Here is a 56,268-nt window from a genome sequence, read left to right on the forward strand (position 1 = left end):
CAATATATTATTTTTCGTTATCGTCCTCTTTTTTAGAACGTCTACCTAAGAAGAATACAAGAACTAATAATATAATTAACAGTAGTACTCCGCCGATAATGTAATATAGTGTGTAGTCTTTTTTCGCTTCTACTGCTGTATCATTTAACTTATCAGCTGTCTTTCCTTCAATTGTAAATTTCTTCGTCCATTCCCATTTTTGATCGCCATCAGTGGCTTTCACTTCTACTCGGTACGTTCCTGGATCAAATGCTTTGTTTTCCCAGCTAATAGCGTAATCAAAGTTTGAGTTTGGCGCCATTCTTAACTTTTCTTTTTTCGCTTCAAATAAAATGTCTGTACCTTTTTCTTTATATACCTTTGCATCAACACTTAAATTTTTTAACATTGCTGGCTTTACGTTTTGTAAATTTGTAGTAACAACGTTACGCCCGTTAATTTGTGTTGGCTTTACTTCGTTTAATTTCATGTCTGGTTTTACTTCAGCATCTGTTTCTTTTAAAACAACACCAATTGCGTATGCATATTTATTTTCAATTTGCACACCTTCATCTTTTTTCTTTGCATTCTCATCTTCTTTTTCTTTAAAGTATAAACCACCTAAAATAACACCATCAAACGACTCATTTGGCATTTCTAGGTTTATATCAACTGTCACTATGCTGTTAGCTGGGACTTTCGTTTCTTTTGGCATTTTAGCAATTTTAGAAAACGGATATTTCAAAGTAGAATCCGTTTTTGGTTCTACTGTACTATAATCTGTAATACCATTGCTATTCGTAATTGCTGTATTAGCAAACGATTCTACCACAACTTCTTTATTCGTATCATTTTTCATTTGGACTTGAATTGTTTGCTTTTGTCCAGGTTGCATTTTCAAATCAAAATACGTTTGATTTTTATCAATTTGATTTTCTGGTATAACTGCTGTCACAGCGAATTTCATTTCAGCTGCATATACTGAAAAAGCGTTTACCATGAAGAATGTAATTAATAGTAAGCTAGTAAATAGTTTTTTTACCATCTCTTATGTAATCCCCTTCATATCCATTTTATAGACAAGAAAGAGACAAGGTTAAAGCCATTCCCTTATCTCTTCTCATTTTCCTCTTTTATCTTAAAATTCCTCTTACTTACATAGGAGCGTCTGTTAGTTCCCAAGTTAGTGAAGTTGTGTATTGTGTTTGTTCTTTTTTCGTTTTACCTGGTACAGATAACTCTACGCTTTGTTTCGCTTCTGTTGCATCTTTACCAAACGTATTTACCCATGTACCCATACCTTGGTTTTCTTTTGCATCGATTAAATCAGATGCTGCACCACTTGGATTTAATGTGATAGATTGTTCTGCTGTTGGTGCGTCGCTACCTGCATTTGATTTCAAAGCTGAATTTTTTAATGTTAATGCCGCGCCATCCAATGCTTTATCATCTGCAGTTTTGAATTGACCATTTTGTTTTACTGTTAAATGCCATCCAGCATTTGTACCACGATTATCTGTTACTTGAACGTAGTTCGGCACGTCAATTACAGAACCGTCTACTTTTTTCTTTACTTTATCTAATTCTGCAAAGTAGATTTCGTTATTCCCTGATGCTTTTTGTGTTTTAAAGTTGAAGTTAGATACATAATCAATACTTAGTGGACCATCTGTACCTTTTTTATCTGGATCAACTGGATCTACAGTTTCATCTGGATTCTCTGGATTAACAACATCAATTTTATCTGTATTTTTCTCGAATTTAATGAATGCTTTTGAGTCTAATTTCCCGCCATCTTTCTCAGCTGCAAATGCAGACGTTCCTACTGATACTGATGATAATGTTACCGCTCCAATTAATGCTATTTTTGCTAATTTCATAGTTTTATACCCCTTTATGATCATTTTTAAAATTCAGTCATTCTTAATTTTCAATCTTGTATAAGCTTAGTTTGGTGTATCTTCTAAAGTCCAAGTTAACTCAGCTGAATATTTCGCACCTTTTTCTTTCGCTGTCGTACCTGGTACGAATAAGCTCACACTCTTTTTACCTTGTTCTGTTCCTTTACCGAATGCAGTCGTCCAATCACCCATACCTTTATTCTTTGCGGCAGTAGTAATTTCCACCGCATCTCCACCTGGAGCTAGCGTTACTTTATTTTTAAATGTTGTAGGTGCATATTGTGCATCAGTTACAGAATTTACAGCTGGGTTACTTAAGCTTAAAGCTGCATTTGTTAACTCACTATTACCACTTTTAAATTGTGCATTTTGCTTTACTTTCAATTTCCATCCTGCATTTGTACCACGGTTATCTGTTACAGATACGAAGTTAGGTACTTCAACTGTTTTGCTCCCTTGTTTCACTTTATCCAATTTTGCAAAGTACGTTTGATCATTACCAGAGATAACTTGCTCGCCGAAGTGTAAGTTAGAAACGTAGTTAATACTTAATGGACCTTTTGTTCCTATTTCATGGTCACCAGGGTTCTCTGGTGTAACTTTTTCATTTGGATTTTCTGGATTGTTTGGATCTGTTGTGCTTGTATCTTCAATAAACGTTACATCTGTTTTTGATTTCATATTTGCTTTCTCTTCCGCAAATGCTGAAGTTCCTACTGCTGCAACTGATGTTAATGATACTGCACCGATTAATGCTAATTTTGCTAGTTTCATATGTACCTTCCCCTTTTCTCTGTTTTCATCTATTTTTTATTTTGAATACACTTGCTTTCCCCTAATTCTTTTGAATACATATAGAGATAAAACAATTGAAAACAATCCTATATATTGTTTGAAGTCCCGTGTCTGGCCTCCTGTTTTCGGTAAATATTTATCTCCATTTTTATTTTTATCAACTGTCTCTTTTTTTGTATTTATCTTTGTCGGATCAGTTGATGTATTTGGTGTATAGCTATTCGAAAATGTAATACCCGCTTTTGAATTCGTACTTGTAGCCGTTACTACATTTGCCATAAGAAACGGCACACATATAACTGTGGAAACGATAATACCAACTATTTTTTTCATTACTCTCTCCTTTCTAAAATTTATATATTTCATATATTTTTAGAGAGGAGCATCGGTTAATGTCCATTCTAGCTGTCCAGCATATTTAGTATTTGCTTTGACATTCGGCCCTGGTTTTACTTGTAAATGAATTCCTTCGTTTTCCTTCCAATTTAGTAAAACCTCCTCGTCGTTTTTAGAAGTATACGAGAATGCTTCTATACTAGAAGTACTTAAAGGTGTATCCTTTCCATTTCGTTTGTAAATCAATGCTCCTGTCAATGTGTCATTTTGTGCTGAAGTTAATGGTGTGATTTCCTTTACATATACACTCCATTTTTGCTTTTTAACACGATCATCGGTTACCTTTAAAGGATTTGAAATCGTCTTCGGTGCGTATGTCGTTGTTTTCGATGGAATTGTTAAATCTCCAAATGTAATTTCTTTTGGTACGTCTACTAACTTTAAAGTCCCATCAACGACAGTAACCGGCACTTGAATCTCCGCTTGTACACCTTGCTTCGTTTCAATTACAACCGTTACAGTATGATTCCCTATTGTTTTGGTATCTGGAATATTGATTAACTTCACTAATGATATTGGTTTATCTACATCCAAATTTGTATCTACAGATAAATCTGTCACAAATTTAGAAATATCCATTTTTGTTAAATCTGTTCCTTGCACTACTTTTTGTGGGACTGGTTTCCCAGTTGGAATACCTTTATACCTTATTTTTGCGATTCCATCTCGATTACTATCTTGTCCATTCTTATCGCCATCTAAATAATTTTTAGCTGACACCGGTATTTCAAGATAACCATCTTTGTAATATTTCATTACATTAGCACCTTTTACAGGAGAACCTGTAATTGTCATTTCATAAATTTTCCCGTTGAATTCTTCTGTTTTTAGCGCATTTACTTTCGCAACCGCAGTGACTTTATTGTTTGTCCTGCTAATATCAAAGAAGCTACTTACATCATCTCCACTCTCCACATCTTGAATGGAAACATCATTCACAGTAAAATCCTTATTCACTTCACTTTCTAATACAAAAGATTTCGCATAGTGAATCTCTTTCGATTGAGCAGGCATATTTTGATATACCTTATAAGAAAGTTGACGGGAATTATCTTCCACAATATCTCCTATTACACTTGGAGCTGGAATTTCAATTTGTGCAATCGCTAATTGGTCGTATGATACATTAACACCTGAAGCATTTAATCTAACTTCTAGCGGTAATTCTGTTAAATTATCAAATGTAATTGTCATATCTGCTTCTGGAGTAGCTACTGGACCTGCTGTGCCAGAAAACTCGATTTTATTATTCCCTTTGTCTTGATACCTAATTGAACTCGTATCATACACGTATAAATTCGTTAAATGACTACCATCATTACGTAACGTTACATTTTTATAACTATTTATCCTTTTGAAATTCCACATTGCCGTTAATGGTACTTTTTTACTTGTTCCGTGTTCATAAAATTCAAAGGAAGCATTATAAGTTTGTCCTGACCTTCCGTTCCCATATAATTGTAAAAAGTTTTTTGCATCACCTTTAGTTATTGGTGTTTTAACATCTACAGATGAAGCTGTCATAGAGTGAATATTAATACGGACATCAATCCATTTCCCTTGATATTCACCAGCTTTTTTTACTAATACGTACTGTTCTCTATTTGAATTTCTAAATGTATATTGACTTTGACCAGTTCTGTCATTGCTACTACCCTTTACCTCATATGTTACTTGTGGGCTCCAAACAAATCTAAAAGCATATTTACCCGAGATAGAAGGCCCTTCACCTGTTCTATTATTTATTACCTTTACATTTGGATATTTAAGAATACTTGTAACAGGACTAGCAGCTAGTAGAGATTGGCTCTTTAATACCTTCTCAGCTTGAATAGCAGGTAATTCCTGATTATTTTCGTTTATCCTATTGCTCTCTTTTAATTCATTTTCCTTTGGTACGAGTTCTTCATTAACCTTTTCTTTCGCTAAAGTCTTCGTTTCTTTTGGAACTTCAGCATTAGTAGAATTTATTTCTTGTTTTTTATTTTCTTCCGATACTTTCACTTTTTCACTTATTTCTTTTTTCATAACTTCCTCTGAAGCCTTTGGATTTTCATCAGAAATGGCTACATTTAAAACCTCTTTTTTCTCTACAACATGTAGAGAAGGAGATTCAATTTTCTTTTCATTCCCTTCAAACTTCACTATCGGTTCAAATTTGTACTCTCCAGCTTTTTTCATTTGAATGACTACATATACGTCACCGATAAAATTACTTTGTTCATTCTTTTCAATTTTTACAATGTGATCTTCTGTTACTGAAATGTTTTGAATCGCTTTATTGTTTTCGTTCATTTTTTTCGTTTCTGCTTCATTGAACAGCTGTTCATTAGATAATTTCAGCTCGATATTAGCATCTTGTTTATTTGTATTTGTAATCTTTAATACTACATTTTCATCAACTTTTATTTCTTGTTTATCCATATGAACGATAAAACGTCCTTGCTCGTCGTTTGTAACCGCATAAACTTTCGTTGCAGAGTAATCTAGCACACCAACTTGCGTAAATAATATTCCTCCAGCGAGAAGTATACGCCCAAATTTACCTATTTGATTTTGCAATGTACTTCCCTCCCTCATTTCTTATGAACTGAATATTTCTAACATTAAATTTATTGTTCAGCTAAATTTACAATCATAATGTGTATTCCTAGAAAATAAAAAGCCTGGTTGCCTTTTCGATTTTCATACATCACAACATGTGTGAAAATCCAAACTGCAACCAGACTATCATAGTAATTTTCATTACCTTAGACTCTTAGCTTTGCGACCTATCCTTTCGAACAGTGTGCCCATTTATTTTTTCTTTTTGAGACAATAAAAAATCTGGTTGCCTCTTCGATTTTCATACATACAACTATGTGTAAAAATCCAAACTGCAACCAGACTATCATAGTAATTTTCATTACCTTAGACTCTTAGCTTTGCGACCTATCCTTTCGAATAGTGTGCCCATTTATTTTTTCTTTTTGAGACAATAAAAAATCCGGTTGCCTCTTCGATTTTCATACATACAACTATGTGTGAAAATCCAAACTGCAACCAGACTATCATAGTAATTTTCATTACTTTAGACTCTTAGCTTTGCGACCTATCCTTTCGAATAGTGTGCCAAAAATAGGTATTTATTTATCGTGTTTTGAATATACCATTAAAACCCAAAAAAGAAAATAGTTTTTTTAGAAAAAAACAATTAATTTTTATAGTCTAAATTTTTTACTTGAAAATCCATAATAAAAACTAAAAAAACATTTTGATCTTAGAAATACATCATACATTCTTTATCGATAAAATGAGATTTTTACTATCCACAAATAGCAAGATAAAATAGAAAAAACATCACTTATTTGGAAGTGATGTTTTTTCTATTTAATGCAGTGGTAACATAACCTCAACCGTCGTTCCAACCCCAACTTCACTTTCAAAACTCATTTTACCGTTGTGGTCTTTAATAATTTTTTCTGTAACTACTAAACCTAGACCAGTTCCTGTTTCTTTCGTTGTATAAAAGGCTTCATTTAACTTTGGAATTTTATCTTTCGGAATGCCGCATCCCTCATCTTTCACTTGAATGATGATTCCATCTTTTACAGTAACTTTAATCGTAATTGTTCCGCCAACTGACATTGCTTCAATTGCATTTTTAATTAAATTAAAAAAGACCTGTTTTAATCGTTTTTCATCACATGTAATCGATGGTAAGTCTTTACTGTAAATACCTTGTATGTAGACTCCTTGTTTTAAAGCAGGCTTTTCCATAACTCGAATAACATAAGAGATAATTTCTTGTATGTTATGAGTTTCTGATTCTAGTGATTTAGATTTCTCAAATCCACTAAGTTCTGTAGCAATTATATGAATCCGATCTACTTCTTGTTTCATAATATCACTATAAATTTTATCCTCTGGATGCTTGTCTGCTTGTTTATTCACAAGTTTTTTTAAGTTTGCTAAAGGTCTTCTAATCTTATAACCAATAACCGTTGCCATCTTTCCAACAGCTGCTAGTTTTTCTGTCTGTTTTATTTCTTTGTCCATCATCTCAAGCGTCCGAACATAAGACTGAACCCTCAAAAATATAATCCAACATATGATAGTAAATACGCTATATAATGCCATTGGGATTAAAACGAGAGAAGATTGAATAATGATTCCTGTAAGAGCATACTTTCCGACAAGTATCGCTGGAATTAACCAGAAATATCTTTTATTCACAAAGATTGGTGCAAACAAAATAAAAAATCCTTCTACTATATTTCCACCGTCAAATTCTGCATCGCTACCATAATAAATCATAATGTTATGGATAAAATCTAATACATTATAGCCAATTAGAATAATATACTTTACCGCAAAAGCATTCTTCCATTTCATAAAGTATATCCCAACGCAAAACAATACCACCATCAAAAAGTAAAGCCATAAACCTAAACCATCTTCAAACTCTCCTACCCCTTCTTGCTCTCCACCGATTAACGGTACGATAAATTCATAAGCAAGATCATATACAAAAAATATAATGAAAAATAAACTTAAAAATGCTTTCAGCGCCTTTATTTCTTCGTTTTTAAATATATAGCCTTTATTCATATGGTAACTCCTAGCTTTTCTTCCACTTGGATTTCAGTATTTCCACACTTCTTTGGGAGAATGATGTCTATTCTCGTTCCAGTATCTCTTTCACTTGAAATATGCAGCTCACCAAGGTGCTCGGCGACAATTCGATTCGCTACCGTAAGTCCCAGACCAATTTTATCTTGTTTCGTTGTATAAAAGGCCTCTGTAACACGAATTAAGTTTTCTTGCTTAATACCATGACCATTATCAATCACGCTGATCATTACATACTCTTTCCCTTTATTTTCTAATCTTACATGTAATATGCCATCTTGTTCCATTGCCTCTAAAGCATTTTTTATCGTATATAAAAAGACTCCTCTTATTTTTCGTTCATCACATTCAACTTCTATTGTTTTTTCTTCCACATTAGAAATAAACTGTACGTTTAATTCATTCATTTTTTCGCGAAGACTTGTTATTACTTGTAATACAATTTTTCCTACATCATGTTTCTTATAAATAGAAGGTTTGCATGTAGCAACTTCCATTAACTCGCTTATCATATTATTCATATTTTCTATTTCAAAAATCATACGTTTATAAATAGGATCCTCTTCATGCTTCTCTCGTTGTAATTGCGTAAATCCTTTTAATGAAGCGAGTGGATTTTTAATTTCATGTCCAACCGTCGCTGCCATTTTTCCGATTACTGCTAATTTCTGTGATTCGCTAGCAATCGCAATACTTTCCTTTACAGCTGAAAGATATTGTAAAAATCGGTTTAAAATGATATACGCCGCAATTAGCATAAGTGTATACATAATAAGATACATAAATGCTTTTACTTCCTCTAATACAAATAAATAAATTAAATATTTTCCTACAATAGAAGAAAGTAAAATCACATAAAATTTTTTATTTAAAAATATGGGTACAAAGAAAATGAGAATAATTTCTATTATATTTGTCGCATCAAACGCCGCCTTATTATAAAAAATATATGAAAATATATTAGCGATTTCTATCCCTATGTATGCAAATATCCATGCATATTTAACAAGGTTTGCCTTCTCTTTTTTCATTAAATATATATTCACGCACAGTATTGCTACTCCGCAAATAACTTGCCATACTATGTTGTATCCCTTATCCATTATTGATTTATCGTCTAATACGATTGCATAGAAAATTTGATATACAATAACAATGACATATAACACCCATAAAAGGATTTTTGCATTCTTTTCTTCTTCTTTATATGATAGAAAACTTTCTTTCACTTCAACACCCCTTCAAAATAATATCTCGAAGAATACCATTTATTATAATAAATGATTTTCATAGACAAACAAAGATAAATCGAACATTTGAGGAAAATCATCCCAACGACGCAACATCTTCATGCTATATACAAGCATAAAAAACACAAAAAATAATACGTATATTATGGGAGGTGTTTTTTATGGACGGCAAAAAAAATAAAAAGACAGAACAACTCCAATCTTTCACGCGTGAAAATGAAGGAAAGGAGATGACAACAAATACAGGTGTTAAAATTTCAAATGATGAAAACTCTTTAACTGCCAGTGATCGTGGCCCTACCCTTCTAGAAGATTTCCTTATGCGAGAAAAACTTTCTCACTTTGACCGTGAACGAATTCCAGAACGAGTCGTTCACGCACGAGGATACGGAGCACATGGCATTTTTGAGTTATATGAATCTTTAGAAGAGCTAACAATGGCCCACTTTCTACAAGACCCTTCAAAAAAAACACCGCTTTTTATTCGTTTCTCTGAAGTAGCTGGATCAAAAGGAGCAAATGAAACGAATCGAGATGTAAGAGGATTCGCCGTTAAATTTTATACAGAAGAAGGAAATTTTGATTTAGTAGGAAATAATATTCCCATTTTCTTTATTCAAGATGGCATTAAATTTCCTGATCTTATTCACGCCCTTAAACCAGAGCCACATAATGAAATTCCACAGGGTCAAACAGCACATGATACTTTTTGGGACTTCATCGCCAACAATCAAGAATCAGCTGCAATGATGATGTGGATTATGTCCGATCGTGCAATTCCAAGAAGCTTTCGAATGATGCAAGGATTTGGCGTTCATACATTTCGTCTAGTTAATAAAAATGGAAAGTCACGATTCGTGAAATTCCACTGGAAGCCAAAGCTTGGCGTTCATTCGTTAATTTGGGATGAAGCACAAAAACTAGGTGGTGCTGACCCAGATTACCATCGCCGTGATTTGTGGGAAAATATTAATGCTGGAAACTATCCTGAGTACGAACTTGGCATTCAAATTTTAGAAGAAGAGGACGAATTTAAATACGACTTCGATATATTAGATGCAACGAAAATTTGGCCTGAAGAAGATTTTCCCGTTAAAATCATTGGGAAAATGACCTTAAATCGCAATGTAGATAATGTATTTGCTGAAACTGAACAAGTGGCACTACACCCTGGAAGTATCGTCCGTGGTATTGACTTTACCAATGACCCTCTCTTACAAGGTAGACTCTTTTCTTATACAGACACACAATTAGCACGCGTTGGTACAAATTATCAAGAACTACCGATTAACCGTCCAATATGCCCATTTCATAACAACCAAAGAGATGGTGCGTCTAAATATATAATCGACAAAGGAAAAGTTGCCTACCATAACAATTCCTTAGCAAATAATTCTCCTTATACTGTACCTGGAACAAAGGGGGGATTCGTTACATATCCTTCTACTGTATCTGGTCATAAAACAAGGGAAACTGCTGCTAGCTTCAAAGACCACTTCTCTCAAGCTCGTTTATTTTGGAATAGTATGAGTCACTTCGAAAAAATCCATATTATGCAGGCTTTCTCCTTTGAATTAGGAAAAGTCAAAAGTAAATCTGTCCGCCAACAAGTCGTGGATATGATTGGACATATTAGTACAGAATTGGCTACTTTAGTTGCAGAAGCTCTCGGAGCAAAAGTCCCAAATGTGCAAGAATCCAACGTTACAAAATCATCTCCAGCACTAAGTATGGCAAATACAACCTTTAGTCCTAATACATTACGAGTAGGTGTCATTGTTGCAAATGGATATGATGGACCAAGCGCACACTATATAATAAATCAGTTCAAACAAGTAGGTCTTCAACCAGTGATCGTTTCCGAACGATTAGGCATAGTGCAGGGAACGCCAAATGGACAGTGGGAAGTAAATGATACTTTCTTAACAGGCTCACCACTCCTTTATGATGGATTACTTCTTATTGGCGGAAAGATGGATGATCATTTTCTTAACAAAGCAAGTTCATTTGTCGTAGAATCATATAATCACTTTAAGCCGATTGGCTCCTTCCAAAACAGCTCTTCTATTATTCAATCTTTAAATATCGAAGGAAAGCCTGGTGTTTTAATAGAACAAGACCCTACGCGACTAGCAAATGAATTTATTAAAGCTATGACAAAACAACGCTTTTGGGATAGAGCATATTCATAAAATAGGGGGAAATTTATGTTTGTTACTGTCGAGAAAGATGTGCATATTTTTGTGCAAGACGTTAATCCTGGTCCAGGTAGTAAGACTGTTTTCTTCGTTCACGGATGGCCTTTAAATCATCAAATGTATCAATATCAACTCAATGTTTTACCAGAGCATGGCTTTCGCTGTATCGCCATGGATATACGAGGGAATGGACAATCTGATAAGCCATGGACTGGTTACACGTATGATCGATTAGCCGATGATATCGCAATTGTTCTAGAAGCACTCCAAGTAGAGAACGCTACATTAGTCGGTTTCTCAGTTGGTGGTGCTCTTTCTATTCGCTATATGTCTCGCTATAATGGGCGCCGCATTTCTAAGCTCGCATTAATTGACGCTGTCTCCCCCTCTTTCGTTAAAAATCAAGAGTCCCCTTACGGTGTACCGAAAGAACAAGCAGATGCTCTCATTAATCAAATGTATGCTAATTTACCAAAATTTTTAAATGATGTATCTTTATCCTTTTTCAATAGAAACTTAGGAGCTGCAACCCTTGAATGGTTTTCTTATCTCGGTATGCAGTCCGCTTCTTATGCCCTTATCAAAATTTTACAAGCAGCTGCAAATGAAGATGTAACGAAAGATTTAAATAAAATTAACGTCCCAACAAAAATCTTCCACGGCGTTCACGACCAACTAATTCCTTACAAAAGTGCTGAACTTACGCAACAACGAATTAAAAATTCTCAGTTACATGCTCTTACAAATAGTGGTCATGGTTCACCAATCGATCAAGCGGATGAATTAAATAAAGAACTGATAAAATTTTTACAGACATAACAACTGCAATACAAGAACGAAAGTTAATATAATCGTTTTTATAAAACATAAAATTCACACATTTCTCACAAATACACAAATAAAACGATTATATTTTCATATATACTAAATGTACAAGTAATACTCCCTAAACCCAGCTTGTCTGGTTACCCCGTTAAATACTATGAAAAAAGAACTTGTATCGTTATACAAGTTCTTTTTGTTTCTTTTATTTAAAGAGGATATCTTTACTATATTGATTTCCAACGAGTAAATCATATTGAAGCATTTTATATTGCTCTAACATTTCTTTTTGTTTCTTTGTTAAATCATTGATTACTTCTCCATTTTTATCAACTTTTAATTCATCTCTAAGCACTGGTATTTCCTTGTAAAGTTCCGATAAAAATTGATAAAATAAGGATTTATTTAATCCTGCATAATCAAAAATAAGATTAGAAAAATGAATTGGGCTTACTAAACCTAAATTATCATTTGGCATATCAAAGTTTGCATACATTAATAACGGAGTTTGCGCCATCGCTAAACGTTCGCTCGGTGTTTTTTCATTCGTTATATACCCATTTTCTTTATAAAAAGATTTATTTGTTCCTAATGATGGAAGATGATCTCCAAAGAATACTAATAATGTAGGTCTATCTAAATTATCTAGTTGCTCTATTAAATATTGAAGAGCCTCATCTGAACGTCTTAATCCCTCTGTATACGTCTCTAATTCTCCCTTTGATTCTTCATTTTCTAGACCGGTAATTTCTATTAGGTTTTCACCAAATCGGCCCTCTGTAAATGGAAAATGATTTTGCATCGTAACTGCATGAATAAATGTAGGTTGTTTTTGTTTCTCTAACTCAGCAATTATCTCTTTACTCATCGCTAAATCACTAATATAATCTCCATCAATATCCACATTTTTCATCGTGTCATCTGCATTAAACTTATCAAACCCTAACACCTTATATACATCGTCACGTTTAAAGAATGTGCGACCAAATGAATGAATTGCACTTGTGTAATAACCTTCTTTCTTCAACGCCGTAGGGATTGATGGAATTTCTTTCTTATTTGTAATGACCTGCTGATATGGTATAGAACCTGGCTTTAACAAACTCATCGAATAACTCGTTAATGCCTCAAATTCAACGTTCGCCGTATTTCCCCCAAATGTAGGAGAAATAGTTTGTCCACCAGGAAAGTTTTCTATATAATGATGTAAATTTGGTACAGGATCTTCACTAAAAGAAAGGTTAGTTACTTTCGTCGGATCCCAAAACGATTCACTCATTACAAAAATAATATTCGGTTTCTCTTTTTTCTTTTCATTCCCTATATTTCCACTATATTGTTTTTTTATATCGTTTGCTATTTGAAGCATATTTTCTTTAGAATAATTTTTTGGTTTTTCCATAACTGTTGTATCTAAATTGCTAATAAACCCTAGTACAAAACCATTTGAAGCATAGTTCTCATTTTGATTCCACAAAACAAAATCTACACCTGATTTTTGAAATACTTTATTCATAAATGTATTCGCAAAATTACCGTACGCATATAAAACAAAAATAGATCCTACTACTAATAAGGCTCTAATTCCTAGATGAATCTTTACATTTTGAATATAGCTTCTCATATATATCCCTGCAACAATACAAGCTACGATACTTAAGATAATGACAAAAATATAGCTCCAGCTAAAATAGTCCATCACCATCGGTATAACAGATTGCATATGCGTAATTTGTGTGAAATCAGAAGGATATAACGGATCGCCTCTGAAAATAAGCTTTAAATAATTCACAATACCTAAAATGACTAACGTACAGCTCGTTAAAACCATACTTAGAAAAACCTTACCTATTAAATTATATACAAGAATATATATTGCATAAATTACTACAAAACTTAATATAAACTGCATATTATAAAAGTAAATCCAATTCATTGCCTCTATGAAAATCATATTAACTTGCATGACAATATAAAATAACGCTACTGTATGAGCTAGTAAAAGTAATATAAAATGCACTCGCAGGGATGCTCTAAGTATAGACATCTCTTTTTTATTGAAATGCGTAATATAAAACGTTATGCCCCATATGAAAATCATCATAACACTTAAAACAAGCTTTTGATTTAAATGATCTTTCATCATATCTAAATTAAAAACCTTTAAAATCATAAACAGCATAGTTATTACTAATAAAGTCACCATACTACTTATAATGCTAGAAATTAATATATTTCTTTTTGGAAGATGAAAAAGTGTAGAACCATACTTCAATTCATTCCCTCGTTTCTATGTCTTAATTTCCCTCGCATCGAAAGAACTATTTCTATTAAAATAACATATATTACATATTTCGTCTGCATACTTGTTTCTATCATAAATGTATTGTCTTAATATTCCCTTAATCAACAGTTAAATTGTGGCATACAAATTACTCATTCTTGAAAAACTTAATTTCAGCATTCCACTTTATGATACAATAACTATTTTTTAGAAGTCCTGCTATTAAAGATTTAACATGAAAATACGAAAGAATTAATAAAAAGGCGTTGCACGTTTTTAACAACTATTACTATAACGAAAAGAACCTGCCACAAGACAGGTTCTTTTCGTTATTTTATGATAAAAGAGAAAATGATTAGTATGTGTATTATATAAAGGGAAGCAGCCATATTTTCCATACGATACATACGAGTACTATAATTACAAAATCAAAAAAATCTAATCTCGGACCTTTTTTCATATTCATATGTAGCCACATATGAAACCACTTTATTTTTGTATATTTATGGATGTTTTTCTTTGCAAATCGGTAAATAAGCATTTGCATGATAAAAAATCCGGCCACAAAAATAAATAATAAGATGAGAAATCCAATCACAAAATTCCTCCTATTTTTGTAGCGTTTTTTCTACTATCCGATTTTTCAACACCCACTCTTCAAACTGGGCACTTCCAAATTCCCAGCTAAGATCGCGAGCATGTACAGAAAAAACGTAATGACCAGCATATTCGTCCATAAATCTCCCTAACTCTACATCGTCTTTCTGAATACCGTATACTCCAAAATTAAAATACACATCCCATACGTCTTCATTCTTTCTCTTATAAGCAATCGATTCCATATCACATTCTGTCCCGAAATAATCAAGATGTAAATGTACGCTATCATCGTATTCGTACTCCATTTTATCACCCCTTATATTTGTACTTCTTTACCACCAAAAAAATTCCTGCTATCTACACTCACATATGGGCGATTACCTACATATCATGCTTGTAGAGTGACTTCTAGGAGGTGTTATATAGTGAAAAAATTAATCGCGATTTTTTGCATCATGTTACTAGCTGTTTTTACTTTTGCTGCTTGTAGTAGTAAAAAAGAAGGTACGAAAAAACAAACTCAAAACATTCGCGTCGGCGAAGTTACCCATTCTCTCTTCTATGCCCCATTATATGTTGGGATTGAAAAAGGATTTTTTAAAGATGAAGGACTAAATATTGACCTACAAACAACAGCTGGTGGCGATAAAACGATGACCGCCCTATTATCTGGCGGAATTGATATTGCTCTCGTCGGTTCTGAAACGTCTATTTACGTTCATCAACAAGGAGCGAAAGACCCTGTCATTAACTTTGCACAGCTTACACAAACAGATGGGACATTTTTAGTTTCACGTAAAAAACTAGACTCTTTTAATTGGAATGACGTAAAAGGTGTTACATTTTTAGGACAGCGTAAAGGCGGCATGCCGCAAATGGTTGGAGAATACGTTTTAAAGAAAAATGGCATTGACCCTCATAAAGATACAAACTTAATTCAAAATATCGAGTTTGCTAATATTGCAAATGCCTTCGCATCTGGTACTGGAGAGTTTGTACAGCTCTTTGAACCGACTGCAAGTATACTTGAGAAAGAAGGTAAAGGTTATATCGTCGCTTCATTCGGAAATGAATCTGGTACTGTTCCTTATACAACGTTCATGGCAAAAGAAAGTTTCTTAAAGAAAGATAAAGCTGCTGCTGAAAAGTTCACACGTGCTCTCTATAAAGCACAGCAATGGGTTGATACACATAGTCCAGAAGAGATTGCTGATACTGTTTCCCCGCTATTTAAAGACACTTCAAAAGACATTACAGTAAAAGTAATTGAACGGTACAAAAAGCAACATTCTTATGCGACAAATCCACTATTAGATGCGGAAGAATGGAAACAGCTCCAAACTATTATGAAAGACGCTGGCGAATTACAAAAAGAAGTCCCACATGAAGCGCTCGTCAATACAAAAATTGCCGAAAGCGTTATTAAGAAATAGAGGCGAAGGGTATGAGTTTTTTACAAATACGTAACGTTTCTCACTGTTTTTTTGCAAAAGAGAATGCCAAACTTATTCTCGAAGATATGAGCTTACAAGTGGAAGAAGGCGAATTTATTTCTATACTCGGTCCAAGTGGTTGCGGTAAAACAACGCTCCTCTCAATCATTGCTGGATTACTTGATCCAATTGACGGTATCGTCTTTTTAGATGGTGAACCGATTACAACGAAAACATCATCTATGGGATATATGTTGCAACAAGATTACTTATTCCCTTGGAAAACGATTGAAGAAAATATTATGCTTGGACTTCATATTCGAAAGATTTATGATGAGCAGATGAAAGAACATACTTTAAATCTTTTAAAACAAGTCGGTCTTCATGGTGTAGAAGAACAATATCCTCGTGAACTATCCGGCGGTATGCGTCAACGTGCCGCTCTCGTTCGAACATTAGCGACTGATCCGAAAATTTTATTACTAGATGAACCATTCTCCGCACTCGATTATCAAACGAAATTAAAACTAGAAGAACTCGTTTTCAACTTACTAAATAAATATAAGAAAACATCACTACTTGTTACTCATGATATTGAAGAAGCGATCGCGATGAGTGATCGTATTTATTTACTGCAAGCGAATCCCGGAAAAATCGCAAAAACCTTTATCGTCCCGGAAAGTATCCGTTCTTTATCACCGTTAGAAGCACGCCATCACTACGATTTCCCAGCCCTCTTTCAAGATATATGGAAGGAGCTGGAACGACTTGGATAATATAAAACAACTACATGAACAATTTCGAAAGAACGAACGCAGACGCGCTTGGATTGCTCGCTCGCTACAACTTTTACTACTTATTCTTTTCTTTGCACTATGGGAAATAGCTAGTAAAAAAGAATGGATTGATCCTTTACTCTTTAGCTCTCCTTCGAGTATTTGGGATCTCTTCTTAACGAAATGGATCGACGGTTCACTTTGGGCCCACATATGGACGACATTACTGGAAACAGGAGTAGGCTTCATTCTCGGAACAGTACTTGGTGCTATTATTGCCACGTTCCTTTGGTGGATGCCACTTCTAGCCCGCGTACTTGATCCTTATCTCGTCGTCCTAAATGCAATGCCAAAAGTTGCACTCGGTCCAATCATCATCGTTATTTTCGGTCCAAACATTTCATCTTCTATCGCAATGGGAGTAATCATTTCCATCATCATTACCATTCTCGTTATTTACAGTGCATTTCAAGAAGTCGATTCTAACTATATAAAAGTGATGGACACATTTGGTGCAAATAAATGGCAATGTTATAAGCAAGTCGTTCTCCCTGCATCCTTTCCAGCAATTATCTCAACGTTAAAAGTAAACGTTGGTTTATCCTGGGTCGGTGTTATTTTCGGAGAACTTCTCGTTTCCAAACAAGGACTTGGCTACTTAATTAGCTACGGATTCCAAGTCTTTAACTTCACACTCGTCTTACTTAGCGTACTACTCACATGTGTTCTTGCAACTCTTATGTATGTATTTGTTGAGGCATTTGAAAAAATTCTAATTGGAAAAAGAAAAAGAAGCTGACTCAAAACAGTACGCTATAGTCAGCTTCTTTCTTTTACCTTTTATCACACATTTTCGTTTCATTTGTAATGTTTCCATCCGCAACCGTAACTGTATGGAAACAGTCTTTCACACGTACTGTAACGACATTATCTTTTCGATCTATCACATGATAATCATTAAACTTTTCATTCAAAGCACTACGAATTTGCTCCCCTTCAAAAATCGGAAAACCGTGAGACATTACCCAAATGAGACCAGCAACAGCAAGAATCGTTTTCATACGTTTCATTACCTCCTCGAGAGTAAACTTATAGTCCCTACAACACGCGCATTATAATTGTGTCTAAATTGTGACATTTTTATACTAATTCTATTTTATACCTCCAGTTCCTTCTTCTTTTAAAGAAAAATACAGAATTTTCAATTTTATCAACATAAAAAAACGCAAAGAATTAAAAATTCTTCACGCTTTACTTTAACGAAACTATATCGAACACATAACTTACATTAGTCTCCACTTTGTTGTTCTATCGTTTTCGAAACATCATATAATCCTGACAGCACTTCCGCTCTCATTTTTACAAGCTCAGGGAACTGATAGAAGAAAGCAATTTTCTTATATTTTAACTCTGTTCCCTCTTTCACTTTTTTTGAATCTTGTAAAATGAACGCTGTAAATGTATCTGCGATATCTTCTGCTACATTTGTCGTTCCATACTGTGAGACAAACTCATCTTGCTTTTCTTTAAAAAACTCAATTTGAGTTTCTTCACTTTCTTCTACTTTCTTTTCTGTCCACTCTTGCTCAATAGGCTTCCAGAAAGAGTTATAAAATTGATTAATATAAGATTTTCCCTTCGCACATCCCTCTTGTAAGAAAAGATTTCCACATTTATTTCGGTACGTTGAAATATCTTTATCTTCTTCAAAAGCCTTTACATAGTTTTCATCTACTGGTATTTGCTTATGCCCGAGCGTCAACACGTGAGCCGTCTCATGAATTAATGTTTTCATCACTTCATCGATATTTACCGCAGAATCAAGCGTATCTAGGCTAAGAGTCCAGTCTTTCGGATTCTCCATACTCGGCATAACATGGGCAACAACACCGTCATAACCATCTGTTATTAAATCAAATTCTGTTATATTCCCACGATATTTAGCTGGAATGAGTGTACGATACATATCCCATAAGTCTTCATGATACCCTCTATCTTGACGTTGTTGTAGCACCTCTTCTTTCGCTTCTTTATCTTCAGCGAATACTTTATTTAAACGTTTCCGTTCTATTTTTTCAAAATAAGGATCTACAATTTCATCACCATCGATATAATAAGAAGCTAAAAAGAAATAACTTTCATCATCATCCTCATCATCTTTTTTCTGCTCTGCCTCTTTCATATCCGCACTTTCATGCTCTTCTATTTCATAATCTTCTACTGCTTCAAGCTCAGATAATCCATCTATTTTTTCATATACTTTTTGAAGTTTCTTATCTCCTATTTCCACACATTCTTCGTCTGTTTTACACACTTCTTTTTCTTTCACACTCTTCATAGAACTTTCGCATCCTGCTAGTAAGCCGATTGCAACGATACCCCCTACTAACTTGCCATACAGTCTCTTCATACAGTCCTCCATCAATACATTCTACAAAAATATAATAATCATTTTTTAACGAATATGCGATAATTAATTATAAAAACTGCAAGGAGGCTTCTCATGATTCGTGCAATCTTATTCGACTTAGATGGAACACTATTAGATCGGCGCCAATCTTTAGAACAATTTATTTGTGAGCAATATAATCGCTTCTCCTCACATTTGATGAGTATAGAGAAATCAGAGTATTGTTCTCGATTTCTTGAACTCGATAATAATGGTTATACGTGGAAGGATAAAGTATATGCTACTCTCCTTTCCGAATACAACATTACTACTTTAACGCAAGAGCAACTGCTACACGACTATATTACAAACTTCCAACATCATTGTATTCCTTTCAAAAACACGCATGAACTACTTCAACAGTTAAAACAGCGAAACATTAAAATTGGTATTATCACAAATGGTTTTACTGAATTTCAGATGAGCAACCTTCGAGCACTACATATACATACGTATACAAACACCATTCTCGTTTCAGAAGCTGAAGGAATTAAAAAACCTCACCCTGAAATTTTCGAACGTGCTTTGCAAAGACTAGATGTTAAGGCAGAAGAATGTCTTTATGTTGGAGATCATCCAGAAAACGATGTGCTTGGTTCTGAACAAGTAGGAATTCTTGGTGTTTGGAAAAAAGATTCGTTTTGGGGTGATTTTAAGCATTCACGTATCGTAGATGATTTGTTGGAGGTGCTTTTGTTTTTAGAGGTGGAGATAAAAACACAATAATAGTAATTAAATTATATCAACAATTTTCACGATATCTTGATTCACCGACAAAAAATAATAAGAGGAGGCAGTTGTTCAAAAACGCCTCCTCTTCCTTTATTATTCATATACTGTAAACTGCGGTTTACTCGGATGATCTATCACTTGCGCATCATCTGGAAATTTTGAAACTTTTTGATATAAGGCAATGTCGCCGATACAACCTGCTGTTAGTAGAATTCCTAAAAATGAGAGTGGCTCCAGATTCATAGCTAATCCCAATACAATTGGCAAAATTCCAGTTGGTAAAAACGGAAGCATTAACACTTTCTTCATTTGCTTTACTGTAACCGCCTGTTTAGAATGAGCATATGCAACACCTAATTTCCAATTAACGCCCCATTTTAGTTCACTCCACGGAACACCTCCGATATAGCGAAAGCCAATTAAATGTATCGCTTCATGAATACAAACGAGAACAATCATTGCGATAATAAAAAGAAACACAGTTGGTAACGTAATTTCAACTTGAACCCCGCCTGAAAGAAGTGCATGTAAAAAACTAATTCCAAATGCCAAAACAAATATTATAAGAAATGCATAGACATTTAATTTAACCATAGACACAGCAACAGTCGTTCCTTTTCTTTTATCCATCTTCCCCCTCCTAAAATGTAAATATATCTTTACAAAATTGTATAATATACCCAAAATAATGTAAAGATATATTTACATTTATTCTTACATACAAAAAAAGAAACCGGCCACTTTACTTCGTAAAACAGCCGATTTCTTCTATATGTTTCATCGTACGCGCTAATACGTCATCGCGCATTATAAAGCTAAATTTTCTATTCGTTTTAATGTTGTCAGGAATGTCTTTTAATAAAACAGACCCTTTCGTTTCTTCGTAATGCGTATGTTCTTCTACCGCACTAATTGTTGCAAAATAAATGTTTTTAATGATTATTTTGTCTTTTCCAGATACTTTGTATTGTCCTAAGTAAGTTAAATCAGAAACTATGCCGCCGGTTTCTTCATGAACCTCTCGAACTGCCGCTTCTTCCGGTGTTTCCCCTATTTCTACTTTACCACCTGGAAATTCAAGACCGCGACGTAAATGATGTGTTAATAACCATTGATCCCCGTACCGGCATACAACCCAAACATGCTTTGGCTCAGGAGAAAATGGATAACGTTCAAACGATAATTGTACAGTGTTGTGGTAATAATCTTTAAATTTGTACATGCCATTACTCCCCTATTGATGGTTACAAGTTTTTCCTACCACAAATTGTAGCATATTCTCGCTTTTCTGCATAATATTATCCAATTACAATCCATTGATTATTCCCATTTGCGCGACTAATTCTTTCGTCTCATGATTTCCTAAATCGTAAATCATTTTATATGCTTTTTGTAGTTGTTCATCATATCGGTCATTATTTGAATCGTGATGATACTCAACAAATGGAACGTGGGAGCGTACAAATGACCCTAAATCTTCTACATATGCTTGATCAAAGTGCTCTCTTAATTCCGTAATTTCCTCATCATTTGCGGAAATCTCAAAATTATACGTATCCGCCGTCTTCACTTGTGAAATTTGACCATTTCCTATTGATATATAATATGTTTTTTTCGTCTCCATGTAACACCCTTCTTTCATCCTTTTATTTTCTATTGTTTTCATCAATTACAAAATTATGTAAAATAAAGAAAAGGAGGGATTTTATGTTCAAAATATTAATTATCGGTATTATCATCGTCCTAATCATCCTCGTACTCTCCATCATGACAATTAATAAAGGCTATGCTTATAAACATTCCGTCGATAAACTAGAAGACAATCCTTATACAAAAAAGAATAAGGAGAATTCCTAATATGCTTCGTATACTTCGCATCATAGTAGCACTCACTGTGATCGTTATGTCGGCAATTGGATTATATACAGGTCAAAATAATTTTTTACCTCTTTCACAATTTCTATTAGGGGCTTTAATGTTTCTCATCGCATTTGAACAAATAAAGAAAAAGGAATCAGCAACTGGATTTATTTGTATTATTGCCGGTGCTTTCATTTGGATTGTTCTCATCATTAGTTATATCAAATAAAAGGAGGTACATGCATGCTAAAAGGAGTACGGATTACTTTATCACTTATTGCTTTATCTATAGCAATCTATGGATTTTTTACTAGTAATAGAGAAATAATGCCGTATATGTTTATCTCTTTAGGAGTTATGGCCCTCACCATAAGTTTAGAGGAAATATTAAAACAGCAAACAGGAGGTAGTGTGCTCGCTCTACTAACAGGAGCCGCTGCTTTATTTATTGGTTTCACAGAAATATTCCGATAAATGGTCTAAAGGAGGCTATACAATGCTAACTCTAACTATATTACGGAGTTTTTTAGCATTTCTCATGCTTCTCTTACTCATTCTAAGCACTTATATCCATGTTACCGATAATTTTTCACTTCTCCCATACGTACAATTTATTCTCATTTGTTTCTTTATTCTTCTAGGAATTAATGAATTGAAATCCGGACGAAAATCAATGAGTATCCCGTATTTTTTCGTTTCCAGTCTCATATTCTTCTTTTTAATATCAAACTACTTTCGTTATATGTAGAATGAAATTTTGACCAATTTAGCATTTATAATTATTTTCTCTCAGTAACTATTTCTTTCTACTTAAGGGGGATTCCATGTTAAAAAACATTCAAATTATAATCGCCACTATCGCTCTTTCTCTCGCCCTATTTAGCTTCTTTGCAAACTTCACTATTCTTTTACCTTACGTGTTTATCCTTTTAAGTATTATGTGTATCCTTTTTGGAATCGATGAAATAAAGAAGCAGCAAAAAATGAAAGCATTTGTTTATTTTCTCTGTTCTGCCTTTGTTTTATATGTTGGAGTATGTAATATATTTTCATAAAAAAGAAGAGTATGGTTGCTCTTAGCACAATAAAAAAACTGCCCTTTCACAGGCAGTTTTTCTTCTTATCCAAACACTTTCTCAAGTTCATCTTTATCTTGGCTTAACCAGAAGTTCATTAAGCGTTGTGCTCCTTCTAAGTCGTGAAGCTTCGCTTGACCACATTGTGTTTCATTTGCAGCTGGAATTTCTGTAATTTGAACCGCATCTTTTAATGTTAATTCTAATAAATCAATGATTTCTCGTACTGTCGGTGTTCCGCTTACTACAAGATAATATCCTGTTTGGCAGCCCATCGGTGAAATATCGATAATATCAAAATGCGGATAACGATCAATATATTTACGTAAATTAAATGCTAATAAATGTTCTAACGTATGAATAACATCTGGTTTCATTGCTTGTTTATTCGGTTGGCAAAAACGAATATCAAATTTATTTACAATACCGTCACTACCTACATTGTGAACTCCGCAATGTCTTACATAAGGTGCCTTTACAATCGTATGATCTAATTCAAAGCTTTCTACTGATGGCATACAACATCTCTCCCGCTTTTAATTTAATTCCGTTATATCCAATATGATATAACGGAAATGCACATTAGTAAAGTATTATGTACAGTCGTGCTATAATACTTTAAGACTATGCTGAAAAGGAGATCATTATGAAACAGATTTTTATTGGGATTATACGCTTTTATCAAAAGTTCATTTCTCCGATGACACCACCAACTTGCCGCTTTTATCCGACTTGTTCTCATTACGGATTAGAGGCGTTTCAAAAACATGGTGCCCTCAAAGGCTTTTGGCTTACTTGTAAGCGTATATTAAAATGTCACCCTTTCCACCCGGGAGGATTTGATCCTGTCCCAGATAAAAAGGATGACAAAGTAAATTCTTAATTGTCGTAACCATTCACAACTAAATCTAATTTTCCTGTATCAGGATCTATAACAAGACCGTGAACAGGTACTTCTTCTGGAAGTAATGGATGGTTGCGAAGTATCGATACGCTATGTTCTACACTTTCTTCTACACTAGAGAACCCTTGTAGGAATCTTTCTAAATCGATTCCAGAATAACGGAGTGTATCTAATTTCTCATTTGTTATACCCCGCTCTTTCATCTTCTCAATTGTACTGCTTGCTTGAATTTTTGCCATACCGCAATCGTGGTGACCAACTACACAAACTTCATCAGCACCAAGTTCATATACAGCAACTAAAATACTACGCATAATACTTCCGAATGGATGTGAGATAACAGCTCCTGCTACTTTAATAATTTTCACATCACCGTTACGCATATTCATTGCTTTTGGTAATAATTCAACAAGACGAGTATCCATACAAGAGATAATTACCATTTTTTTATTCGGGAATTTTCCCGTTTCATACTCTTCGTATCTTTTCTCTTCAACAAATTTTTCATTGTATTGTAAAATCTCTTCTAATGACTTCATAGTAAAAAAACCTCTTTTCTCTCATTTACATTACTTATATAGTGTACCAAAATATGAAAAACTCAAAAAGGATATCGCTTTATAGTAAAAATAAGATATTTTCAGATAATCGACATAATTCTTTCAAAATATACACACAGCTTTGTAACAAGTCTCACATACTTTAAACGTATTTTCACTATAAACTGATTGTAGATAATGTAAAAAAGGAGTGAATATTTATTATGTCCGACGTTCTGTTACTGAGTCGTTTTCAATTTGCAATTACTATTTTTTATCACTTTTTATTTGTACCTTTGACAATCGGACTTGTCATTTTAGTAGCATGTATGGAAACTCAATACGCCCGCACATTGAATCCAACATACCGTAAAATGGCAAATTTCTGGGGTAAATTATTTACAATTAACTTCGTAATGGGGATTATAACTGGGATTACGATGGAATTCCAATTTGGAACGAACTGGTCTGAGTACTCCAAATATATGGGAGATATTTTCGGATCACCTCTCGCAATCGAAGCACTCGTTGCCTTCTTCTTAGAATCTACTTTCATGGGAATATGGTTATTCGGTAAAGACAAAATTTCACCAAAGTTCCGTGCCTTCTGTATGTGGATGGTTGCACTTGGAACAAACATTTCCGCACTTTGGATTATTACAGCAAACGGATTTATGCAAAACCCTGTTGGCTACGTAGTACGTAATGGCCGCGCTGAATTAAATGATTTCTGGGCACTCGTTACGAATCCATACGCTTGGAATATGTTCTTCCATACTGTCATTGGTTGTTATATCGTAGGTGCTTTCTTCGTTATGGCAATTAGTGCCTATCACTTATTACGTAAAAATGAAGTGGAATTCTTCAAAAAATCATTTAAGTTTGGTTTAATGTTAGGCTTATTCGCCGCAACAATTACACCGTTTATGGGACATCAATCTGGTGTATCAGCAGCTAAATATCAACCAGCAAAAGGAGCTGCGATGGAAGCAGTTTGGGAAACTGGAAAAGGACAAGGCTTCTCAATTGTTCAAATTCCTGATGTAAAAAATGAGAAAAACTTTGAATTCCTTACGATTCCAAAACTCGGAAGCTTCTTCTATACAAACTCATTTGATGGCGAAATCGTTGGCTTAAAAGATATTCCGAAAGATGAACGTCCAAATGTTAACCTCGTGTATTATAGCTTCCGCTTAATGGTTGCACTTGGTATGTTCTTTATGGCATTAACTTGGTATGGCTTCTATTTAAACCGAAAAGGAAAACTAGAAAACTCAAAACGTTATTTAAAAATTACAATATGGTCTGTCTTACTTCCTTATATCGCGATTAACGCAGGATGGATTGTCGCTGAAGTAGGTCGCCAACCTTGGACAGTATATAAACTAATGCGTACAGCAGAATCTGTATCACCTATATCTGTCCCGCAAATTTGGTTCTCATTAATTAGTTTAATTTTGTTCTACACTTTACTTTTAATCGCAGACGTATACTTAATGCTGAAGTTCGCGAAAAAAGGACCTGCAGCATTAGAAGAACCTGCTACTGAGGGAGGTGTGGCCCATGTCTCATGATATGCTTGCAATCATCTGGTTCGGTTTATGGGGCGTGATTTGGACAGTTTACTTCATCCTTGACGGGTATGCACTTGGTAACGGAATGATCTTTCCTTTCGTTACGAAAGATCGACAAGAACGAAATCAATTACAAGAAGCAATTGGCCCATTCTGGGGCGGTAATGAAGTGTGGTTAATTACAGCTGGTGGCGCAACATTTGCTGCCTTCCCAGTCACATATGCAAATATGTTTAGTTATCTATATACACCGTTATTCTTAGTATTACTTGCACTGTTTGCGCGTGCCGCTGGACTGGAATTCATGCATAAAGATGATTCACCGATTTGGCAAAAAACTTGTAAATGGGCATTTGCAATTGGCAGTTTCCTAATCGCCTTCTTATTCGGTGTTACATTCGCTAACTTGTATTACGGACTACAAATCGGAAAAAATGGCTATGAAGGAAATTTACTTAGCTTACTAAACCATTACGGTATTTTAGGAGGGTTGTTCTTCACTGCTATATTTGTCGTATCCGGTGCCCTTTGGGTCATGATTAAAACGACTGGTGAAGTATCCGACCGTGCTTATAAAATCGCAAGACCATTTTCAATGGCAGCAGCTATTATTTTAGCTATCTTCTATGTAGCGACTGCTAATCGGACAAACTTATTCCAAAACTTTACGGAATATCCGGTACTATTCATTCTTCCAGTACTTGCAATGCTAATGAGTGTACTCGCACTTATTATGGTGTACAAACATAAAATCGGCCTTGCATTCACATTCGTTTGCCTAACAATCGCAATGTTTATGACAACTGGCTTTGCAGGTATGTTCCCAAGAATGTTACCATCCCGTATTAACGATGCATACAGTACAACGTTATACAACGCAGCTGGTAGTCAATTAAACTTAAAAATTATGTTCTTCGTAGCAATGGTCATGGTACCAATCGTTATTGGATATCAGCTTTGGAGCTACAGTATTTTTAAAAATAAAATTCATAAAGACTCTGCTAAAGGATATCACTAAAATAAAAAAGACACTTCGTTTGAAGTGTCTTTTTCATGTATGATTTTCGATAAAGTGAAACTTTAATCCGTGGGGGCACCCCTACGGATTATTAGTTGAACCAATCGGGCATTTACGGGCAGTTAATCTTCCTCTTAACCTCTTTACTACAGCTGACTCTTGAAGTGGGAGTCTTACTGTCCGTTAATGCGGGATAAGATGTTATATTTCCAATCTAACAACTATAATACAGAAGAATCATTAACAGCTCACAGCTAAAGTGTAACATACAACAAACATGTTACTTTATGCAATTTTGCATTTTAAAATTATAACGTTGATTGAATAACTTGATCATACACATCATTATCCCATACATCAGCTGTACTAATCCCGCTAAACGTTTGTACTTTCATTCCTGTATTTGATGATCCCGATCCATTATAAGCCTTCGTCTTTTCAATCGGCTGTACGTTATATTTGTCACCTACATTAATTGTTCCATTGCAGTTTTCAATAATAACACCTTCCACAACTGCCGGCATTTTGTCACCCACTTTCATTTCTTTACTTTTATTTTATGAAAATCGCCTAGAAAAATAGCATGTTTCAATAAGAAAAAGCACTCAAATTGAGTGCTTTTTCTTTAAGCATAAAGACAAGTTTGGAGACAGTTGACTTCTTCAAAATTTTATTAGGGGTAATATTTTGAAAAAGAAAGCCTTTCATATGTAGGTTAACACCACTGGAATATATAGTAAATTGATAATATTTATACGGAAGATTGCTAATGTTTAGTATAGATAGTTTACACTATGCTAACAGTGAAAACTATCTATACTAATAAAAAAAAGGTGCCTTCAAAGAAGCCACCTTTCAAAAACAGACACTATAAAACAGAATTATTTATTGTTATACGATTGTTAGATACAAAAAGTAGAGGGAAATGTTTGTATGAAATTCTGCTTTATAAAGTCTGTCTACAACTTATATTGTAATCCTCTTCATTTGAAAAAAAATATAATATGCACAATTGCATACAAAAAGAAAAAGCACTCTACTGAGTGCCTTTTCAACCATTCTACTTTTAATATATCGCTTTGAATATATTGTAACATACGTATCTATATATTTTATTGAGAAAATTCAAAATCATTTTTTCTTTCATTTTTACTTATAAAATCATGTAATATAAAAGGTATGTCAAATTCTTATACAAATTGAGGTGTACTATATTTATGATGTATTTCGGAATTATTCCTCTTATACTATTTATTATTTTTCTTATTTCCTATTTAAAAGATCCGCGAAAAATAATAAACGGCTTTTTATTTAATGCCTTTATCTGTTCATTTCTATTATTTTGCGCTATAGCCTCATTTGAGTCTGGTAATAACGATTTACATTTTATCGTTATCATCCCCATGTTAGCACTACTTGTAATGATTCCTTTTGCTATAGTCGCTTTAATGTTTGGACTCTTTCTTAATGCAAAAATTTTAATGCAACGTGAAGGAAGACGCTTCACAAACTCTTTAACTTTAATTGCTGCTTTAGGGATTTTATTCTTTATAATGCTCCCTATCATAAATCCAGCAAATTTATTCTCAGAGCATTTTCAATTTATCTTTGCTGCTATCTCTCTTATAACTATGTATTTCTTTGTGCATTTATCTAACTTCTTAAGCGCATATTTTTTATACCAATTCAACAGACCAAGACGTAATCAAGATTTCATTATCGTTCTCGGTAGCGGCTTAATTAATGATAAAGTACCACCTTTACTTGCAAGCCGAATTAATAAAGCTATCGACTTTTATTGGAAACAAGCTGCTGTGAATACACCACCAACAATTATTTTCTCTGGCGGTCAAGGTCCAGATGAAGGACTTCCTGAAGCAGAAGCAATGCAAAATTACGCTGTTGAAAAAGGCATTCCGATTGAACATACAGTGCAAGAAAATCGCTCTGTAAACACATATCAAAATATGTCATTCTCTAAAGAAATTATGGATTCTTTAAAGCCTGAAGGTAAATATAAAAGTATTTTTACTACAAATAATTTTCACCTTTTCCGCGCTGGTATATATGCAAGACAAGCTGGTCTTAACAGCCAAGGAATCGGATCAAAAACTGCATTTTATTACTGGCCTAACGCAATGATCCGTGAATATGTTGCGATTGTCGTAATGGGACGTAAGCGCCATATGAAAATATGTGGAACTATTTTAGGTTTCGCTTTATTCCTAACAGCCCTTAGTTTTATTGTTTCTTAATAGCTATTAAATAAAAGGTCCCCTGAATGCTTTATACAAGGGGGGCCTTTTTTATATCTTTCAGTTCATTAGATTTAAATAAGTAACATAACAGCATACAACACATTAATTATTCCAGAAACCAATCCAACAATAGCAAATGTTTTACTCGTACCTGTCACTTTTTTGTTTAAACCCAATATAGAAAATACGATAGCTACACTACCAATAAGCCCCCATAAGTTTATAAACCAAGATATTAATCCAGTGATGAAACCAACTAAAGAAAAAACTTCTATACTACTATTAGAACTGCTATTTGGAAAACTTCCCTCTACCGTTTTATAGCTAAGACTCTCCCCGCACTGTCCGCAAAATTTATTGCCTTCGTTCGTTTCATTTCCACATTTCGTACAGTATCCCACAGAATCCCCTCCCTAAGGTTAGTGCCCAAAATGTATATGTCCATACTATTCATTCTACTTTTTTATATCAAAATTATGACCACCATCTAACCTTCTACAGTTGTATTTAAAATAATAATATGGTCATAATATTCCCTGCATACATCCATTAAAGGAGAAATTTTTCAAATTAAATGTTAAAATGGAATTTAGGTGTGAATTACGTAACAAATAAGAAACTAGTTTGAAACGAGGAAATTACATGGAGAAAATTATCAAAAACAAGCCCAATAAGCTAAAAATTGCTTCTAAAGCTTTGATGATTATTATTGGGGCATTTATCACAGCGTACGGATTAGAAGCAGTATTAATTCCAAATAACGTATCAGACGGTGGTGTAACTGGTTTAAGTATCGTTAGTTCAAGATTATTTGGATTGCCATTAGGAGCTCTAATCGCAGTTATTAACATTCCTTTCGTTTGGTTAGGGTATAAGCAAATCGGTAAAAGCTTTGCTATTTATTCCATTATCGGGATTGCTTCATTAGCAATAGGTACCGTTGTCATGCACGGAATACCAGCTATTATTGAAGGCGATACATTATTAGTTACAGTTGTTGGTGGTATTATCATCGGTTTTGGTATGGGACTAGCATTGCGTAACGGTGGAGCATTAGATGGAATCGATATGCTTGCTGTATTGCTTTCTCGTAAGTTACCATTTGGAACGAGTGACCTTATTTTATTCTTAAACATGTTCGTATTTATTTTCGTATCAACCGTATTCGGTCTTCAAGGAGCTATCCTTTCGGCAATTGCTTACTTTATTGCTTCGAAAGTGATTCATATCGTTGAAGTTGGTTTAAGTGGTTCGAAAGCATTTAAAATCATTACAAAAGAGCCTGAATTGATGGTAGAAACAATTCGTGATCGTTTAGGCCGAAGTGCAACATATAACGAAGTATACGGTGGTTATTCAAGAGAGAAATTCAAAGAAATTTCTTGCGTAATTAACCGTTTAGAAGAAAGTAAAATGAAAGAACTTATTAATGAAATCGATCCTAATGCCTTTATTACCGTTTATGATGTAGCAGAAGTAAAAGGCGGTAATTTCAAGAAACGTGATATTCATTAATCATTATGAAAAAAGAGGGTGTGCTAACATTTTGGCACACCCTCTTCTTATTATTAAGTTGCTATCGTTGTCAGTTTTTTTCAGTAAGTAGATATATTTTTACTCGCCCCACCGACTCCCACGTTTAATCCACGCTACATACTTTTGAAAAGCCGTCACTTCATGTTGAAAACGCAGCGGGATATACAACAATAAAGTGCATGTACACAGTATCCATAGAATACCTACTACAAAATGAAATTTCATTGTCGTGCTAATAAACAAGCTGAGGAATAATACAAGGAACATAATTACACTAAATCTTTTATACGTAGTCATACTATCCCCTCCTTATACTTCAATTGTACCAGTTATAAGGAATTAATTTCCACAAAAAGACCAAAAAGCAACTTACACTTTTCGGTCTCTCTACTATCTTCTCTTCGTAATTTTCCCTGAACCACCGACCCTCGTTTTCGGAGGAGATGTATTTCTTGGCGGCGTTTTAATAGATGATTTCGGCTTCACATCTGATCCACTTGAACCACCTGGTGTTTTTGTAATTTTACCCTTGCTTCCAGTAGAAGGTGGGGGCGTCGTATTACTTCCTTTTTCAGTAATACTTCCCTTATCACCTACTGATGGTTTCGAATCTACATTATCGCCTCGCTTAATGATAGACCCTTTCCCTTCCTTCGTAATTGGAGGTGGGGTTTTCTTTTCTTCTTTCGTAGGTGGTCTCTCTGGAATAACTGGTTTATGATTTTGTCTGTCATTATATCCTCGATAATCACCATATGATGATTTTCGTGAACCGAATATATCGTTTAATATGCTACCCATAATATATCCTTGCAAGAAGGACGGTTGGTAGTTTTGACGGACAAATTCTTCATTACTTACTTCAATTAACGTATCAGATGGTTTCTCTTTATCCTTTTGAAGGTTATACATTTTATCCGAATAAACGAGAAACATTTGATTTTCGTCTTCTTTAGATGCTTGTTTCGGTTTCCTTTCGGCTATAAGTTCCTTCGCGACTTCAGGAACTGACCGATTGGCGGCCCTATACACGTAAGATTCTTGTTTACCTTCCTTTGCGACAGACTCAAGCGGATAACGGTCTTGAATCGACTTTGTCTGCCCGCCTTGACAACCTGATAAGGCATAACCAGCAACAACAAGTAATGTAACGATAGCAAGTATAGGGATCACAAACGATTTAATCATGGTAAACAATCGGTTTGACATGATTACGCCCCCTTACGTTGCTCTTATAATTTGTACATCAGCAGGAATGATTGCTTCTCCCTCATACATCATTGTACGACCATTTTGCCATTCAATACGCAATAATTTTCGATTATCTGATTGGAATTCCCAGACGTACTGTTCCTCTGAAGCTGAGAATGGTGTTTTCCCCATCACAACAACACGTCCGTTATATTGTTCTTCCATATGGTACTCTGTATCATCCATTTCAATTGTCGTCGGAATTTCCTCAATTGAATCTAAGCGACCATCAATTGGTGTATATAATTTGTAATACGTATTTTCACGATCTTCAATTTTTAAATAACGAATGTCTTTCCCGTCTTGCAGTGTTAAAACAATTTCCTTGCGAGAATGCATACTCGTTTTCCCAGTTAATTCGTACATGACTAATGAAACTTCAATCATATCACCAGGAGCTAACGTTAAAAGACTCTTTTCCGGCTTCGGTGGCTCTGGGCTTTTCATTATATTTTTAATTCGTTTAAATAAACTCATGATCTACCCCTCCTTTTCTCTTTATAAACAAGCACCTAAAATAAGTGCACCAACAATATGTAATGATCCGGCTAACATCGCATGTGCAACGCTACCTTCTTTCGTACCTTCTTCTAAATCAAGACCAGACATTTTCTTTAATACGAATTCGATAAACATTTCTACCACTAATAAAATAACGAAAGAAACTGCTGATGCAAGAAGTGCTTGCCATAAATCATTTGCTTTCGTTATCGATTGAGATAAAATGTACCCTTGTGCAAATAATTTCATAATAAAACGAGTTGTTACAGCTGTATTTCCATTTTTGATTTCTTTTAAATCATTGTATTTTGTAAAAATCGAATCAACCCACATAATTGCAAATAAAAGTACTGCACTCGCTCCAGTCCATACAAGCATGGCAACTACATTCATCCATGTCATTGCAAAACCTCCTCAAAAATATAATAGAAAACCGACATGAATTTGTTTAGACATGTCGGTTCATTTGTCTCTATTCTATATTATTTCTCATACTGCTTCATAATACGAGCTAATTCATCGTCAACAGCAGAATTTTTGTTTAAGCTTGCGAATTCATCATCTAATGACTTTTCTTTCTTATAAACTTCACCGCTTGCTTCCGCTTCAGCCTCTAATTGAAGAGCTTTCTCCTCCATACGGCTTAAACCAGCCTTTGCTGAATTTGAATCAAATCCAGACATCGCCTGATTAATATTCTTCTGTGCTTTCGCTGCATTTACACGTGCTACAAGTGTTTCACGTTTATTTTTCAGCTCTGTTAATTGCTTGCGCATTTCTTCTAACTTAAGACGAAGATTATCAGCAGCAGCTTTATTTTGCTCGTAGCTTGCTTTATACTCATTCATCTTTTGCTCTGCATTTTGTTTTTCTTCTAATGCACGACGCGCAAGATCTAAGTTATTAGCTTGAACAGCCATATGAGCTTGCTCTTCACGTTTTTTCACAAGTGCTTCTTGCTCTTCAAATAATATTTTGAATTTCTTCTCAAGTGCGATTTGAGCTGCTACACTTTTCTCAGCTTCTTGTACATCCGCTTGCATATCGCGTAAATATTGATCCGTCATCTTAACTGGATCTTCCGCTTTTTCAATTAACGAGTACACATTCGACATTGTTAAATCTCTTAATCGTTTAAATACAGACATCTAAATTCCTCCTATGATATACCTCATATTTCAAATTCACTACTTGGAAAACTGAAAAATCTCCCTTTACAGTAAAGAATATTCATTTTTACAGCCTATGTGTTTATTATAACAAAACTAATATGTCCTTACATGTTATTTCCAAAATACATCCATTATAATATGACATTCTATATACAATATTGCATTTCTAATATATTCTCATTATCCCTCTTTGAAATTAACTTACTTTTGTGCAATTTCACTAAATTACATAAGTGTAATGTTACTGTAAGCTAACTCGATAGTTGCATTCCGATATTTCTTATACACTAATACCAGAAGCAACAAACAAGCTTCTTCACATGTAAGCACTAATACAAAAATTGTATTTACTATAAAACATATAAAAGGAGAAATCATCATGAAAAAATTAGTAGGAATCGGATTAGCAGCAGCAATTTCATTTGGAGCATTATCAGGTTGTTCTTTATTAGGAGAGAAAGCGAACGGTTTTGTACTGTACGGCTCAGAAGAACAAGTTCAACAAATTACAGATAAAAACAAAAAAGAAGTGAAAGAAAAAGACTTCTATAAAATGAAAATGACAACATTAGATGGTAAAAAAGTTCTTGTAATGGATAAGAAAACTGGTGAAGAACTAGTGAAAAAAGAGTTACTTAGCAAAGTTGATGAAAAAGACAACACGAAACCACTTGATAAATTACCAGCTGTAACAACAGAACAAGGTGTATTATTCGCAAAAGAGAAAGTAGAAAATGCTACACTTGATGGAGCGAAATTAAAATATGAAGGCAACACAATTATCGGAAGTGGCCGTGCATATACAGATATGTATGCGATTGTTGATGACGCAACTTACAGCAATGTAAAAGGTGATGAAAAATCTGTAGGTGTATTAAAATTTGATAAAGACCCGAGTAAAGAATTCCCTGGTTACAAAGGCGTAGAAGCTTCTCAACTTGTAAAAATTAAAAAGTAAAAAGTAAAACAAAAAAGCTTTGCGAAATTTCGCAAAGCTTTTTTCTATTTATTATGAGCAATTTGCTCCATATCCGGGCTACAAGTTTGCGACTGACATGACTTATTTAAAGAACATGCCGCGCATTTTCCTTTTTTACTTCTCTTTACAAAATTAACTAACGTATATGCTGCATAACCAAAAATGATAGCTCCAATTATAATATTGACCATCATCACAATACATCTCCTTCTAGAATCCGAGTAGGGATCCAACTTGGTATATAATGAGCGTTAATACATAAGCAACTACGAGTGGATACACGACTGAGAAAATCGTCCATTTCGCTGATCCTGTTTCACGTTTAATAACAGCTACGGTCGCTAAACACGGAACATATAATAAAATAAAGAACATAAATGCATAAGCTGATAATGCTGTATAATGTGCTCCCATTACATTTCCAAGCACATCTTCTTTAACCGCATAAATAATTGCCATTGTAGAAACGACAACTTCTTTCGCTAAAAATCCTGTTAAAAGGGATGCCGCAGCTTGCCACGTTCCAAAGCCGAGCGGTGCAAATAATGGTGCGATAAATCCACCAATCATCGCTAAGTAGCTATCTCCCATATCAACGCCAAATCCTGATGGACCTGCATAATTTAATAACCAAATAACAACCGAACCACCAAAGATGAATGTACCAGCTTTACGAACAAATCCCTTTCCTTTCTCCCACGTGCTCAGCCATAACGTTTTCGCTTGTGGCACACGATAAGGCGGTAGTTCAATTACGAAAATAGATTTTTCTGCTTTCAAAATCGTAAGAGACATAATTTTTGTAACTAATAACGCAAGAACAATACCTGCGACATATAAAGAAAATACAACAGTCGCCTGACTATTAGGGAAGAATACGCCCGCAAATAATGCATATACAGGTAATCGTGCTGAACAAGACATAAACGGTGTTACTAAAATTGTAAGTAAGCGCTCTTTCTCCTGTTCAATCGTTCTCGCTGCCATAATACCCGGAACGTTACATCCAAAACCGATAATCATCGGAATAAAAGCTTTACCGTTTAAGCCAAAGAACTCCATAATTCTATCCATAACAACTGCAATTCGCGCCATATATCCTGAGTCTTCTAATAATGAAATGAAAAAGAATAGTGCAAAGATTTGTGGTACGAATACTAATACAGCACCAACACCGGCAATAATACCTTCTGTAACGAGTGCTTGAATAAAATCAGAAGCTCCAATACTTGTAAGTCCAGCCGTCACCCAATCCGTAAGCTGACCACCAAAAAACTCATCTAACATATCCGATAAAGGTGTACCAATCCACGTAAACGTAACCTGAAAAATAAAAAACATAACTGCTAAAAAGATTGGAAGTCCTAAAATTTTATGTGTAATTAATCTATCAATTTTTTCTGAAAAAGGAATTTTTCCTTCTTTCTCATGCTTCATAACATTTGTTTTTAACTTTTCAATATACGCTTCACGAGTTTTGTAAATGTGCTCTTCTAACGTACAATCAAGTTTTCCTTCTAAGCGAGATCGAATGGCTATGAGTTCCTTATAAATTGGTAATGCTTTCATTTCTTTTTCTACTACTTCGTTATTGCTTAAAAATTGAAGTGCTAACCATCTCGGATGCTCATAATTCGCTGTCTCTAAAAGAGCAATTACTTCTCCAATTCCTTCATCCATTTGTACACCATATGAAATAAGGAATGGCTTTTTCTCCTTTTTGTCATTTTCTTTAAGAGTCGCAAGTAGTTCTTCACAACCTTTTCCACTTCTTGCAACGACAGGAACGACTGTTACACCTAATAGTTCTGATAATCGTTTTACATCAATGACAATTCCTCTTTGCTTCGCCACATCAACCATATTTAAACCAATTGAGACCGGCTTACCAAATTCAAGTAATTGCAACGTTAAATGCATATTTCTCTCAAACTGCGAAGAATCTACAATATTTAACATATGATTAAATTCTTCTGTTAATAGAAAGTTTGTTACAACACCTTCATCACGTGAAACTGGATTTAAATCATACACACCTGGTAAATCAATTAATGTTCCTTGTCTATCTTTTAATTTACCAACCTTTTTTTCTACTGTTACACCGCTCCAGTTTCCTACGTATTCATAAGAACCAGTAAGTGCATTAAATAATGATGTCTTCCCTGTATTCGGATTCCCTAGCAAAGCTACCTTATTCACGCTAATTCCACCTTTATCATTTTCGCGTCACAATGACGAATACTAATTAACTGTCCACGACACTCCAATGTACAAGGACCTTTGAACATCGCTTTCTGTTTCAAGCGAAGTTCGCTTCCTTCCGCAAGACCGAAAGCAGCTAGTCTACGCTTTAATAGCTGATCTAAAGACTGAATACTTTTTACTAACACTTTCTCTCCAATTTTAATATCTACTAAGCTCATAACCTTCCCCCTCAGAAGAGAATGATAATTATTTTCAAAAAAATTATACCACACCCAATTTCTCTTGTACTATACCCTTTTGCTTCATATTTATTAACATTTCGCTACAATTCTATTTCAATTATTGTCATACAGCATTTGTTTGCCATTCTCATCCATTTCGCTTACAATAAACAATAGCAAATAAAGAATCTCGTTATCACTGGGGGAGCCATGCCGCTGAGAGGGAACACTTCGTTCCGACCCTTCGAACCTGTTAGTTAATGCTAACGCAGGGATTGTGCAAACGCCCGAAATACATACCTCATTTTTATTTACGTATTTCGTATCCTCCTATGATATCTATTCTTTTTTGTACAACTTGGATTTAGGGGGAGACAACATGCGTAACACCAATTTACAAGCGATGATCGAATCTGCTATTCTTGCAGCCTTCGCCTTGGTCATCGACATTTTACCACTTTCAATCAAAATATCAGCAACAGGCGGTTCCATTTCATTTGCTATGATTCCTATTTTTATTATCGCATACCGCTGGGGCTTCAAAATGGCTTTCTTAGGAGGCTTAATTTGGGGATTATTACAAATTGTCGTAGGCGATGCCATTATCGTCACACCAATTCAAGTATTAATTGAATACTTTGTTGCTTTCGCATTCATTGGATTTGCTGGTTTATTCTATCGTCCAATTCAAAAGGCGCTTTTAGCGTCAAATGAAAATAGCGAAGAACAATCAAATTTAGGTAGCCGTAAAGACAAACCTTCATCAAAACCAAACCAAGGAAAGAAAGTAATTGGATACATTATCGTCGCTACTTTTATCGGTAGTCTAGCTCGTTACTTCTGTCACTTTATCGCTGGTATCATTTTCTGGGGACAATATGCACCAAAAGGCCAATCGGCTTTCCTATATTCTTTAATATTTAACGGTAGTACAATGATTGGTTCCTATATTCTATGTACCGTTTTACTTATATTTTTATTTATCACTTCACCACGCTTATTCAAAAGCATCAGTGCTTATCAAATGAATACACAAAAAAAGGGCGCTTAATGAGCGCTCTTTTTTCATATCGTAATATTAATTAAAAATACAATAAATGCGCAAAAGAAAATAAATACCATTATACTTAGCCAATTGCTATGCACGGTTCATCGACTCCTTACATAACCTCATATTCTAAACAAATTATACTGATTAAAAATAAAGATTAGGTAAAGATAATATGAAAATAATTTAAAAAAACGTAGATTATATTTTCTACGCTTTTTTCGGTAAATAGAAATAAAATAACACACCATCTTCTGTATTTCCTGCCCCATATTCAGTATCATGTAGTTCTAAAATATTCTTTGAAATGGCAAGCCCAAGCCCCGTCCCACCTTGTGAACGCTGACGAGCTGTATCCACTCGATAAAAACGATCCCAAATTTTATCTAATTGTTCTTCTTCAATGTGAGTACCTTTATTTTCAATGCACACTTTTATACGATCCTTCTCATCTATTGTAGAAATAATAATATCTTCTTTATTTGGTGTATAACGTATGGCATTCGTAATGAAATTCACGATGACTTGTTCAATCCGGCCTTGATTTGCAATCACTTCAAATGAACATATATTTTTATGAACACGAAGCTCTTTTTTCTCTATTTCCACAGATAGATGTTCACATATGTCTTCAATTACTGTATCAATATAAAACGAATCCTTTTTCATTTTATATGTACCAGATTCAAATTTAGCTAACTCAAGCATATCCAAAATTAACGTATCCATTTTGTCTACTTCTCTCTCCATCGCCTGAAAATAATAATCCTTTTTATGCTCAGCTACCCCGTCTTTTAAAATAGAAATACAGCTTTTCATAATACTTAGCGGTGTTTTTAATTCATGTGAAACACCAGAAATGAATTCTTTTCGCGTCTTTTCTAACTTTCTTTCCTTTTCAATATCTTCTTCTAACTGCCCAATATGCGAATGGAGTTTATTTGATAGCACATTAATATTTTTCGATAAATCTCCAATTTCATCTTTTGAAGTAATCGGTATTTTTTCTGTAAAATCTAATTGTGCTATTTTCTTCGTCGTATCATTTATTTTTAATAATGGTTTTGCAATTTGTTTTGAATAATAAAACGAAGCTAAAAAAATAAGAACGACTACAAATGCAATGATATAGATGTAATAATCTTGCACCATTTGTACAGCTTCATCTACGGGCTGTAAAGAAGCCATCGCATAAATATATGTTACTGATCCATCTTTTTCTTTTATTGGTTTCATTAATAATTTATATTTTATATCATTCTTTTCATAGTCCATTGTCTTTGTTGAATACTCTATTTGATTACTCTCTTTTAGTAATACATCCGTTTGAAATTCTTTTATACTATCCAAAAATAAAGTATTTTTATAAATTGGATTTACGGGGCCTTTTACATCTGGAAACTGTACTTTCGTAACACGCCCTCCTATGTAAACATCTGGTTCTGGGGCAGCTTGCTCCTGAACGGCTGGCCTCTTCTCCTTAACAACTTGTTCCCCGGTTGCTTTCTTTTTCTCCTCATATAATTTTCTCATTTTCTCATTAAATGCTTTTTCTAGCGGTTTATTAGATCCACTTAAATTCTGTTTAGATAAAGAAAAAGAGAATGGAATAAAACTATCTTCTTTTCTCACTCCAGAAAAATAAATTTCTTGCCCTAAAAAATGCTCTGATAATTTATTATCAATCTCCTCTATATTGACGAGATTACCTAAGGGAATTTTGAATATTTGTTGTCCAAAGCTCTTTTGTTGCCTACGATCTATCGTTACTTCAAAATAAAAATCATCTGCATGTTTTAAATTCCCGTTCTTATCTAATGTCGTAATCCACGTATTATTTTCTCTTAAAAAGTCTTGCTCTAGTTTCTGAATTTCTTCTGCATTTCCTGCATGATTTAAATAGTTCTTCCCAAAGGAATTTAAATTCACTTTAATATCTTCCACTTTTCGATTCGCATAATATTGTTTAAAAAATATCGTTTGTCCAATAAATATCGTCGCTAAAATCAACATGCACAATGCTGTTGTAAGAGTAAATAATTTTAGTACAATTCCATTCCTCATACATTGCCCTCAAATTTATAACCTGTGCGTACTACAGTTGTAATGTACTTTGCTTTCTCTCCTAATTTATTTCTTAAATTACGAATATGACTATTAACCGTTCGATCATCACCAGCAAATTCATATCCCCAAATTCTTGAAATGAGTTGCTCTCGCGTTAAAACGATTCCTTGATTTTTCATGAAATACGCTAATATTTCAAATTCTGTATGCGTTAAATTAATATCAGTTCGATTTACCGTAACAGTGCGTGACGGAAAATGAACGTGAATATCGTGGATTGATAATGTATCATCTTCATTCTCTAAAAGTTGCTTTGTCACTTTTCTGCTTTCTAACAACCTTTTCGCTCTTGCTAATAAAATTGGCGGACTATACGGCTTCGTCACATAGTCATTTGCCCCAAGTTCAAAACCAAGTAGCGTATCGTCTTCATCTACGCGCGCCGTTAGCATAATAATAGGCACCTCGGACGTCTTTCGAATCCTTCGGCAAACAGACCATCCATCGAGTTCTGGCAACATAATATCTAAAATAACTAAATCAACCTCTTCTTCTTCAAATACAACTAAAGCCTCTTTCCCGTCCCTCGCTTCAAACACTACATATTGCTCACTTAAAAAATAATCTTTTAATATTTCACGTAATATGTCTTCATCTTCAACAATTAAAATGTTTTTTGACATAACTGATATATCCCCCTCCCGTTTTCAGAAACTATAATTTCACTTTGAATAACTGCCAGTTAACGTCGCCTCGATAATATATCTATCTGGTGCATCCCCTATATAATCAAATGGGTAACAAGTTGTCAGTGTTAATATCGGTTCTTCTTTTTTTATAATAACAGTACGATCATCCGCATGAGTAATCCATGTCTTTTGAATTTCATATGTGTACGTTTTATTATCATACTCTAAAACAAGAGTATCCTTTTCTTTCAACTCTCCTAAATCTGTAAATACAGTATCTCGGTGTCCACTCAGTACAGTATGTCCTCCTCCAGATGGGGTTGTCGTTAAATCACTAACAAACATACCAACTCCTTTTTTCAAAGTCGTATCATCCGCTCCCCAATATATAGAAAACTTCTTCTTTATTTTCGGTATGTTTAACATCGCTACCTTTTCACCTTCTTTATGTTCTGTTTGAGAAGAAGGCACTTGAGAAGTTACAGGTGTTTCATGAGAAAGTTGAGTATCTTGTATATTTTTAAGGCTCTTTATTTCTTCTTTCGTTAATTCTTGAGCAGAGCTTTTTCCTTTATACCATTCCACAGCGTAATAGGATCCCATGAATAGCCCAATAGCCATCAATATGATACCGATATAATTGAGTAACTTCATTCTTCATCCCTCCATGCAAAAAATGGTAGGAGTAACCTACCATTTTTAATATATGAAATTATTCCATTCTTTATAGGAAAATATTTTATTTACACTTTAATCTTATTGCGACGATTCAAACCAAATAATGTACCTATCGCTACAAGACATGCACTTAATCCCATCATTGCTACATTATTTGATGCTGTATTTGGTAATTTTTCACCTTGTACAACTGGCTTTACTACTTCTTTTTTAGCTACTTCATTCTTTTGCTCGACTTTTATCGCTGCTTCTTTTTTTGCCATATCATTTTTTAACTGTTCTTGCGCTATTCTCTTTTTCTCTTCTTCACTCTTTTTCTCAGCTTTTATTGCTTCCTCTTTTTTAGCCATATCATTTTTTTCTTGTACTTGGGCCGCTTGTTTTTTCTCTACTTCATTTTTTTGCTGTTCCTTAATTGCTTCTTCTTTTTTAGCTTTATCTTGTTGCACTTGCGCTTCTTCTTCCTTTGTTACTGTTCCAGTATCCGCACTCGCTACTGAAGAATATCCTACTGTTAAAAGTGCCATTGCACAAATTGGTAATAGTCTCTTTTTCATCTTCATTCTCTCCTTATATTTTATTCACATCAACTCGCACCGGATGTATTACTAGAATAAGCAAGAGATATAAATATAAGATGCAGATGAAATATATTTCATTTAAAGATTTCATTGTAGAAAAAGAAAAAAACATCGTAATATGTACGATGTTTTTTCGGGTGTGTGTCTCAATATTTACATGTTACTTTCGCGTGATTTGGAAGTAGAACGGGCCGGAGCGATAACTAATTGTCTCGGCTCAGTTTTCTTGAAGTGATTTTTGACGTTACACTTACGACGTTGAACAACCCACGCTTTAATAGGGTTTGTTAAAATAATCTTTTGCTCTTCGTTAGGGGCCTCTTCTTCAAACCTACAACTTTCGCTCCATTTATTCCATTTCATTGTAAATTTAGAAGAAGAATGATCATCTTCACGATCAAACAAGTGCAAAAAATCCATTTTTCCATCTAGCATTACGGTGTTACTAGTCGCTAAAAAAGAAAAGGTCGTCCAACGTTTCTCCATGCCCTCCTACTCCTTTTTCACATATAGAGTGCCTAAAACTTAATTTACCTAAAATATGCTTGCCTTTTACCTTACACCCATAGTTTATCCAAAATGCTATTATGCAACTATCGATTTGCCTTACAACTACCTTACATTTTTGTAAGAAACAAAAAAACCTTCACTCTATATAATGAAGGTTTCTTACTTGTTATCTATATGATCTCTCATATCATCAAGTCCAGCTTCTTTTAGCTGCGACATCATACCGTGCGAAATTGCTCCTAACACTAAAGTCATTCCAATTAATGAAATACGAATCGCAGGTACATCAATTACGTAAGCCAACAGGCCAAGAACAATTGTTAAAAGTAATGCTTTTATAAATGTTACACTTGTGTACTGTTTCTTCTTCATCATATTCACCCTTTATGGAAGCGTTTTCTTAATATACTTAGTATATCATATCATCAGATGATTTTGTCGTTGTCTTTGTAAAAAATTACTATCTTCTTTGACTTTTTCTATTCTATCCTTTACAGTCGAAATGTTCGCAAGTTTTACACTGTAGGAGGATTACAATGAATATTGAAATAAAAGACACTTTAATTTCTGAAGAACAATTACAAGCAAAAGTGAAAGAATTAGCACTTCAAATCGAACGTGACTTTGAAGGAGAAGAAATCGTAGTTATCGCCGTATTAAAAGGTTCATTCGTATTTGCTGCTGATTTAATTCGTCACATTAAAAACGATGTAACAATTGACTTCATTTCTGCATCTAGTTATGGAAATCAAACAGAAACGACAGGAAAAGTGAAACTACTAAAAGATATCGACGTAAACATTACTGGAAAAAACGTAATTGTTGTAGAAGATATTATCGATTCTGGTTTAACACTTCATTTCTTAAAAGACCACTTCTTTATGCATAAACCAAAGGCACTCAAGTTCTGTACATTACTTGATAAACCAGAACGCCGTAAAGTGGACTTAAAAGCTGAATATGTTGGCTTCCAAATTCCAGACGAATTTATCGTTGGCTACGGTATCGACTGTGCTGAGAAATATCGTAACTTACCATTTATCGCTTCAGTTGTAACGGAGTAATATAATAAAATAAGCTTCCATCAATTACTGATGGAAGTTTATTTTCTATCACGATTCGTAAAAGACAAAGGGAGAGAATAAAAATGACAAAGACAAAATTTGAAAAAGTACTCCTCATCGTAAATCCGAAAGCTGGTCAAGGTGACTTACATACAAATTTAACAAAAATCGTACCACCTCTTGCCGCAGCTTTTCCTGATCTACATATCCTTCATACGAAAAAACAAGGTGATGCAACAAAATATTGCCAAGAGTTTGCTAGTAAAGTAGATTTAATTATCGTCTTTGGTGGGGATGGAACAGTATTTGAATGCACAAATGGCTTAGCACCTCTCGAAACTAGACCTACACTTGCAATTATTCCAGGTGGAACTTGCAACGACTTCTCTCGCACACTTGGTGTTCCGCAAAACATTGCAGAAGCGGCAAAACTTATTACAAAAGAACATATAAAACCAGTTGACGTTGCAAAAGCAAATGGACAACATTTCTTAAACTTCTGGGGGATTGGTCTCGTATCTGAAGTATCAAACAATATCGATGCAGAAGAAAAAGCAAAGCTTGGTAAAATCGGTTACTATTTAAGCACAATTCGAACTGTAAAAAATGCTGAAACATTCCCAGTAAAAATTACTTATGACGGACAAGTATATGAAGACGAAGCTGTCCTTGTCATGGTTGGAAATGGTGAATATCTTGGTGGTATTCCATCCTTTATTCCGAACGTAAAATGTGATGACGGAACACTTGATATTTTCGTAGTCAAATCAACAGGTATTCAAGCATTTAAAGATTACATCGGAAAGAAACTGTTTGAAGACTCAAATGAAAATGACATCTTCCACGTAAAAGCGAAATCCATTCATATTGAAACGAAAGAAGAAAAAGAAGTAGATACAGATGGAGAAAGTTCGCTTCATACACCTTGTCACATTGAATTATTACCAGGACACTTTACGATGATTTATAATCCTGCGGTTGTGTAAAGAAAAAAACGAGTGCTAGCACTCGTTTTTTCTCTTCTAATCTAGCTATGTCGTTGAATCATTTCTTGTATTTCTTTAACTCTCTCTAAAGTAATTCCATTTCTTTGTTCGATTGCTAAAGGATGCTCGGTTGGCTCTAATTCAACATACGGTGCCGTTCCAACTTCTCTTATATGTACATTTGTTTTTAAATTTAATGTTTCTGGATAAACTGGTATTTCTACAGATAACCACCCAAAATAAGGATCACTATTTTCTCGGCCTCTCTCATCCCACTTTTCTAATACTTCATCATAACTTTCTTTACTAAGTGATACCCAAACAGTCCATATGAAGTTTTCGTGGTAGTCAATGATAGGAATCTCTAAACATCCTCTAATAAAGTAATGCTCATCGTCCATTACGCAAATTTCTGATGTTAAATGGAAGCGTTCCTCTCTTTCATGGGGCGCTACCTCGTAATAATAATATGGTGCTTCACTTCCGTAGCATAGAGGTAGTGCAAAACGATGCATTTGTACTTTTTCTCCGGATTTTCTTCTTCTTTTCATTTATTATTCTTTCTCCTATCCTTTTCAGTCACAATCAAACGCTACCCAATTTCTCCAATGCGTGTTAGAATCCTTCTTCACAATAATACGTGGATCTTTCTTCTCTATTGCAGCGGCTACTGATTGGAAGAATTCATTTTCACTTACTTTTTCGTCTTCAACATGTTTCCATTCTTCCGTTTCATACGCTAGTTCCCAATTACCTTCTAAACCGAACTCTTCTAAAATCTCTTCTTTACTCCACCATAATAATGTTCTAACTTCTTCATTAGTAGCAAGCATACGCATAAAGTATGTTGGATAATGCTCTGTCGTTTGTACTTCTATTCCATTATTTATATAATCTTCTTCTGTAAATTCATATTCAAAATGATGCTCGCGAATTTTTAAACTGCCGTTATAAATATTCGGTATAAATTCACCTTCATCATCAAACAACTCATAATCGCCATTATTTAATTGTAAAATGCAATCATCACCCATTGAATGAGTAATTCTATCGCCATATACTTGAATATCATTACATACACCTAATGAACCTACACCCACAATTTGAAACACCATTAGCCAATCCTTAGTATCTTTCAAGAAAAGAGAGAATTTCACTTGTGAAATATCCATATATTCATTATCAAAGGCAGGAAATTCATAGTTACTTTGCTTTTTATCTAATAGTTTTAAAATATCTTTTTGCATATGTATCATCTTCACCCCGATATAAACAAAAATATTTTTTTAATTTCACTAGAGTATAACATAACCATACTTACCTGTGACATTCTAATAAAACTACTAAAAAATAGAAGAATGGCTTGTTTGCATACTCTAGTTCTTTTTATGTACAATGAAGGAAAGAAGTACCTTCATATAAGGGAGAGGACAAACTTTGTTCAACCAACAGTTAGTTAATTTACGCATTGATTTTGCATTTAAACAATTGTTTGGTACGAATGGTAGCGAAGATATTCTAATTGCATTTTTAAATGCTATGTTACAAGAGTCTTTAGGGTCGCCCATTGCTTCTCTACAACTAGAAGATCCACATTTACACAGGGAATATGAAGAGGATAAGTTATCTATTTTAGACATTTCAGCGACATTAGACACAGGAACAAAAGTTAATGTAGAAATACAACTCAATAATAATCACGATATGGTTAAACGCAGTTTATATTATTGGGGAAGACTATACACATCTCAACTACAAAAAGGGATGCCCTACAGTGCACTTCACAAAACCATCACCATAAACTTACTAAACTTCGTAATGTTTTCGGAACACCCAGCCTTCCATACAACGAGCATATTATGGAATACACAACAACAAAAACTCCTGAGTGAAGACATAGAAATTCCAAAGTTAACTGAACAATGGCATGAAGAAAAAGTAAATCCGTGGAAAGATCCATTTGTTCGTTGGCTTTTATTGCTTTCAGCAAATGAGGATGAGCACTTAACTAAACTATTGGAGGATATTGCTATGAACGAAGATCCTATTTTACAAAAAGCGATAAATAAATGGGAACGTATGAGTCAAGATTCTTCTTTCCGGCAAGCCTATGACGCAAGGGAGAAAGTTTTAATGGATGAAGCAGCAAAATTCGCCCATGCAGAGACAGAAGGAATAAAAAGAGGAATGGAACAAGGAATTAAAAAAGGGCTTGAAAAAGGCATTGAACAAGGCATTGAACAAGGTATTGAACAAGGCATTGAACAAGGCATTGAACAAGGCATTGAACAAGGTCGAAAAGAAGGAGTTCAACAGGGGAAAATTCAAATGATTAAAAATATGTATGATCTTGGTATACCACTTGAAACGATTGCTAAGGCAAGTAAATTAAGTTTGCATGAGATTGAGCATATTTTAGGACATAAATAGTGATAAAAAAAGAGCTTGAATAGTTTCAAGCTCTTTTTTATCAACTCTCCTCGATATCATCCAATTGAGTCTTATAACATTTATCACACTCTGGACTCGTAGGAAGAATCCCTCTTTCATCAGGTAATAAAACCCTCAAAACTTCTCGATCCATCTCTGCGAAAGACTTCATAATAATGGGATATCTTTCTCTAAAAAGGTTAACATCCATACAGTTTTTCCTTTATCGTTCATCAGCAGCACTTTATGGTTTAACTTCCAAGCCACTTCACTAACATGATCAAACATCTTTATTAATACGCCTTAATCAATTTCAAGCCAACCCATTCCCATAGAAAGAAATAACAACAGTCCGATTACAAAAAAGAGACCCCCAGTTAAAAAATAGAACGGCACTCCATGCAATGGATCACTAAATAACTCTATCAAATTTCCAGCTACTACTTTCCATTTCTCTTTCTTTGAATTTTTTTCTTTTAATTCTTTTATAAATCGATAATTACTTATACTAATCAAAATAATTCCTATTAATAGGCATCCTACTATGATTAAAATCTCCAAATATAGCACTCCATATGTACATCTATATTTATTTTCGTTTACATACTATTGTTATTCATATTCCATTTTAGCTAATAAACAAACGAAAAAGAACTAGGTGGATTAATGTTTACTTAAAAAGAAAAAGTCCGAAACCATATAAAGTGATTTCGGACTTTTTCTTTTTAAAATATTAAATTACATTTCGAACAAAAAGGAGCTGAATTTCCTCTTCTAATTTTCGTATCACATTTTGGACAATATACATATCGTTCCTCTACCTTTTGTCGTTCTATCATGTGTAAGGATACTATTTTCATACTGCACATAATTCCAATTAAGATAAGGCTAAAAATAAGTAGCACAACGCTCTTCCTTCCTTAACTACTTACCTATATTTTACCATTAAATAAAGATAATTTTATACTTATAATCCTATCTTGTCCTTCATACTGGAAGAAACTTTCTTTACTTCTATTTACTCATCAGTGTGATTCTTTTTTGTCTATATAAATAAAGAATACCTGTAACTATAAAAACAATCACGCCAAAATACACGCCATATTCTATCGCGATCGCTACAATACTTTCAATATGTTGTCCAAATAAAGCACCGAGCACAAAGTAAACGAGTGTCCAAACAAATCCTGTCGTATAAGAATACAAAGCATACGTCTTAAATGACATGTTATTCATTCCAACTAAATACGGCACGATATGTCTTACAACTGGTATGAAATAGCTTGTAACTAACGCGTACTGTCCGTATTTATCAACCATTTCTTGTGATTTTATTAAATACTTTGCTTTTTTCTTTTTCATCAATTTATGGAGTACCTTCGTGCCAAATACCTTCCCTAATATATATCCTAAAGAAAGCCCTGATACAACACCTAAATATGTTAATACAAATGAAGGAACAACACTTAATATACCTACTGAAGATACGAAACCACCACTCATAACAATCATTTCATCTGGAATTGGCATACCGATAATACCTAACCATAAACAGAAAAATAATGCCCAATAACCGTACTGCTCGATATAGGATAATAATTCATGTAATTCCATTATGCATACGCTCTCCTTAGTTCTTTTTTGCAACTAAAGACGTAGGCTGGCGGGAAATTGAGCCATACTTTTTCTAGTGTAATTTCAGGGAAGAAATGCTGTATAAATCCTTTTTTCACAAGTGAATATTGAAATGTAATGAACTCACCATTCTCATGTATCGCTTCCATCGCATTGTTTAAAATGCGCTTTGAAACTTCTTCTGGTAAAGAAGTGAAAGGCAATCCTGATAAAATGTAATCAATACATTCTATATCGAGCTCCTCCATATACTTCTTTATATTTTCAGCTGAACCGTGTACAACAATAACTTTCTGCTCATCTTTAAACTTTCTTTTTAATTCTTTGAAAAATACTTCATTAATTTCAATAAGAAGAAATATTGTTTCCTTCTTTTTTCTCTTCATAATCTCTTTCGTAAAAACCCCTGTGCCAGGCCCTAACTCTACAATACATTTCGCTTTATTAAAATCAATTACATCGACCATTTTCTTTGCTAATATTTTTGAACTTGGCGCAATTGCACCAGTATGTTTTGGATGCTTTATAAATTCATGTAAAAATGTAATGAGCTGCATGTAAACCTCTCCTCATTCGTTCGATAGTTTTTAACTTGTGTCTAAGTATAACTATCGTTTCTTAATAAAAATTGAGGAAGTTTCTTAAGATTTTATGAAGAATAAAAAAACAGCTATCGCGTGTAGCGATAGCTGCCCCTTATTACTTCGCACTCACGATCTTATAATAAGAACGAACCGTTAAGAAGTAATATCCAATATAGATGACACCGTATACTCCAATACTAATGAGAAGCGGAATCATAATTTCAAATGGTAATATATTTGATAAACCTTTTAGTGCAAATAAACTGTGTAAAATACCGATTACTAACGGAATAGCGAAGATAAAACTTACTTGTTTTGCGATAGCTTTCTTCATTTCTTGCTTCGTTACACCAACTTTATGAAGGACAATGTAACGATCACGGTCAGCACTTGCTTCTGTTAATTGTTTAAAGTAAATGATTGAGCCTGTTGCTAATAGGAATACTAATCCTAAGAATAACCCAATAAACATCATTAAGCCTGTCGTTTCAAGCCCCATTTGGAATCCTGTATAGAAATCGTTAAATGGTTTTAAAACTTCTGATTCTCCAGCTGGCATAATGCTTGCTAATTTTGCTGTTAACTCTTTACTATTTCGCTCACCTTTTACATCAATATTTTTTACAGTACGCGTTTCGTTTACTTGTTTCACTTGCTCATATGTTTTATCAGGAACGATTACAAATAGTTCATTTAAATTTGTAAGGCTTCTATTATTTACACCTTTAATTTTTAATTCTTTTGACTCATTTCCAACAGGGAATACAGCTGTATTTCCTGTATAAAGAGGACCAAAATCAAGTTTCTCAATATATAAGCTATCATATACGAAAGCTTCATTCGCACTTAAATTTACAGGTTCTACATCTAAATGTTTCACATGTTTATTAAAGCTTGATTGAGAAATAAGCTGGTACTGATTCGTAACATTATAGTGTGTGTTCAGAACTTGATCAGCTCTTTCACCTTTAAATGTTCCTTTCACAGGAATCATTTCAACTTCTGATTCATATGTGACTGGGTGATTATTCTTCTCTCCAGCAAGTATTTCATTTACTTTTTTATCTAATGCTGCATCTTTTTTCTCATAGGAATAACTATACGGCGCAGCAACTTTTGATTGCGTAAATGTGTTGTAATACATCGTAACTGACGTACCAACCGCTGTTAATGTAACTGCACTTAAAATAGCGATTGTCGCTAATGATTTCGCATTTCCTTTAATACGATATAGTAACTGCGATGTCGTTACCATATTCATACCATTATAAAATGCTGACTTATTATTTCTTGCACGTTTCAATACAAATACTGTGAAGAACATGAACAGTAAATAAGTCCCTGCTACTGTCGCTAATAAAATATATAATGCAACGACCATAAAGTCTGCATACATAACTGCTTTCATGTACATTAGCGCTAAAAAATAACCTGAACCGATTAAGAAAACTGAAATTAATGCCATGATGACAGATCCTTTTGGCATTGCTTCTCCTTCACGTTCTGCACGGAAAAGTTCAATTAACTTAAAGCGATAAATTAAACGATATCCTTGAAGTGATGTATATAAAATAATCACAAAGAAAATAATTGCTGTATCAATAATGGCAGCCATCGGTACTTCAAAATGAACGTTTAAATTTAATCCCATCATATTTACTAATAACTCAAGGAATAATTTCGAAAGGACACTACCGATCGCAATCCCGATTACTAATGACATTAATCCCATTAACATATTTTCATAAAAGAGCATTTTACCAATTTGTCTTTTACGAATACCTAATAACGAATATAAGCCAACTTCTTTTTTACGTTTACGTGTAAAGAATCCGTTCGAATATATAATGAACACTGCTACGAAAATGATAAGCATCACACTGGAAACTTGGAACGCTCCGCTAATTTTTTTTGAAGCTTCTGCTGCTTTTTCCATTTGTGAATTATATTGCAGTGCTTTAAATGTAAAATAAATAACAATACTAAAAATCATAGATGCGAAATATACAAAGTAGTCTTTAAAGTTCCGCTGTATGTTGCGGAGGGCAATGCTAGATAAGGTCATCAGCCATACCTCCAGAAATAGAAGACATTACGTCAACGACTTTTTGGAAGAACTGTTTACGCGTTGATTCACCACGGTGCAATTCTTTATATAGTTCACCATCTTTAATGAAAATAACTCGTTTACAATAACTTGCTGCAAATGCATCATGCGTTACCATTAAAATTGTTGAGTTATCATATTCATTTAATGACTTCATACTTTCAAGTAAATCTGTTGCAGATTTAGAATCAAGCGCTCCAGTTGGCTCGTCCCCGAAAATCATACTTGGATTCGTAACGATTGCACGTGATGCTGCGCAGCGCTGCTTCTGTCCACCAGATACTTGATATGGGAACTGACTTAAAATATGATCAATACCAAATTTCTTTGAGATTTCAAGAACGCGGCGATCAATCTCACTCGCTTTCACCTTTGATAACGCAAGTGGTAAAGCGATATTCTCTTTCACTGTTAACGTATCTAATAAGTTATAATCTTGGAAAATGAAACCTAAATGATCGCGGCGGAATAACGCTAACTTATCATCATTCATTTTCACAATATCTTTTCCATCAATTAAAATTTCACCGTTCGTCGCATTATCAATTGTAGAAAGAACATTTAGTAAAGTCGTCTTACCAGAACCAGAAGGTCCCATAATTCCAACGAACTCACCTTCTTTTACTTGTAAGTTAATACCTTTTAACGCTGCAAATTTATTACCACCCGTGTCATATACTTTTTCAATATTTTTTGCTTCTAATACTGTTTTCATCTCGACATCCCTCATTTCTTCTATTCTCTATTTTCAACTATATACACTCTCTACTCTTGCCACTATCGATGTTTCTTACACAAACATGACAGTTATGTAAGGCACATAAGTAAAGAAATCAAAAAGTTAACGTAATGAATTAAAGTACTTTGTTACTATAACATTGGGATATCATACCATCCATTCATTCTCCTTACAGGAACATTACAATTTTGTAAGGTAAAAAATGCACCTACAAAGTTGTGCACGAAATGTCGGATGGAGCTATTCCGTTCCTGCTATTCTATGTACAGAGGAGGTCATAATATGGATTCACTTAAAAATATGAATGCTGCAATGCAGTATATCGAAAACAACCTTACACATGAAATTGATTTTAAAGAAGTCGCAAAAATAGCTTACTGCTCCGAATATCATTTCAAGAGAATGTTTTCTTTTTTAGCTGGCATATCACTATCAGAATATATTCGCTGTAGACGTCTTACTCTCGCTGCCTTTGAACTAAAAAACAACAATGTAAAAGTCATTGATATCGCTATAAAATATGGATACAACTCACCAGATTCATTCGCTCGTGCATTTCAAAACTTGCACGGTATAACACCTTCAGAGGCCCGAAATAGTAGCCATTCTTTGAAGGCTTATTCACCAATGACCTTCCAATTATCCATTCAAGGAGGAAATGAAATGAACTATCGAATTGAAGAAAAAGAGCCCTTTCGAATTATAGGTATTACAAAACGAGTACCAATCGTTTTTAACGGTGTAAATGAAGAAATTGCTTCTATGTGGAAAAGTTTAAACCCAGAGTCTATTCAAACATTAAAGTCCCTTTCAAACATTGAACCTACTGGAATTATTAGTGCTTCTACTAATTTTTCTGAAGGAAGAATGGAGGAAAAAGGAGAACTTGATCACTATATTGGAGTAGCCACAACAAAGGATTGTCCAGAGCAATTCGCGCAACTTGAAGTCGCAGCTTCAACATGGGCTATATTTGAAGCTGTCGGTCCATTTCCTGATGCACTACAAAATGTATGGGGGCGTATTTATTCTGAATGGTTCCCTTCTTCGAACTATGAACTAGCGGAAGGACCGGAAGTATTGTGGAATGAACAGAAACACATATCTTCTCCAAACTTTAAAAGTGAAATTTGGATACCGGTTTTGAAGAAGTGATAAAAAAACAAAGCTGCTCTTCCCTAAAAGGAAAAGCAGCTTTATTTACATTTTCAACTCTTCTTTATAAATACTATATGACTTTATTGTTGATACGATAATACATATTAATATGATTCCAATCCCCATAAAAATATTAAATGGATCTGGAAGCAAAGCCCCGGCATATATACAAAGTGAACCTATTACAAATACCCTCGAAGCAAATCTATGTGTTTTTCTCCAAACTACAGGATTTTCTAATGTCCAGTCCATTCGAATGCCTACTAACCCGTTCGGCTTCGTTTGTTGCATGTAATTACCTAGTACAAGAAACAATGTTCCAAGTCCAAAATTAAATGCAATTGAGCCCGATGCAATATAATTAGACGCTGCTAATAGTGCAAATATGTTACATCCAAATCCGATAAAGAGAATGGCATAATTAATCGCTGAAAGAACTTTGGATTGCTGTGTAGACTTATCTTTTATGAATCCAAAAACTAGCCATATCATATAGAGCACTACCATACTACCTATCGAGAATGAACTTGCTTCTATTTTAGAAAAATATCCATCTACTACTCCTGCTGCATTATAATGGCGTGGAATTTGTTCTGGTAAATATGGCCATACAATATACCATCCAATTGCAATGCCAATAATTAAACTCCATGGTAATACGTGTCTTTTCATCCTCTCTCCCCCATAATTTTTTATTAGGCCCCTATTTCTTTTTTATAAGCAATATATGAATATCCCATCGTTAATCCTACTGCACCAATAATAATTCCAACCATTACGAAAGATTTCCACGTTACTGGTGCAAAAACACTTAAAATCATAATGATCCCCAATGCAACAAACACCTTTCCGCTAAAACGGTGTGTCTTTCTCCATACTTCTTCGCTACTTAACGTCCACGGCGTTTTTATACCTACAAAATAGTTTGGTTTACATTGTGGTAAATAGTTTCCGATGACTATAAATAAAATACCCACTAATAATTCCGGCACGCGATTAATGAATAAATTGTATCCTAATCCACTTGTAATAATATCTATATTCCCTACAAATAGTAGCAGTAATATCCCGTTATTCATCATCATAAAAGCTTTAGAAAACTTCTCGTAGTTCGCTTTCTTTGGATCAATCTTTGGTAACACATTTAGAAAAATATATAAAACAATCATAATTCCAACCATAGAAAGCATTCCATACAATTTAGAAGAATATCCATCTACTTTACCGCCGCTCCAATGCGTTGCAATTGTATCCGGTAAATGTGGCCAAGCAAACGCCCAAGCTAAACAAGTTATAACAATTAATAAGATTGCAAAAAGATGCTTCCTCATTTCCCCTCTTCCCCCTTATTCGTAAATGTAAACACCCAAGTCAACAAATCTTGAAAGACCGTTGTGTTTAAAGAGTACACAACGAATTGCCCTTTCTTTTCATCTTGAATAAGTTCAGCATTTTTAAGTGCGCTTAAGTGGTGTGAAATACTTGGTTTTGTCATATTGAAATGTTCAGCAATCTCACCAGCGGTTAGATCACCTTCTTTTAATAAGTCTAAAATTTTTCGCCTTGTTGGATCTGCTAATGCTTTGAATGCTTGATTCAATGTCTTTCTTCCTTTCGATAATTAGACATTTAGATATTTATCTAAATGTTAAACCGATTACCGTTATTTGTCAATTCCATCCAGCGCCCTTTTTACTTTTCTCACTTTTAACCTATACTGTTTACTAGCTTATCTTTCAACATAATGAAAAGACTTGAAACACATGATACACTATAGCTACAATTGTTTTTTTGAGGAGGAATATACATATGTATAAAATTTTAATCGTTGAAGACGATCCAAATATTTCATCATTACTGCAATCTCACATTCAGAAGTACGGTTATGAGGCTGTGGTAGCAGAGAATTTCGATGATATTATGGAATCGTTTAACGCTGTGAAACCACATCTTGTTTTACTTGATGTAAACTTACCGAAATTCGATGGTTTCTACTGGTGCCGTCAAATTCGTCATGAATCTACTTGTCCAATTATTTTCATTTCAGCTCGTGCTGGTGAGATGGAACAAATTATGGCAATTGAAAGCGGTGCGGATGATTACATTACAAAACCGTTCCACTACGATGTTGTAATGGCGAAAATTAAAGGACAATTACGTCGTATTTACGGTGATTATGCACCGAATATTTCTGAACGTATCGTTGAAGTAGAAGGTTTAAAACTATTCCCAGAACGTCCTGAAATTCACTTCGGATCTGAACAAGTTCTTTTAACGAAGAAAGAAGCTATTTTAGCTGAAATGTTATTATCTAAATTCCCTCGTACAGCGAGCCGTGAAGATTTATTAGCTGCGCTTTGGGATGACGAGAGCTTCGTTGAAGAAAATACATTAAACGTAAACATTACGCGTCTTCGTAAAAAGTTTAATGAGCTTGGCATTGAGAACTCTATTGAAACAGTACGTGGACTTGGATATCGCTTTAACGCAACTTGGAGTGAATAAGCATGAAGCTATTTTTACGTGATCATTTTGCATTTTTCCTACTGTACGTATTAAACTTCGGTATCATTTTCGTTCTTTATGATGCAGTAGATGGATTTCAAAACAATAAATTTTACTTCGTCGTTTTAAGTTTATATTTATTCATTTGTTTCCTCGCTTATCGTTAC

At 34.2% G+C, this 56,268-nt stretch carries 67 protein-coding genes and 4 riboswitches (1 of these 71 running past the window's edge); of the genes, 23 read left to right on the forward strand and 44 right to left on the reverse strand.

Going from position 1 to position 56,268, the window contains the following annotated elements; all coding sequences use genetic code 11:
• Positions 1–7 precede the first annotated feature (7 nt).
• The 7 genes from ACUXVC_RS23985 to ACUXVC_RS24015 all read right to left on the reverse strand — a co-directional run bounded on the left by ACUXVC_RS23985 (position 8) and on the right by ACUXVC_RS24015 (position 8,911).
• Complete coding sequence (locus tag ACUXVC_RS23985) at positions 8–1,024, reverse strand: DUF916 and DUF3324 domain-containing protein (protein ID WP_446025855.1); 1,017 nt, start codon at positions 1,022–1,024, stop codon at positions 8–10.
• Between the two features lie 109 nt (positions 1,025–1,133).
• A complete protein-coding gene (locus tag ACUXVC_RS23990; RefSeq protein ID WP_000761506.1) occupies positions 1,134–1,859 on the reverse strand; it encodes a WxL domain-containing protein in 726 nt (241 codons plus the stop codon).
• Between the two features lie 66 nt (positions 1,860–1,925).
• The gene (locus tag ACUXVC_RS23995) at positions 1,926–2,654 is read right to left on the reverse strand and encodes a WxL domain-containing protein (RefSeq protein ID WP_000761531.1); all 729 of its coding nucleotides are present in this window, start codon (positions 2,652–2,654) and stop codon (positions 1,926–1,928) included.
• Between the two features lie 36 nt (positions 2,655–2,690).
• On the reverse strand, positions 2,691–3,008 hold the full coding sequence (locus tag ACUXVC_RS24000) for a hypothetical protein (protein ID WP_000724871.1): 318 nt from the start codon (positions 3,006–3,008) through the stop codon (positions 2,691–2,693).
• Between the two features lie 39 nt (positions 3,009–3,047).
• Positions 3,048–5,633, reverse strand: a complete 2,586-nt coding sequence (locus tag ACUXVC_RS24005; protein WP_446025856.1) for a WxL domain-containing protein — start codon at positions 5,631–5,633, stop codon at positions 3,048–3,050.
• A gap of 152 nt (positions 5,634–5,785) precedes the next feature.
• Positions 5,786–5,874, reverse strand: a riboswitch (cyclic di-GMP riboswitch).
• Between the two features lie 71 nt (positions 5,875–5,945).
• Positions 5,946–6,034, reverse strand: a riboswitch (cyclic di-GMP riboswitch).
• 71 nt (positions 6,035–6,105) lie between these two features.
• Positions 6,106–6,194: riboswitch (cyclic di-GMP riboswitch) on the reverse strand.
• A gap of 246 nt (positions 6,195–6,440) precedes the next feature.
• Positions 6,441–7,661, reverse strand: coding sequence for an ATP-binding protein (locus tag ACUXVC_RS24010; protein WP_053563505.1), 1,221 nt, complete (start codon positions 7,659–7,661; stop codon positions 6,441–6,443).
• Entirely contained in the window at positions 7,658–8,911 is a 1,254-nt protein-coding gene (locus ACUXVC_RS24015) for an ATP-binding protein (RefSeq protein ID WP_071731811.1), read from the reverse strand. Before ACUXVC_RS24015 ends, ACUXVC_RS24010 begins: the two co-directional genes overlap by 4 nt.
• A gap of 182 nt (positions 8,912–9,093) precedes the next feature.
• Here ACUXVC_RS24015 and ACUXVC_RS24020 point away from each other — a divergent pair, with 182 nt between their 5' ends.
• On the forward strand, positions 9,094–11,124 hold the full coding sequence (locus ACUXVC_RS24020; RefSeq protein WP_144465145.1) for a catalase: 2,031 nt from the start codon (positions 9,094–9,096) through the stop codon (positions 11,122–11,124).
• Between the two features lie 15 nt (positions 11,125–11,139).
• Positions 11,140–11,949: an alpha/beta fold hydrolase gene (locus ACUXVC_RS24025; RefSeq protein WP_000498279.1), complete on the forward strand. Its 810-nt coding sequence runs from the start codon at positions 11,140–11,142 to the stop codon at positions 11,947–11,949.
• Positions 11,950–12,157: 208 nt separating this feature from the next.
• Here the strand turns inward: ACUXVC_RS24025 and ACUXVC_RS24030 are convergent, their stop codons facing one another.
• The 3 genes from ACUXVC_RS24030 to ACUXVC_RS24040 form a co-directional block, all read right to left on the reverse strand.
• Positions 12,158–14,227, reverse strand: a complete 2,070-nt coding sequence (locus tag ACUXVC_RS24030; protein WP_095690105.1) for an LTA synthase family protein — start codon at positions 14,225–14,227, stop codon at positions 12,158–12,160.
• Positions 14,228–14,603: 376 nt separating this feature from the next.
• Positions 14,604–14,834, reverse strand: a complete 231-nt coding sequence (locus tag ACUXVC_RS24035; RefSeq protein WP_000578980.1) for a hypothetical protein — start codon at positions 14,832–14,834, stop codon at positions 14,604–14,606.
• Between the two features lie 10 nt (positions 14,835–14,844).
• Entirely contained in the window at positions 14,845–15,141 is a 297-nt protein-coding gene (locus ACUXVC_RS24040; RefSeq protein ID WP_000455579.1) for a DUF3986 family protein, read from the reverse strand.
• Between the two features lie 120 nt (positions 15,142–15,261).
• On the opposite strand from ACUXVC_RS24040, the gene ACUXVC_RS24045 reads away from it, so the two are divergent.
• From ACUXVC_RS24045 to ACUXVC_RS24055, 3 genes are read left to right on the forward strand one after another with little or no spacing between them, the layout of a single operon-like run.
• Positions 15,262–16,269 carry an ABC transporter substrate-binding protein gene (locus ACUXVC_RS24045; RefSeq protein ID WP_144465146.1) on the forward strand — a complete coding sequence of 336 codons (1,008 nt, stop codon included), beginning with the start codon at positions 15,262–15,264 and terminating at the stop codon, positions 16,267–16,269.
• An 11-nt stretch (positions 16,270–16,280) separates the two neighbouring features.
• The gene (locus tag ACUXVC_RS24050) at positions 16,281–17,045 is read left to right on the forward strand and encodes an ABC transporter ATP-binding protein (RefSeq protein WP_000009022.1); all 765 of its coding nucleotides are present in this window, start codon (positions 16,281–16,283) and stop codon (positions 17,043–17,045) included.
• On the forward strand, positions 17,038–17,844 hold the full coding sequence (locus tag ACUXVC_RS24055) for an ABC transporter permease (RefSeq protein WP_088024708.1): 807 nt from the start codon (positions 17,038–17,040) through the stop codon (positions 17,842–17,844). Before ACUXVC_RS24050 ends, ACUXVC_RS24055 begins: the two co-directional genes overlap by 8 nt.
• Positions 17,845–17,878: 34 nt before the next feature.
• Here the strand turns inward: ACUXVC_RS24055 and ACUXVC_RS24060 are convergent, their stop codons facing one another.
• Both ACUXVC_RS24060 and ACUXVC_RS24065 read right to left on the reverse strand, forming a co-directional pair.
• The gene (locus tag ACUXVC_RS24060) at positions 17,879–18,106 is read right to left on the reverse strand and encodes a hypothetical protein (protein ID WP_000849112.1); all 228 of its coding nucleotides are present in this window, start codon (positions 18,104–18,106) and stop codon (positions 17,879–17,881) included.
• Between the two features lie 227 nt (positions 18,107–18,333).
• Positions 18,334–19,455, reverse strand: coding sequence for a hypothetical protein (locus tag ACUXVC_RS24065; RefSeq protein WP_098127437.1), 1,122 nt, complete (start codon positions 19,453–19,455; stop codon positions 18,334–18,336).
• Positions 19,456–19,548: 93 nt separating this feature from the next.
• Here ACUXVC_RS24065 and ACUXVC_RS24070 point away from each other — a divergent pair, with 93 nt between their 5' ends.
• A complete protein-coding gene (locus ACUXVC_RS24070; RefSeq protein WP_000617258.1) occupies positions 19,549–20,220 on the forward strand; it encodes an HAD family hydrolase in 672 nt (223 codons plus the stop codon).
• Positions 20,221–20,319: 99 nt separating this feature from the next.
• On the opposite strand, the gene ACUXVC_RS24075 is transcribed toward ACUXVC_RS24070, so the two are convergent.
• The 3 genes from ACUXVC_RS24075 to ACUXVC_RS24085 all read right to left on the reverse strand — a co-directional run bounded on the left by ACUXVC_RS24075 (position 20,320) and on the right by ACUXVC_RS24085 (position 21,850).
• Positions 20,320–20,856 (reverse strand): DUF3267 domain-containing protein, encoded by a 537-nt coding sequence (locus tag ACUXVC_RS24075; protein WP_095690103.1) that lies wholly within the window; start codon positions 20,854–20,856, stop codon positions 20,320–20,322.
• A gap of 112 nt (positions 20,857–20,968) precedes the next feature.
• Positions 20,969–21,448, reverse strand: coding sequence for an antimutator 8-oxo-(dGTP/GTP)ase (gene mutTA, locus ACUXVC_RS24080; RefSeq protein WP_000276382.1), 480 nt, complete (start codon positions 21,446–21,448; stop codon positions 20,969–20,971).
• A gap of 84 nt (positions 21,449–21,532) precedes the next feature.
• Positions 21,533–21,850: a hypothetical protein gene (locus tag ACUXVC_RS24085; RefSeq protein WP_000448409.1), complete on the reverse strand. Its 318-nt coding sequence runs from the start codon at positions 21,848–21,850 to the stop codon at positions 21,533–21,535.
• 83 nt (positions 21,851–21,933) lie between these two features.
• Here ACUXVC_RS24085 and ytzI point away from each other — a divergent pair, with 83 nt between their 5' ends.
• The 4 genes from ytzI to ACUXVC_RS24105 all read left to right on the forward strand — a co-directional run bounded on the left by ytzI (position 21,934) and on the right by ACUXVC_RS24105 (position 23,141).
• Entirely contained in the window at positions 21,934–22,083 is a 150-nt protein-coding gene (gene ytzI / locus ACUXVC_RS24090; RefSeq protein WP_000472791.1) for a YtzI protein, read from the forward strand.
• A gap of 1 nt (position 22,084) precedes the next feature.
• Positions 22,085–22,315: a DUF3953 domain-containing protein gene (locus ACUXVC_RS24095; protein WP_071740508.1), complete on the forward strand. Its 231-nt coding sequence runs from the start codon at positions 22,085–22,087 to the stop codon at positions 22,313–22,315.
• A gap of 14 nt (positions 22,316–22,329) precedes the next feature.
• Complete coding sequence (locus tag ACUXVC_RS24100) at positions 22,330–22,560, forward strand: DUF3953 domain-containing protein (protein ID WP_144465147.1); 231 nt, start codon at positions 22,330–22,332, stop codon at positions 22,558–22,560.
• Between the two features lie 350 nt (positions 22,561–22,910).
• The gene (locus tag ACUXVC_RS24105; protein WP_053563496.1) at positions 22,911–23,141 is read left to right on the forward strand and encodes a YczI family protein; all 231 of its coding nucleotides are present in this window, start codon (positions 22,911–22,913) and stop codon (positions 23,139–23,141) included.
• Positions 23,142–23,206: 65 nt separating this feature from the next.
• Here the strand turns inward: ACUXVC_RS24105 and luxS are convergent, their stop codons facing one another.
• Positions 23,207–23,680, reverse strand: coding sequence for an S-ribosylhomocysteine lyase LuxS (luxS, locus tag ACUXVC_RS24110; protein WP_001141371.1), 474 nt, complete (start codon positions 23,678–23,680; stop codon positions 23,207–23,209).
• Between the two features lie 128 nt (positions 23,681–23,808).
• On the opposite strand from luxS, the gene yidD reads away from it, so the two are divergent.
• Positions 23,809–24,045, forward strand: coding sequence for a membrane protein insertion efficiency factor YidD (gene yidD, locus ACUXVC_RS24115; protein ID WP_000809334.1), 237 nt, complete (start codon positions 23,809–23,811; stop codon positions 24,043–24,045).
• On the opposite strand, the gene ACUXVC_RS24120 is transcribed toward yidD, so the two are convergent.
• Positions 24,042–24,605, reverse strand: a complete 564-nt coding sequence (locus ACUXVC_RS24120) for a beta-class carbonic anhydrase (RefSeq protein WP_000838173.1) — start codon at positions 24,603–24,605, stop codon at positions 24,042–24,044. The two genes, yidD and ACUXVC_RS24120, sit on opposite strands and share 4 nt — an antisense overlap.
• Before the next feature lie 224 nt (positions 24,606–24,829).
• Here ACUXVC_RS24120 and cydA point away from each other — a divergent pair, with 224 nt between their 5' ends.
• Both cydA and cydB read left to right on the forward strand, forming a co-directional pair.
• Positions 24,830–26,179 carry a cytochrome ubiquinol oxidase subunit I gene (gene cydA, locus ACUXVC_RS24125; RefSeq protein WP_001286166.1) on the forward strand — a complete coding sequence of 450 codons (1,350 nt, stop codon included), beginning with the start codon at positions 24,830–24,832 and terminating at the stop codon, positions 26,177–26,179.
• Positions 26,169–27,197, forward strand: coding sequence for a cytochrome d ubiquinol oxidase subunit II (gene cydB / locus ACUXVC_RS24130; protein WP_000017662.1), 1,029 nt, complete (start codon positions 26,169–26,171; stop codon positions 27,195–27,197). The genes cydA and cydB overlap by 11 nt, the downstream gene beginning before the upstream one ends.
• Before the next feature lie 308 nt (positions 27,198–27,505).
• Here cydB and ACUXVC_RS24135 read toward each other — a convergent pair whose 3' ends face one another.
• The gene (locus ACUXVC_RS24135) at positions 27,506–27,739 is read right to left on the reverse strand and encodes a spore germination protein (protein ID WP_141240975.1); all 234 of its coding nucleotides are present in this window, start codon (positions 27,737–27,739) and stop codon (positions 27,506–27,508) included.
• 678 nt (positions 27,740–28,417) lie between these two features.
• Between ACUXVC_RS24135 and ACUXVC_RS24140 the strand changes: the two genes are divergently transcribed.
• Positions 28,418–29,452, forward strand: coding sequence for a YdcF family protein (locus ACUXVC_RS24140; RefSeq protein ID WP_069356661.1), 1,035 nt, complete (start codon positions 28,418–28,420; stop codon positions 29,450–29,452).
• Between the two features lie 74 nt (positions 29,453–29,526).
• Here ACUXVC_RS24140 and ACUXVC_RS24145 read toward each other — a convergent pair whose 3' ends face one another.
• Positions 29,527–29,856, reverse strand: a complete 330-nt coding sequence (locus ACUXVC_RS24145) for a zinc ribbon domain-containing protein (RefSeq protein ID WP_098127435.1) — start codon at positions 29,854–29,856, stop codon at positions 29,527–29,529.
• A gap of 241 nt (positions 29,857–30,097) precedes the next feature.
• Between ACUXVC_RS24145 and ACUXVC_RS24150 the strand changes: the two genes are divergently transcribed.
• Positions 30,098–30,970, forward strand: coding sequence for a YitT family protein (locus ACUXVC_RS24150; protein WP_000411241.1), 873 nt, complete (start codon positions 30,098–30,100; stop codon positions 30,968–30,970).
• Between the two features lie 99 nt (positions 30,971–31,069).
• Here the strand turns inward: ACUXVC_RS24150 and ACUXVC_RS24155 are convergent, their stop codons facing one another.
• The 5 genes from ACUXVC_RS24155 to ACUXVC_RS24175 all read right to left on the reverse strand — a co-directional run bounded on the left by ACUXVC_RS24155 (position 31,070) and on the right by ACUXVC_RS24175 (position 33,891).
• Positions 31,070–31,288, reverse strand: a complete 219-nt coding sequence (locus ACUXVC_RS24155; protein ID WP_016123492.1) for a hypothetical protein — start codon at positions 31,286–31,288, stop codon at positions 31,070–31,072.
• A 93-nt stretch (positions 31,289–31,381) separates the two neighbouring features.
• Entirely contained in the window at positions 31,382–32,200 is an 819-nt protein-coding gene (locus ACUXVC_RS24160; protein ID WP_065229475.1) for a DUF4247 domain-containing protein, read from the reverse strand.
• A gap of 12 nt (positions 32,201–32,212) precedes the next feature.
• Positions 32,213–32,719 (reverse strand): DUF4178 domain-containing protein, encoded by a 507-nt coding sequence (locus ACUXVC_RS24165; protein ID WP_000051755.1) that lies wholly within the window; start codon positions 32,717–32,719, stop codon positions 32,213–32,215.
• A gap of 21 nt (positions 32,720–32,740) precedes the next feature.
• The gene (locus tag ACUXVC_RS24170) at positions 32,741–33,145 is read right to left on the reverse strand and encodes a DUF350 domain-containing protein (RefSeq protein ID WP_000220087.1); all 405 of its coding nucleotides are present in this window, start codon (positions 33,143–33,145) and stop codon (positions 32,741–32,743) included.
• 80 nt (positions 33,146–33,225) lie between these two features.
• On the reverse strand, positions 33,226–33,891 hold the full coding sequence (locus ACUXVC_RS24175; RefSeq protein ID WP_000110281.1) for a PspA/IM30 family protein: 666 nt from the start codon (positions 33,889–33,891) through the stop codon (positions 33,226–33,228).
• 403 nt (positions 33,892–34,294) lie between these two features.
• Here ACUXVC_RS24175 and ACUXVC_RS24180 point away from each other — a divergent pair, with 403 nt between their 5' ends.
• A complete protein-coding gene (locus ACUXVC_RS24180) occupies positions 34,295–34,873 on the forward strand; it encodes a lipoprotein BA_5634 family protein (RefSeq protein ID WP_048565089.1) in 579 nt (192 codons plus the stop codon).
• 44 nt (positions 34,874–34,917) lie between these two features.
• On the opposite strand, the gene ACUXVC_RS24185 is transcribed toward ACUXVC_RS24180, so the two are convergent.
• From ACUXVC_RS24185 to ACUXVC_RS24195, 3 genes are read right to left on the reverse strand one after another with little or no spacing between them, the layout of a single operon-like run.
• Positions 34,918–35,088 carry a FeoB-associated Cys-rich membrane protein gene (locus tag ACUXVC_RS24185; RefSeq protein ID WP_000989598.1) on the reverse strand — a complete coding sequence of 57 codons (171 nt, stop codon included), beginning with the start codon at positions 35,086–35,088 and terminating at the stop codon, positions 34,918–34,920.
• A gap of 16 nt (positions 35,089–35,104) precedes the next feature.
• Positions 35,105–37,093 carry a ferrous iron transport protein B gene (feoB, locus tag ACUXVC_RS24190; protein ID WP_053563489.1) on the reverse strand — a complete coding sequence of 663 codons (1,989 nt, stop codon included), beginning with the start codon at positions 37,091–37,093 and terminating at the stop codon, positions 35,105–35,107.
• Positions 37,090–37,317, reverse strand: coding sequence for a FeoA family protein (locus tag ACUXVC_RS24195; RefSeq protein ID WP_000060512.1), 228 nt, complete (start codon positions 37,315–37,317; stop codon positions 37,090–37,092). Before ACUXVC_RS24195 ends, feoB begins: the two co-directional genes overlap by 4 nt.
• Positions 37,318–37,511: 194 nt before the next feature.
• A riboswitch (TPP riboswitch) is annotated at positions 37,512–37,613 on the forward strand.
• Between the two features lie 86 nt (positions 37,614–37,699).
• Here ACUXVC_RS24195 and ACUXVC_RS24200 point away from each other — a divergent pair.
• Positions 37,700–38,371, forward strand: a complete 672-nt coding sequence (locus ACUXVC_RS24200; protein WP_001246567.1) for an energy-coupled thiamine transporter ThiT — start codon at positions 37,700–37,702, stop codon at positions 38,369–38,371.
• Between the two features lie 207 nt (positions 38,372–38,578).
• Here ACUXVC_RS24200 and ACUXVC_RS24205 read toward each other — a convergent pair whose 3' ends face one another.
• The 6 genes from ACUXVC_RS24205 to ACUXVC_RS24230 all read right to left on the reverse strand — a co-directional run bounded on the left by ACUXVC_RS24205 (position 38,579) and on the right by ACUXVC_RS24230 (position 43,268).
• Positions 38,579–40,432, reverse strand: coding sequence for a sensor histidine kinase (locus ACUXVC_RS24205; RefSeq protein ID WP_001243660.1), 1,854 nt, complete (start codon positions 40,430–40,432; stop codon positions 38,579–38,581).
• Positions 40,429–41,118 carry a response regulator transcription factor gene (locus ACUXVC_RS24210; protein WP_016079950.1) on the reverse strand — a complete coding sequence of 230 codons (690 nt, stop codon included), beginning with the start codon at positions 41,116–41,118 and terminating at the stop codon, positions 40,429–40,431. Before ACUXVC_RS24210 ends, ACUXVC_RS24205 begins: the two co-directional genes overlap by 4 nt.
• A gap of 39 nt (positions 41,119–41,157) precedes the next feature.
• Positions 41,158–41,778 (reverse strand): class D sortase, encoded by a 621-nt coding sequence (locus tag ACUXVC_RS24215; RefSeq protein WP_053563488.1) that lies wholly within the window; start codon positions 41,776–41,778, stop codon positions 41,158–41,160.
• An 89-nt stretch (positions 41,779–41,867) separates the two neighbouring features.
• Entirely contained in the window at positions 41,868–42,359 is a 492-nt protein-coding gene (locus tag ACUXVC_RS24220; protein ID WP_069356357.1) for an LPXTG cell wall anchor domain-containing protein, read from the reverse strand.
• A 177-nt stretch (positions 42,360–42,536) separates the two neighbouring features.
• A complete protein-coding gene (locus ACUXVC_RS24225) occupies positions 42,537–42,869 on the reverse strand; it encodes a hypothetical protein (RefSeq protein ID WP_000415613.1) in 333 nt (110 codons plus the stop codon).
• A gap of 183 nt (positions 42,870–43,052) precedes the next feature.
• Positions 43,053–43,268, reverse strand: coding sequence for a hypothetical protein (locus ACUXVC_RS24230; RefSeq protein ID WP_002041936.1), 216 nt, complete (start codon positions 43,266–43,268; stop codon positions 43,053–43,055).
• 161 nt (positions 43,269–43,429) lie between these two features.
• On the opposite strand from ACUXVC_RS24230, the gene hpt reads away from it, so the two are divergent.
• A complete protein-coding gene (gene hpt, locus ACUXVC_RS24235) occupies positions 43,430–43,957 on the forward strand; it encodes a hypoxanthine phosphoribosyltransferase (RefSeq protein ID WP_001019294.1) in 528 nt (175 codons plus the stop codon).
• Positions 43,958–44,040: 83 nt separating this feature from the next.
• Complete coding sequence (locus ACUXVC_RS24240; RefSeq protein ID WP_000167901.1) at positions 44,041–44,943, forward strand: diacylglycerol/lipid kinase family protein; 903 nt, start codon at positions 44,041–44,043, stop codon at positions 44,941–44,943.
• Between the two features lie 41 nt (positions 44,944–44,984).
• On the opposite strand, the gene ACUXVC_RS24245 is transcribed toward ACUXVC_RS24240, so the two are convergent.
• Both ACUXVC_RS24245 and ACUXVC_RS24250 read right to left on the reverse strand, forming a co-directional pair.
• Positions 44,985–45,494, reverse strand: a complete 510-nt coding sequence (locus ACUXVC_RS24245) for a DUF2199 domain-containing protein (protein WP_144465148.1) — start codon at positions 45,492–45,494, stop codon at positions 44,985–44,987.
• A 24-nt stretch (positions 45,495–45,518) separates the two neighbouring features.
• On the reverse strand, positions 45,519–46,190 hold the full coding sequence (locus tag ACUXVC_RS24250; RefSeq protein ID WP_144465149.1) for a DUF7003 family protein: 672 nt from the start codon (positions 46,188–46,190) through the stop codon (positions 45,519–45,521).
• A gap of 190 nt (positions 46,191–46,380) precedes the next feature.
• On the opposite strand from ACUXVC_RS24250, the gene ACUXVC_RS24255 reads away from it, so the two are divergent.
• The gene (locus ACUXVC_RS24255; RefSeq protein WP_446025857.1) at positions 46,381–47,373 is read left to right on the forward strand and encodes an Rpn family recombination-promoting nuclease/putative transposase; all 993 of its coding nucleotides are present in this window, start codon (positions 46,381–46,383) and stop codon (positions 47,371–47,373) included.
• A 303-nt stretch (positions 47,374–47,676) separates the two neighbouring features.
• Here the strand turns inward: ACUXVC_RS24255 and ACUXVC_RS24260 are convergent, their stop codons facing one another.
• The 6 genes from ACUXVC_RS24260 to ACUXVC_RS24285 form a co-directional block, all read right to left on the reverse strand.
• A complete protein-coding gene (locus tag ACUXVC_RS24260; protein WP_000404320.1) occupies positions 47,677–47,934 on the reverse strand; it encodes a hypothetical protein in 258 nt (85 codons plus the stop codon).
• A gap of 164 nt (positions 47,935–48,098) precedes the next feature.
• Entirely contained in the window at positions 48,099–48,278 is a 180-nt protein-coding gene (locus tag ACUXVC_RS24265; RefSeq protein ID WP_001986677.1) for a hypothetical protein, read from the reverse strand.
• Positions 48,279–48,387: 109 nt separating this feature from the next.
• Positions 48,388–48,987 carry a DedA family protein gene (locus tag ACUXVC_RS24270; protein ID WP_000418941.1) on the reverse strand — a complete coding sequence of 200 codons (600 nt, stop codon included), beginning with the start codon at positions 48,985–48,987 and terminating at the stop codon, positions 48,388–48,390.
• On the reverse strand, positions 48,987–49,565 hold the full coding sequence (locus ACUXVC_RS24275) for a class I SAM-dependent methyltransferase (RefSeq protein ID WP_078401135.1): 579 nt from the start codon (positions 49,563–49,565) through the stop codon (positions 48,987–48,989). Before ACUXVC_RS24275 ends, ACUXVC_RS24270 begins: the two co-directional genes overlap by 1 nt.
• Positions 49,566–49,707: 142 nt before the next feature.
• A complete protein-coding gene (locus ACUXVC_RS24280) occupies positions 49,708–51,657 on the reverse strand; it encodes an ABC transporter permease (protein WP_000176150.1) in 1,950 nt (649 codons plus the stop codon).
• Positions 51,644–52,414, reverse strand: coding sequence for an ABC transporter ATP-binding protein (locus ACUXVC_RS24285; protein WP_000859656.1), 771 nt, complete (start codon positions 52,412–52,414; stop codon positions 51,644–51,646). The genes ACUXVC_RS24280 and ACUXVC_RS24285 overlap by 14 nt, the downstream gene beginning before the upstream one ends.
• Before the next feature lie 306 nt (positions 52,415–52,720).
• Between ACUXVC_RS24285 and ACUXVC_RS24290 the strand changes: the two genes are divergently transcribed.
• Positions 52,721–53,593 (forward strand): AraC family transcriptional regulator, encoded by an 873-nt coding sequence (locus ACUXVC_RS24290; protein WP_095690089.1) that lies wholly within the window; start codon positions 52,721–52,723, stop codon positions 53,591–53,593.
• 45 nt (positions 53,594–53,638) lie between these two features.
• Here the strand turns inward: ACUXVC_RS24290 and ACUXVC_RS24295 are convergent, their stop codons facing one another.
• Genes ACUXVC_RS24295 through ACUXVC_RS24305 form a run of 3 tightly spaced genes read right to left on the reverse strand, consistent with a single transcriptional unit; the run spans position 53,639 to position 55,196 of the window.
• A complete protein-coding gene (locus ACUXVC_RS24295) occupies positions 53,639–54,268 on the reverse strand; it encodes an SdpI family protein (RefSeq protein WP_000820672.1) in 630 nt (209 codons plus the stop codon).
• A gap of 23 nt (positions 54,269–54,291) precedes the next feature.
• On the reverse strand, positions 54,292–54,927 hold the full coding sequence (locus ACUXVC_RS24300) for an SdpI family protein (protein WP_098125840.1): 636 nt from the start codon (positions 54,925–54,927) through the stop codon (positions 54,292–54,294).
• A complete protein-coding gene (locus ACUXVC_RS24305; RefSeq protein WP_001070531.1) occupies positions 54,924–55,196 on the reverse strand; it encodes an autorepressor SdpR family transcription factor in 273 nt (90 codons plus the stop codon). The genes ACUXVC_RS24300 and ACUXVC_RS24305 overlap by 4 nt, the downstream gene beginning before the upstream one ends.
• 209 nt (positions 55,197–55,405) lie before the next feature.
• Between ACUXVC_RS24305 and ACUXVC_RS24310 the strand changes: the two genes are divergently transcribed.
• A complete protein-coding gene (locus tag ACUXVC_RS24310) occupies positions 55,406–56,101 on the forward strand; it encodes a response regulator transcription factor (protein WP_000276738.1) in 696 nt (231 codons plus the stop codon).
• Between the two features lie 2 nt (positions 56,102–56,103).
• On the forward strand, positions 56,104–56,268 hold the start of the coding sequence (locus ACUXVC_RS24315) for a sensor histidine kinase (protein ID WP_000765342.1). It continues 858 nt past the right edge of the window; only the first 165 of its 1,023 coding nucleotides appear in the window; its start codon is at positions 56,104–56,106; the stop codon falls past the right edge of the window.

The organism is Bacillus sp. N6 (genome assembly GCF_052805735.1).

Coding starts and splice junctions, on each gene's coding strand:
- ACUXVC_RS23985 (WP_446025855.1), bottom strand. CDS start 1,024: ATGGTAAAAAAACTATTTACTAGCTTACTATTAATTACATTCTTCATG.
- ACUXVC_RS23990 (WP_000761506.1), bottom strand. CDS start 1,859: ATGAAATTAGCAAAAATAGCATTAATTGGAGCGGTAACATTATCATCA.
- ACUXVC_RS23995 (WP_000761531.1), bottom strand. CDS start 2,654: ATGAAACTAGCAAAATTAGCATTAATCGGTGCAGTATCATTAACATCA.
- ACUXVC_RS24000 (WP_000724871.1), bottom strand. CDS start 3,008: ATGAAAAAAATAGTTGGTATTATCGTTTCCACAGTTATATGTGTGCCG.
- ACUXVC_RS24010 (WP_053563505.1), bottom strand. CDS start 7,661: ATGAATAAAGGCTATATATTTAAAAACGAAGAAATAAAGGCGCTGAAA.
- ACUXVC_RS24020 (WP_144465145.1), top strand. CDS start 9,094: ATGGACGGCAAAAAAAATAAAAAGACAGAACAACTCCAATCTTTCACG.
- ACUXVC_RS24025 (WP_000498279.1), top strand. CDS start 11,140: ATGTTTGTTACTGTCGAGAAAGATGTGCATATTTTTGTGCAAGACGTT.
- ACUXVC_RS24040 (WP_000455579.1), bottom strand. CDS start 15,141: ATGGAGTACGAATACGATGATAGCGTACATTTACATCTTGATTATTTC.
- ACUXVC_RS24050 (WP_000009022.1), top strand. CDS start 16,281: ATGAGTTTTTTACAAATACGTAACGTTTCTCACTGTTTTTTTGCAAAA.
- ACUXVC_RS24060 (WP_000849112.1), bottom strand. CDS start 18,106: ATGAAAACGATTCTTGCTGTTGCTGGTCTCATTTGGGTAATGTCTCAC.
- ACUXVC_RS24065 (WP_098127437.1), bottom strand. CDS start 19,455: ATGAAGAGACTGTATGGCAAGTTAGTAGGGGGTATCGTTGCAATCGGC.
- ACUXVC_RS24070 (WP_000617258.1), top strand. CDS start 19,549: ATGATTCGTGCAATCTTATTCGACTTAGATGGAACACTATTAGATCGG.
- ACUXVC_RS24075 (WP_095690103.1), bottom strand. CDS start 20,856: ATGGATAAAAGAAAAGGAACGACTGTTGCTGTGTCTATGGTTAAATTA.
- mutTA (WP_000276382.1), bottom strand. CDS start 21,448: ATGTACAAATTTAAAGATTATTACCACAACACTGTACAATTATCGTTT.
- ACUXVC_RS24085 (WP_000448409.1), bottom strand. CDS start 21,850: ATGGAGACGAAAAAAACATATTATATATCAATAGGAAATGGTCAAATT.
- ytzI (WP_000472791.1), top strand. CDS start 21,934: ATGTTCAAAATATTAATTATCGGTATTATCATCGTCCTAATCATCCTC.
- ACUXVC_RS24095 (WP_071740508.1), top strand. CDS start 22,085: ATGCTTCGTATACTTCGCATCATAGTAGCACTCACTGTGATCGTTATG.
- ACUXVC_RS24100 (WP_144465147.1), top strand. CDS start 22,330: ATGCTAAAAGGAGTACGGATTACTTTATCACTTATTGCTTTATCTATA.
- ACUXVC_RS24105 (WP_053563496.1), top strand. CDS start 22,911: ATGTTAAAAAACATTCAAATTATAATCGCCACTATCGCTCTTTCTCTC.
- luxS (WP_001141371.1), bottom strand. CDS start 23,680: ATGCCATCAGTAGAAAGCTTTGAATTAGATCATACGATTGTAAAGGCA.
- yidD (WP_000809334.1), top strand. CDS start 23,809: ATGAAACAGATTTTTATTGGGATTATACGCTTTTATCAAAAGTTCATT.
- ACUXVC_RS24120 (WP_000838173.1), bottom strand. CDS start 24,605: ATGAAGTCATTAGAAGAGATTTTACAATACAATGAAAAATTTGTTGAA.
- cydA (WP_001286166.1), top strand. CDS start 24,830: ATGTCCGACGTTCTGTTACTGAGTCGTTTTCAATTTGCAATTACTATT.
- cydB (WP_000017662.1), top strand. CDS start 26,169: ATGTCTCATGATATGCTTGCAATCATCTGGTTCGGTTTATGGGGCGTG.
- ACUXVC_RS24135 (WP_141240975.1), bottom strand. CDS start 27,739: ATGAAAGTGGGTGACAAAATGCCGGCAGTTGTGGAAGGTGTTATTATT.
- ACUXVC_RS24140 (WP_069356661.1), top strand. CDS start 28,418: ATGTATTTCGGAATTATTCCTCTTATACTATTTATTATTTTTCTTATT.
- ACUXVC_RS24150 (WP_000411241.1), top strand. CDS start 30,098: ATGGAGAAAATTATCAAAAACAAGCCCAATAAGCTAAAAATTGCTTCT.
- ACUXVC_RS24155 (WP_016123492.1), bottom strand. CDS start 31,288: ATGACTACGTATAAAAGATTTAGTGTAATTATGTTCCTTGTATTATTC.
- ACUXVC_RS24160 (WP_065229475.1), bottom strand. CDS start 32,200: ATGTCAAACCGATTGTTTACCATGATTAAATCGTTTGTGATCCCTATA.
- ACUXVC_RS24165 (WP_000051755.1), bottom strand. CDS start 32,719: ATGAGTTTATTTAAACGAATTAAAAATATAATGAAAAGCCCAGAGCCA.
- ACUXVC_RS24170 (WP_000220087.1), bottom strand. CDS start 33,145: ATGACATGGATGAATGTAGTTGCCATGCTTGTATGGACTGGAGCGAGT.
- ACUXVC_RS24175 (WP_000110281.1), bottom strand. CDS start 33,891: ATGTCTGTATTTAAACGATTAAGAGATTTAACAATGTCGAATGTGTAC.
- ACUXVC_RS24180 (WP_048565089.1), top strand. CDS start 34,295: ATGAAAAAATTAGTAGGAATCGGATTAGCAGCAGCAATTTCATTTGGA.
- ACUXVC_RS24185 (WP_000989598.1), bottom strand. CDS start 35,088: ATGATGGTCAATATTATAATTGGAGCTATCATTTTTGGTTATGCAGCA.
- ACUXVC_RS24195 (WP_000060512.1), bottom strand. CDS start 37,317: ATGAGCTTAGTAGATATTAAAATTGGAGAGAAAGTGTTAGTAAAAAGT.
- ACUXVC_RS24200 (WP_001246567.1), top strand. CDS start 37,700: ATGCGTAACACCAATTTACAAGCGATGATCGAATCTGCTATTCTTGCA.
- ACUXVC_RS24205 (WP_001243660.1), bottom strand. CDS start 40,432: ATGAGGAATGGAATTGTACTAAAATTATTTACTCTTACAACAGCATTG.
- ACUXVC_RS24210 (WP_016079950.1), bottom strand. CDS start 41,118: ATGTCAAAAAACATTTTAATTGTTGAAGATGAAGACATATTACGTGAA.
- ACUXVC_RS24215 (WP_053563488.1), bottom strand. CDS start 41,778: ATGAAGTTACTCAATTATATCGGTATCATATTGATGGCTATTGGGCTA.
- ACUXVC_RS24220 (WP_069356357.1), bottom strand. CDS start 42,359: ATGAAAAAGAGACTATTACCAATTTGTGCAATGGCACTTTTAACAGTA.
- ACUXVC_RS24225 (WP_000415613.1), bottom strand. CDS start 42,869: ATGGAGAAACGTTGGACGACCTTTTCTTTTTTAGCGACTAGTAACACC.
- ACUXVC_RS24230 (WP_002041936.1), bottom strand. CDS start 43,268: ATGATGAAGAAGAAACAGTACACAAGTGTAACATTTATAAAAGCATTA.
- hpt (WP_001019294.1), top strand. CDS start 43,430: ATGAATATTGAAATAAAAGACACTTTAATTTCTGAAGAACAATTACAA.
- ACUXVC_RS24240 (WP_000167901.1), top strand. CDS start 44,041: ATGACAAAGACAAAATTTGAAAAAGTACTCCTCATCGTAAATCCGAAA.
- ACUXVC_RS24245 (WP_144465148.1), bottom strand. CDS start 45,494: ATGAAAAGAAGAAGAAAATCCGGAGAAAAAGTACAAATGCATCGTTTT.
- ACUXVC_RS24250 (WP_144465149.1), bottom strand. CDS start 46,190: ATGCAAAAAGATATTTTAAAACTATTAGATAAAAAGCAAAGTAACTAT.
- ACUXVC_RS24270 (WP_000418941.1), bottom strand. CDS start 48,987: ATGGAATTACATGAATTATTATCCTATATCGAGCAGTACGGTTATTGG.
- ACUXVC_RS24275 (WP_078401135.1), bottom strand. CDS start 49,565: ATGCAGCTCATTACATTTTTACATGAATTTATAAAGCATCCAAAACAT.
- ACUXVC_RS24280 (WP_000176150.1), bottom strand. CDS start 51,657: ATGACCTTATCTAGCATTGCCCTCCGCAACATACAGCGGAACTTTAAA.
- ACUXVC_RS24285 (WP_000859656.1), bottom strand. CDS start 52,414: ATGAAAACAGTATTAGAAGCAAAAAATATTGAAAAAGTATATGACACG.
- ACUXVC_RS24290 (WP_095690089.1), top strand. CDS start 52,721: ATGGATTCACTTAAAAATATGAATGCTGCAATGCAGTATATCGAAAAC.
- ACUXVC_RS24295 (WP_000820672.1), bottom strand. CDS start 54,268: ATGAAAAGACACGTATTACCATGGAGTTTAATTATTGGCATTGCAATT.
- ACUXVC_RS24300 (WP_098125840.1), bottom strand. CDS start 54,927: ATGAGGAAGCATCTTTTTGCAATCTTATTAATTGTTATAACTTGTTTA.
- ACUXVC_RS24310 (WP_000276738.1), top strand. CDS start 55,406: ATGTATAAAATTTTAATCGTTGAAGACGATCCAAATATTTCATCATTA.